At 41.7% G+C, this 57,671-nt stretch carries 54 protein-coding genes, 1 riboswitch and 1 other annotated feature (1 of these 56 running past the window's edge); of the genes, 35 read left to right on the forward strand and 19 right to left on the reverse strand.

The features are described 5' to 3' along the window. Positions 1–420: 420 nt before the first annotated feature. The gene (locus D0469_RS11175; protein ID WP_117326834.1) at positions 421–678 is read right to left on the reverse strand and encodes a DUF6154 family protein; all 258 of its coding nucleotides are present in this window, start codon (positions 676–678) and stop codon (positions 421–423) included. A 236-nt stretch (positions 679–914) separates the two neighbouring features. Between D0469_RS11175 and D0469_RS11180 the strand changes: the two genes are divergently transcribed. Then, a complete protein-coding gene (locus tag D0469_RS11180) occupies positions 915–1,271 on the forward strand; it encodes a hydrolase (protein WP_117326895.1) in 357 nt (118 codons plus the stop codon). Between the two features lie 144 nt (positions 1,272–1,415). After that, positions 1,416–1,901, forward strand: coding sequence for an RNA deprotection pyrophosphohydrolase (ytkD, locus tag D0469_RS11185; RefSeq protein ID WP_117326835.1), 486 nt, complete (start codon positions 1,416–1,418; stop codon positions 1,899–1,901). A 35-nt stretch (positions 1,902–1,936) separates the two neighbouring features. On the opposite strand, the gene D0469_RS11190 is transcribed toward ytkD, so the two are convergent. Genes D0469_RS11190 through D0469_RS11200 form a run of 3 tightly spaced genes read right to left on the reverse strand, consistent with a single transcriptional unit; the run spans position 1,937 to position 4,518 of the window. Then, positions 1,937–2,746, reverse strand: coding sequence for an ABC transporter permease (locus D0469_RS11190; RefSeq protein ID WP_117326836.1), 810 nt, complete (start codon positions 2,744–2,746; stop codon positions 1,937–1,939). Beyond that, positions 2,727–3,506, reverse strand: a complete 780-nt coding sequence (locus D0469_RS11195) for an ABC transporter ATP-binding protein (protein WP_117326837.1) — start codon at positions 3,504–3,506, stop codon at positions 2,727–2,729. The genes D0469_RS11190 and D0469_RS11195 overlap by 20 nt, the downstream gene beginning before the upstream one ends. A gap of 16 nt (positions 3,507–3,522) precedes the next feature. After that, entirely contained in the window at positions 3,523–4,518 is a 996-nt protein-coding gene (locus D0469_RS11200; RefSeq protein ID WP_117326838.1) for an ABC transporter substrate-binding protein, read from the reverse strand. 176 nt (positions 4,519–4,694) lie between these two features. On the opposite strand from D0469_RS11200, the gene D0469_RS11205 reads away from it, so the two are divergent. Together D0469_RS11205 and D0469_RS11210 are read left to right on the forward strand one after the other, a co-directional pair. After that, a complete protein-coding gene (locus D0469_RS11205) occupies positions 4,695–5,495 on the forward strand; it encodes an alpha/beta hydrolase family protein (RefSeq protein WP_407675739.1) in 801 nt (266 codons plus the stop codon). Positions 5,496–5,531: 36 nt separating this feature from the next. Next, the gene (locus D0469_RS11210; protein WP_117326840.1) at positions 5,532–5,774 is read left to right on the forward strand and encodes a DUF2584 domain-containing protein; all 243 of its coding nucleotides are present in this window, start codon (positions 5,532–5,534) and stop codon (positions 5,772–5,774) included. A 633-nt stretch (positions 5,775–6,407) separates the two neighbouring features. On the opposite strand, the gene pckA is transcribed toward D0469_RS11210, so the two are convergent. After that, on the reverse strand, positions 6,408–7,997 hold the full coding sequence (pckA, locus tag D0469_RS11215) for a phosphoenolpyruvate carboxykinase (ATP) (RefSeq protein WP_117326841.1): 1,590 nt from the start codon (positions 7,995–7,997) through the stop codon (positions 6,408–6,410). A gap of 222 nt (positions 7,998–8,219) precedes the next feature. Here pckA and D0469_RS11220 point away from each other — a divergent pair, with 222 nt between their 5' ends. Next, a complete protein-coding gene (locus D0469_RS11220) occupies positions 8,220–8,594 on the forward strand; it encodes a thiol-disulfide oxidoreductase DCC family protein (protein WP_117326842.1) in 375 nt (124 codons plus the stop codon). Between the two features lie 66 nt (positions 8,595–8,660). Next, a riboswitch (SAM riboswitch) is annotated at positions 8,661–8,857 on the forward strand. Positions 8,858–9,096: 239 nt separating this feature from the next. Continuing rightward, positions 9,097–10,299: a methionine adenosyltransferase gene (gene metK / locus D0469_RS11225; RefSeq protein ID WP_117326843.1), complete on the forward strand. Its 1,203-nt coding sequence runs from the start codon at positions 9,097–9,099 to the stop codon at positions 10,297–10,299. Positions 10,300–10,473: 174 nt separating this feature from the next. Here metK and D0469_RS11230 read toward each other — a convergent pair whose 3' ends face one another. After that, complete coding sequence (locus D0469_RS11230; RefSeq protein WP_117326896.1) at positions 10,474–11,001, reverse strand: gamma carbonic anhydrase; 528 nt, start codon at positions 10,999–11,001, stop codon at positions 10,474–10,476. Positions 11,002–11,150: 149 nt separating this feature from the next. Here D0469_RS11230 and D0469_RS11235 point away from each other — a divergent pair, with 149 nt between their 5' ends. Both D0469_RS11235 and D0469_RS11240 read left to right on the forward strand, forming a co-directional pair. Beyond that, the gene (locus tag D0469_RS11235; protein ID WP_117326844.1) at positions 11,151–11,954 is read left to right on the forward strand and encodes an alpha/beta hydrolase; all 804 of its coding nucleotides are present in this window, start codon (positions 11,151–11,153) and stop codon (positions 11,952–11,954) included. Between the two features lie 16 nt (positions 11,955–11,970). Beyond that, positions 11,971–13,068, forward strand: a complete 1,098-nt coding sequence (locus D0469_RS11240; RefSeq protein WP_117326845.1) for a tetraprenyl-beta-curcumene synthase family protein — start codon at positions 11,971–11,973, stop codon at positions 13,066–13,068. 295 nt (positions 13,069–13,363) lie between these two features. On the opposite strand, the gene D0469_RS11245 is transcribed toward D0469_RS11240, so the two are convergent. Both D0469_RS11245 and D0469_RS11250 read right to left on the reverse strand, forming a co-directional pair. Beyond that, entirely contained in the window at positions 13,364–13,939 is a 576-nt protein-coding gene (locus tag D0469_RS11245) for a class I SAM-dependent methyltransferase (RefSeq protein ID WP_117326846.1), read from the reverse strand. Next, on the reverse strand, positions 13,926–14,894 hold the full coding sequence (locus D0469_RS11250) for a TIGR01212 family radical SAM protein (RefSeq protein WP_117326847.1): 969 nt from the start codon (positions 14,892–14,894) through the stop codon (positions 13,926–13,928). Before D0469_RS11250 ends, D0469_RS11245 begins: the two co-directional genes overlap by 14 nt. Before the next feature lie 241 nt (positions 14,895–15,135). Here D0469_RS11250 and D0469_RS11255 point away from each other — a divergent pair, with 241 nt between their 5' ends. Next, a complete protein-coding gene (locus D0469_RS11255) occupies positions 15,136–15,399 on the forward strand; it encodes a YtzC family protein (RefSeq protein ID WP_117326848.1) in 264 nt (87 codons plus the stop codon). 539 nt (positions 15,400–15,938) lie between these two features. Here D0469_RS11255 and D0469_RS11260 read toward each other — a convergent pair. Then, complete coding sequence (locus D0469_RS11260) at positions 15,939–16,385, reverse strand: cupredoxin domain-containing protein (protein ID WP_117326849.1); 447 nt, start codon at positions 16,383–16,385, stop codon at positions 15,939–15,941. Between the two features lie 193 nt (positions 16,386–16,578). Further along, positions 16,579–16,805, forward strand: a binding site (T-box leader). A gap of 104 nt (positions 16,806–16,909) precedes the next feature. Between D0469_RS11260 and leuS the strand changes: the two genes are divergently transcribed. The 3 genes from leuS to D0469_RS11275 all read left to right on the forward strand — a co-directional run bounded on the left by leuS (position 16,910) and on the right by D0469_RS11275 (position 20,003). Then, on the forward strand, positions 16,910–19,324 hold the full coding sequence (gene leuS, locus D0469_RS11265) for a leucine--tRNA ligase (protein ID WP_117326850.1): 2,415 nt from the start codon (positions 16,910–16,912) through the stop codon (positions 19,322–19,324). A gap of 128 nt (positions 19,325–19,452) precedes the next feature. Further along, positions 19,453–19,764, forward strand: a complete 312-nt coding sequence (locus tag D0469_RS11270; protein ID WP_117326851.1) for a rhodanese-like domain-containing protein — start codon at positions 19,453–19,455, stop codon at positions 19,762–19,764. A gap of 56 nt (positions 19,765–19,820) precedes the next feature. Then, positions 19,821–20,003: a sporulation protein Cse60 gene (locus D0469_RS11275; RefSeq protein WP_117326897.1), complete on the forward strand. Its 183-nt coding sequence runs from the start codon at positions 19,821–19,823 to the stop codon at positions 20,001–20,003. 48 nt (positions 20,004–20,051) lie between these two features. On the opposite strand, the gene D0469_RS11280 is transcribed toward D0469_RS11275, so the two are convergent. Beyond that, positions 20,052–21,335 carry a BaiN/RdsA family NAD(P)/FAD-dependent oxidoreductase gene (locus tag D0469_RS11280; RefSeq protein WP_117326852.1) on the reverse strand — a complete coding sequence of 428 codons (1,284 nt, stop codon included), beginning with the start codon at positions 21,333–21,335 and terminating at the stop codon, positions 20,052–20,054. A 224-nt stretch (positions 21,336–21,559) separates the two neighbouring features. On the opposite strand from D0469_RS11280, the gene D0469_RS11285 reads away from it, so the two are divergent. Together D0469_RS11285 and D0469_RS11290 are read left to right on the forward strand one after the other, a co-directional pair. Next, positions 21,560–23,176, forward strand: coding sequence for a putative polysaccharide biosynthesis protein (locus D0469_RS11285; protein WP_117326853.1), 1,617 nt, complete (start codon positions 21,560–21,562; stop codon positions 23,174–23,176). A gap of 300 nt (positions 23,177–23,476) precedes the next feature. After that, on the forward strand, positions 23,477–24,205 hold the full coding sequence (locus D0469_RS11290) for a pseudouridine synthase (protein WP_117326854.1): 729 nt from the start codon (positions 23,477–23,479) through the stop codon (positions 24,203–24,205). Between the two features lie 114 nt (positions 24,206–24,319). Here the strand turns inward: D0469_RS11290 and D0469_RS11295 are convergent, their stop codons facing one another. Then, positions 24,320–24,541 carry a DeoR family transcriptional regulator gene (locus D0469_RS11295; RefSeq protein WP_117326855.1) on the reverse strand — a complete coding sequence of 74 codons (222 nt, stop codon included), beginning with the start codon at positions 24,539–24,541 and terminating at the stop codon, positions 24,320–24,322. 323 nt (positions 24,542–24,864) lie between these two features. Between D0469_RS11295 and D0469_RS11300 the strand changes: the two genes are divergently transcribed. From D0469_RS11300 to D0469_RS11355, 11 genes are all read left to right on the forward strand, one after another. After that, a complete protein-coding gene (locus tag D0469_RS11300; RefSeq protein WP_233523031.1) occupies positions 24,865–26,151 on the forward strand; it encodes a M48 family metallopeptidase in 1,287 nt (428 codons plus the stop codon). A gap of 140 nt (positions 26,152–26,291) precedes the next feature. Further along, on the forward strand, positions 26,292–26,999 hold the full coding sequence (locus D0469_RS11305; protein WP_117326856.1) for an ABC transporter ATP-binding protein: 708 nt from the start codon (positions 26,292–26,294) through the stop codon (positions 26,997–26,999). Then, on the forward strand, positions 26,996–28,138 hold the full coding sequence (locus tag D0469_RS11310) for an ABC transporter permease (protein ID WP_117326857.1): 1,143 nt from the start codon (positions 26,996–26,998) through the stop codon (positions 28,136–28,138). Before D0469_RS11305 ends, D0469_RS11310 begins: the two co-directional genes overlap by 4 nt. Positions 28,139–28,198: 60 nt before the next feature. After that, positions 28,199–29,206 carry a potassium channel family protein gene (locus D0469_RS11315; protein ID WP_267897308.1) on the forward strand — a complete coding sequence of 336 codons (1,008 nt, stop codon included), beginning with the start codon at positions 28,199–28,201 and terminating at the stop codon, positions 29,204–29,206. Between the two features lie 4 nt (positions 29,207–29,210). Then, positions 29,211–30,626: a dipeptidase PepV gene (gene pepV, locus D0469_RS11320; RefSeq protein ID WP_117326859.1), complete on the forward strand. Its 1,416-nt coding sequence runs from the start codon at positions 29,211–29,213 to the stop codon at positions 30,624–30,626. Positions 30,627–30,650: 24 nt separating this feature from the next. Beyond that, a complete protein-coding gene (dat, locus tag D0469_RS11325) occupies positions 30,651–31,514 on the forward strand; it encodes a D-amino-acid transaminase (RefSeq protein WP_117326860.1) in 864 nt (287 codons plus the stop codon). A 453-nt stretch (positions 31,515–31,967) separates the two neighbouring features. After that, positions 31,968–32,522 (forward strand): RNA 2',3'-cyclic phosphodiesterase, encoded by a 555-nt coding sequence (thpR, locus tag D0469_RS11335; protein ID WP_117326862.1) that lies wholly within the window; start codon positions 31,968–31,970, stop codon positions 32,520–32,522. A gap of 97 nt (positions 32,523–32,619) precedes the next feature. Continuing rightward, complete coding sequence (locus tag D0469_RS11340; protein ID WP_117326863.1) at positions 32,620–33,609, forward strand: NERD domain-containing protein; 990 nt, start codon at positions 32,620–32,622, stop codon at positions 33,607–33,609. Beyond that, positions 33,581–34,579 (forward strand): diacylglycerol/lipid kinase family protein, encoded by a 999-nt coding sequence (locus tag D0469_RS11345; RefSeq protein ID WP_117326864.1) that lies wholly within the window; start codon positions 33,581–33,583, stop codon positions 34,577–34,579. The genes D0469_RS11340 and D0469_RS11345 overlap by 29 nt, the downstream gene beginning before the upstream one ends. Before the next feature lie 4 nt (positions 34,580–34,583). Further along, entirely contained in the window at positions 34,584–36,737 is a 2,154-nt protein-coding gene (pulA, locus tag D0469_RS11350; RefSeq protein ID WP_117326865.1) for a type I pullulanase, read from the forward strand. A gap of 362 nt (positions 36,738–37,099) precedes the next feature. Beyond that, the gene (locus D0469_RS11355; protein ID WP_117326866.1) at positions 37,100–37,876 is read left to right on the forward strand and encodes a phosphotransferase family protein; all 777 of its coding nucleotides are present in this window, start codon (positions 37,100–37,102) and stop codon (positions 37,874–37,876) included. A 3-nt stretch (positions 37,877–37,879) separates the two neighbouring features. Here D0469_RS11355 and D0469_RS11360 read toward each other — a convergent pair whose 3' ends face one another. Beyond that, on the reverse strand, positions 37,880–38,158 hold the full coding sequence (locus tag D0469_RS11360; protein ID WP_117326867.1) for a YtzH-like family protein: 279 nt from the start codon (positions 38,156–38,158) through the stop codon (positions 37,880–37,882). A gap of 472 nt (positions 38,159–38,630) precedes the next feature. On the opposite strand from D0469_RS11360, the gene trmB reads away from it, so the two are divergent. Then, complete coding sequence (gene trmB, locus D0469_RS11365) at positions 38,631–39,269, forward strand: tRNA (guanosine(46)-N7)-methyltransferase TrmB (protein WP_117326868.1); 639 nt, start codon at positions 38,631–38,633, stop codon at positions 39,267–39,269. 146 nt (positions 39,270–39,415) lie between these two features. After that, complete coding sequence (locus D0469_RS11370) at positions 39,416–40,264, forward strand: YtnP family quorum-quenching lactonase (RefSeq protein ID WP_117326869.1); 849 nt, start codon at positions 39,416–39,418, stop codon at positions 40,262–40,264. A gap of 69 nt (positions 40,265–40,333) precedes the next feature. On the opposite strand, the gene D0469_RS11375 is transcribed toward D0469_RS11370, so the two are convergent. Continuing rightward, a complete protein-coding gene (locus tag D0469_RS11375) occupies positions 40,334–40,651 on the reverse strand; it encodes a PepSY domain-containing protein (protein WP_117326870.1) in 318 nt (105 codons plus the stop codon). A gap of 234 nt (positions 40,652–40,885) precedes the next feature. Between D0469_RS11375 and D0469_RS11380 the strand changes: the two genes are divergently transcribed. Both D0469_RS11380 and D0469_RS11385 read left to right on the forward strand, forming a co-directional pair. Then, entirely contained in the window at positions 40,886–41,959 is a 1,074-nt protein-coding gene (locus tag D0469_RS11380; RefSeq protein ID WP_117326871.1) for a M42 family metallopeptidase, read from the forward strand. A 1-nt stretch (position 41,960) separates the two neighbouring features. Further along, complete coding sequence (locus tag D0469_RS11385; RefSeq protein WP_117326899.1) at positions 41,961–42,485, forward strand: DUF84 family protein; 525 nt, start codon at positions 41,961–41,963, stop codon at positions 42,483–42,485. A 696-nt stretch (positions 42,486–43,181) separates the two neighbouring features. Here the strand turns inward: D0469_RS11385 and D0469_RS11390 are convergent. Continuing rightward, entirely contained in the window at positions 43,182–44,795 is a 1,614-nt protein-coding gene (locus tag D0469_RS11390; RefSeq protein WP_117326872.1) for a bifunctional metallophosphatase/5'-nucleotidase, read from the reverse strand. A 312-nt stretch (positions 44,796–45,107) separates the two neighbouring features. Here D0469_RS11390 and D0469_RS11395 point away from each other — a divergent pair, with 312 nt between their 5' ends. Together D0469_RS11395 and D0469_RS11400 are read left to right on the forward strand one after the other, a co-directional pair. Then, positions 45,108–45,722, forward strand: a complete 615-nt coding sequence (locus D0469_RS11395) for a CAP domain-containing protein (RefSeq protein WP_117326873.1) — start codon at positions 45,108–45,110, stop codon at positions 45,720–45,722. A 331-nt stretch (positions 45,723–46,053) separates the two neighbouring features. Beyond that, on the forward strand, positions 46,054–46,251 hold the full coding sequence (locus D0469_RS11400) for a ChaB family protein (protein WP_117326874.1): 198 nt from the start codon (positions 46,054–46,056) through the stop codon (positions 46,249–46,251). 154 nt (positions 46,252–46,405) lie between these two features. Here the strand turns inward: D0469_RS11400 and D0469_RS11405 are convergent, their stop codons facing one another. From D0469_RS11405 to D0469_RS11420, 4 genes are read right to left on the reverse strand one after another with little or no spacing between them, the layout of a single operon-like run. Further along, positions 46,406–47,323 carry a CDP-alcohol phosphatidyltransferase family protein gene (locus D0469_RS11405; RefSeq protein ID WP_117326875.1) on the reverse strand — a complete coding sequence of 306 codons (918 nt, stop codon included), beginning with the start codon at positions 47,321–47,323 and terminating at the stop codon, positions 46,406–46,408. 24 nt (positions 47,324–47,347) lie between these two features. Next, positions 47,348–48,415, reverse strand: a complete 1,068-nt coding sequence (locus D0469_RS11410) for an iron-containing alcohol dehydrogenase family protein (protein WP_233523032.1) — start codon at positions 48,413–48,415, stop codon at positions 47,348–47,350. Positions 48,416–48,425: 10 nt separating this feature from the next. Beyond that, positions 48,426–49,142 (reverse strand): phosphocholine cytidylyltransferase family protein, encoded by a 717-nt coding sequence (locus tag D0469_RS11415; protein ID WP_117326876.1) that lies wholly within the window; start codon positions 49,140–49,142, stop codon positions 48,426–48,428. A 22-nt stretch (positions 49,143–49,164) separates the two neighbouring features. After that, positions 49,165–50,169 carry a phosphotransferase gene (locus D0469_RS11420; protein ID WP_117326877.1) on the reverse strand — a complete coding sequence of 335 codons (1,005 nt, stop codon included), beginning with the start codon at positions 50,167–50,169 and terminating at the stop codon, positions 49,165–49,167. Positions 50,170–50,689: 520 nt separating this feature from the next. On the opposite strand from D0469_RS11420, the gene D0469_RS11425 reads away from it, so the two are divergent. Together D0469_RS11425 and D0469_RS11430 are read left to right on the forward strand one after the other, a co-directional pair. Next, the gene (locus D0469_RS11425; protein WP_117326878.1) at positions 50,690–51,001 is read left to right on the forward strand and encodes a thioredoxin family protein; all 312 of its coding nucleotides are present in this window, start codon (positions 50,690–50,692) and stop codon (positions 50,999–51,001) included. A gap of 111 nt (positions 51,002–51,112) precedes the next feature. Next, positions 51,113–51,922: a DUF1444 domain-containing protein gene (locus D0469_RS11430; RefSeq protein WP_117326901.1), complete on the forward strand. Its 810-nt coding sequence runs from the start codon at positions 51,113–51,115 to the stop codon at positions 51,920–51,922. Between the two features lie 187 nt (positions 51,923–52,109). Here the strand turns inward: D0469_RS11430 and D0469_RS11435 are convergent, their stop codons facing one another. Further along, complete coding sequence (locus D0469_RS11435; protein ID WP_117326879.1) at positions 52,110–54,065, reverse strand: methyl-accepting chemotaxis protein; 1,956 nt, start codon at positions 54,063–54,065, stop codon at positions 52,110–52,112. A gap of 669 nt (positions 54,066–54,734) precedes the next feature. Between D0469_RS11435 and D0469_RS11440 the strand changes: the two genes are divergently transcribed. After that, positions 54,735–57,425: a DNA translocase FtsK gene (locus tag D0469_RS11440; RefSeq protein ID WP_456107153.1), complete on the forward strand. Its 2,691-nt coding sequence runs from the start codon at positions 54,735–54,737 to the stop codon at positions 57,423–57,425. 130 nt (positions 57,426–57,555) lie between these two features. Beyond that, positions 57,556–57,671: the 5' end (the start) of a nicotinate phosphoribosyltransferase gene (locus D0469_RS11445; protein ID WP_117326880.1), read on the forward strand. The gene runs 982 nt beyond the window's last position; only the first 116 of its 1,098 coding nucleotides appear in the window; the start codon lies at positions 57,556–57,558; its stop codon lies off the right edge, out of view.

A 57,671-nucleotide genomic window follows, 5' to 3' on the forward strand; every position in this document is an offset into this window, starting at 1 on the left:
CACCCCAAAAGTTAGTTTTAACTCTAACTTTTGGGGTGCAGCACCTGCGAGTCCTTTTTTTGTGCTGGCAGCTTATCCCTTAAAAGGTTTTTCCCTATTTTTCTTTATTGATAGATGGCCGGAAAATGGTAATTGTCAATAAAAATCTATATGTTACTGTACAATTGGCTTATGACCTTGAGGCCTTCTTAGATTGCCACGTTCTGTGGCGACGTCGGCAATAGCACATCCTATACGTCGGGTCTGGCCGAGCAGCATCAAGTAGATTAGAAGGTATCCGAAGAAGGCTTTTTTTATTTTTACTCCATAAAAAAAGTTGCTGGGCGCTGGAGCTAGACAATTCTACATAAAAAAAGTTTTGCTTTCTTATTTAGCCAAAAAAACCGCAAAACAATTTGTTTGCGGCTTTTATGTAATATATTAATGGATATTTCGGTTGTGATACGATGCCGGTTTGAATCCTTCCAGTTCTTCCTGTGCGAATTTCCCTTTTAATGATTCAATGATATACAAACCGAGCAAATTCGTAAGCTCCTGATCGTCCAGCTCATCCATTAATCCGATGATTTCCTTACGGTTCAATTGTTCAAGCACTGCGAAAGCTAGCATGTCAATGTCTTCTTCGTCCCCGGTCAGCTTATTGCGATACAGATTATATAAATCATCAATTAATTTCATGTCGTCACCCCGCGAGTTGTGTATGATTGTATCTTAAGATATGTAAACATGAATGGAAATGTTCTGCTAAATACAAAGGATATATTTATGTTTTACCCGGAGGCAGTAATTTTAATCTGTTATTTTCATTTTACATGATAAAAGTTCCATTCGAAACCCAGAATTGGCCAAAGAGAATTAAAATCTTTTCCTTAGGAAAAATAAGTTCAACACTTTGGCAAAAAGGGGACCATCAAATGGATCAACAAAAGAACACATACTATATCTGGCTGCAAAATGGGCAAATATCACGTCAGTGCGATACCTCGCCATGGAATTTCCAAGTGGAGGCTACCGATGAAGAAATTTCACAGCTCCGGGAGTATTTTGACCAGAATTACTCTGTCGAATGGCAAAACTTCTTGCGCTCCCATGTGCCATATATTCAATATCATTATGATCGGGAAAACGATGCTTATGATAAAGGGACACTAAAAATTTACGAACTGATCTATAAAATAGGAAACGAGGAAGCCAGAAGACATATTGAAAGCATGGGCATATTAGAGAATTCTCCTGGAGAAAGCGAAATGAATGGATTAGAAAATAAATAATCAAAGGAACCTGGCGGAAATTTGTCAGGTTCCTTTTTACATAATTTAAATACCATTACCATCTGCACCTAAAGTTAAAATATAATAAAGAGGAACCGTGAGGGGAATTGGTTTGAGATTTTCCAACAGGAAAGGAATATAGCAATGTTATCTTTTTTTGACAAAAACGGCCATAAGGTTGAATTTTCTACAGCTAACGAAGCTTTCGGGGAAGCAGATCATGTTCTCGTGCTATGCCGCTGGAAAGAGCAATGGGTGCTCACCAGGCATTCAGTTCGTGGCTTAGAGTTCCCGGGCGGCAAGAAAGAAGCTGGGGAGACAATTGAAGAAACAGCCAAAAGAGAAGTATTTGAAGAAACAGGAGGCAAAGCAGGGGAACTGCTTTTTGTCGGCCAATATCGGGTACATTCCCAAGCGGGTTATTTTATAAAGTCTATCTACTACACTGAGCTTTTGAGACTAGACTCGAAGCAAGACTATTTGGAGACAGAAGGACCAGTTCTGAAAAAGAGACTGCCTGACAGCATTGAGGAAGAACAGGAATTCAGTTTTATAATGAAGGATCAAATTCTCCCCCTTAGCTTAAAAAGAATAAAAGAATTAAAAAGAACAGAAGGCAAAAAATCCTAATTTCGCCTGCCGTTCTTTTCTTTTATCTCATATAATCAACTATTCTTAATAAGTTTTCTTTCGAGAAGCTCTACAAGCTGGTACATAATCGTGGCGAACACGGCTATGATGAGCAGTGATAAAAGGACAAGGGTGAAATTAAAGACCTGAAAGCCGTAGATAATCATGTACCCGAGTCCTTTTGATGAGACCAGGAATTCTCCCACTATGACGCCAACCCAGGAAAGGCCTACATTTACCTTTAAGGTTGAAATAATCGTCGGGAATGAGGCGGGCAGCACAGCTTCTTTAAAGGATTGAGTCCGCGATGCCCCGAAGGTTTGCAGTACTTTTAAATAGTTTGGATCAACTTCCCTGAAGGAGGTATAGACTACAATAGTGGTGATAATGATGGAAATGATCGCTCCCATTGCAACGATAGACGTGAAACTAGGACCTAGTGCCACTATTAAAATCGGTCCTAAGGCAACCTTTGGCATAGCGTTTAATATGACTAAATACGGATCAAGGATTTTTGACAGAATCGGTGACCACCATAGGACTGCTGCAAGCACCGTCCCGCAAAGTGTTCCAAGAATAAACCCGAGAATTGTCTCAAAAACGGTTACGCCAAGGTGAGAAAAGATTGATCCATCTTTAACCTTTTCCAGAAACAAAGTTCCAATGTCTGTTGGAGAAGAGAAAACCAAAGGGTCTATCCATTCCATACGGCTGGCTGTTTCCCAGCCGGTGAAAAAAACGATGAAAATAATGATCTGATAGAACCTGACCCATCTTTTTTCCTTTTTTAAAGAATCATTATATTGTTCATGAAGCTTTTGGATGCTATTGCCTGTCGTATTCAAGGCTTTCAAGCTCCTTCCAGATAGATTGAAAAAGGGTGGGAAAAGACGGGTGGTTTCGAGCCGCAAATGGTGTCATGTTTCTCAGCTCTTCATTCATATCAAACACCTTAAAAATCCTGCCAGGGTTTGCGGAAAATAAATAGATCCGGTCGCTCATGGCTATTGCTTCACCGATATCATGCGTCACCAGAACGGCTGTTTTATTAAAGGACTTCAGCGTTTCGGAAACCAGGTCCTCCAGCTTAAGCTTTGTCTGATAATCCAATGCCGAAAACGGTTCATCAAGAAGGAGTACCTTCGGATTGACAGCCAATGTTCTTGCGAGTGCGGCCCGCTGTCTCATCCCGCCTGAGAGCTGTTTTGGATACTGTTTTTCAGTCCCCTGTAAGCCTACCTCTGCTAAAAGGCTGAGGGCATCAGAAAAAAGCTTAGGATCATTCTTCTTTTGGATTTTTAAACCGAGTGTGACATTTTCTTCAATTGTTTTCCAGGGAAATAAGTAATCCTGCTGCAGCATATATCCAATCATATGCTTATTAACGTCCTGAACGGGCTGTCCTTCAAGGGTAATAAGGCCCTGTGTCGGGTTAAACAGTCCGGCAATAATGGACAATAGTGTGGTTTTGCCGCAGCCGCTTGGGCCGAGGAGGGAGATAAATGACCCTTCCTCGATATCCATGGAAATGGATGCCAGCGCTGTTTTAGCCGTCGATTTTGTAAAATACGTATGGTGTATATCTTGAATTGACAGGAAGCTCATTTGCCAGGCCTCCCTTTTATTTCGTTACCTTCTCGGCAAACTCTGTATTAACCAGTTGTTTATAGTCCATCCGTTTCGGCAGTTCTCCTGCTTCGTCCATGATATCCTGAAGGTTGTTCCATTCATCTTCATCTAAAATTGGATCTGTAGCAAAGGAACCTTGGCTTTTATAGCGGTCTACCACCATTTCAATTGTTTCAAGGTCAGTATCTTCAAAAAATGGCTGAATGACTTTGGCAGTTTCTTTGGCACTCTGTTCCTGCACCCAGTCCTGCGCCTTCTTTATCGCCCGTGTAAATTTTTCTACTGTTTCACTATTTTCTTTAAGATAGCTTGATTTTGTCATAAACGTTGTATATGGTACATGGCCTGATTCTTTACCGAAGGACGCTACGATATGCCCTTTGCCTTCCTGCTCAAATATGCTTGCGGTCGGCTCAAAAAGCTGTACAAACTCTCCAGTGCCAGCTGCAAATGCAGGGGCAATATTTGCATAGTCAACATTTTGAATTAATTCGAGGTCGCCTTGGGGATCAATTCCATGTTTCTTCAAAACAAACTCACCAACCATTTGCGGCATGCCGCCTTTTCGTTGACCTAGGAAGGATTTTCCCTTTAACATATCCCAGTTAAAGTTATCAATCTTTTCACGTGATACAAGGAATGTACCGTCTGTCTGTGTGAGCTGGGCAAAATTGATAACTGGGTCATTAGAGCCCTGTGCAGTTACATAAATTGATGTTTCAGATCCAACAAGGGCTACATCGGCTCCGTCAGATAAAAGAGCTGTCATTGTTTTATCTCCACCTGGAGTGGTCTTTAAATCGATTTCCAGACCTTCTTCTTCAAAAAAGCCCTTTTCAATTGCTACGTATTGTGGAGCATAAAAGATAGAATGGGTAACTTCCGCAATTCGCACTTTTTGCATTTCTTCTTTCCCGCAGGCGGCCAGCGGGATAATGAGGATGCAAACCAAAAGCAATATACCGCCCGTTTTTATCCATTTGTTCATGTTAACCCTCCTGTATTGCTGTTTTTTTAAAGGATAAGGAATTTTCATAGCATATCGTATGAAAGAATGAGAAAATGTGTGATTGCCTATGGAACACTTTGATGGATAAAATCAAGAGTGATTATTGCCAGAGTGAATGGGATAAAAATACATAATAAGCCGGACAGGAGGATGAAATGATGATAACTCAGGATGGAACGATCATTTCGAAGGAGCGGTTTCCGTCACCGCATCCGGGAATTCATTTATATACGGTCACATATTATTCACAAGGGCTAAAAATTAAAGGCCTTCTTGCCGAGCCTGTAGGGCAGGAGGTGTATGATGGGTTTCTATACTTGCGCGGCGGAATAAAAAATGTCGGAAAGGTCAGGCCCGGACGAATCATTCAGTTTGCAGCCCAGGGTTTTATTGTATTCGCGCCGCATTACCGAGGGAACCAAGGTGGCGAAGGTGATGAGGACTTCGGCGGACAAGACCGGCTTGACGCTGTTTCCGGATTTAAACTGCTTGAAAACCATCCAAGAGTCCGCAACGATTCAATCCATGTATTTGGATTTTCACGCGGCGGGATAATGGCCTTGTGGACAGCAATCCTTTGCAAATCAGCAGCTTCAGTCGTTACGTGGGGAGGGGTGAGCGACATGTTTCTCACGTATATGGAGCGGGAAGACCTTCGCCGAATGATGAAACGGGTAATTGGCGGGTCACCGACTAAATATCCTGAGGAATATGAATACAGGACCCCGTTATTTGCTGTGGATGAACTAGAGGTGCCAGTTCTGATCATCCATGGTGAACGCGATCAAAACGTATCAGTTGATCATGCACATAGACTTGAAAATATATTAAAAGCAAAAAATAAGCATGTGGAGAGCTGGTATTTTCCTCAGTTCACCCATTACTTTCCACCTGCGGTCAATCGCCAGGTGGTGGATGATTTAACACAGTGGATGAAACAGCAGGCCGAAAAGTGATAATATGAAAGTACCAATACGAGGAGGGAGAAAAGTATGGGGATGCCATTAGAGCTTAATACCATGATAGTTACAAAAGGAAATGAAAAGCGGGAGCAGGAGAACCTTTTTAGTCTCGTTAAAAAAGGCTATCGCCTTTATCCTATTGATATCCCGATTGATATCAGGAAAACGAAACAAAGTGAATCTAGCGGCACTGCTGTCATTAAAAAGGTTGAATGGGAAGCAGAGAAAACAACCATAACCTATCAACTGGTATCATTAAATTCAACCAACTAAGAAAAGCGGAAGCGCCCTGTTGAAAGGAAGAACGGCTAAGCCCGCCACGTCCTGTGGCAACGCCGTTCTGACCCACGTCCTGTTGGCCTCCGACAAGCATAAGACAAGCGCTGACAGAAGGCGCTTTTTGCCTTCCGAAGCGATTGGCTTATGACCTCGAGGGGCTGGGCGCTGAAGCTAGACATCATAGAAAAGCGGAAGCGCCCTGTTGAAAGGAAGAACGACTAAGCCCGCCACGTCCTGTGGCAACGCCGTTCTGACCCACGTCCTGACAAAAGAACATCGGCTAAGGTCTGGCACGTCCTGTGCCAAACGCCGACGCCAGCACGTCCTGTGCAAGTCCGACAAGCATAAGACAAGAGCTGACAGAAGGCGTTGTTTGCCTTCCGAAGCGATTGGCTTATGACCAGGGTTGTGACGGCTCTTGGTCACAACATTCGAGGGGCTGGGCGCTGAAGCTAGACAGCATAGAAAAGCGGAAGCGCTGGAGCTAGACATCTGTACTTGTTTATAACGTTATACTTTCTTATTTAGTAAAATAGCCCCCTATCAGCTCGATAGGGGGCTTTCATTTAGGATAATGGCCCGCAGGACAAGGAATGGTTCTTGCTTTTGGTTAGGCGCTTCTGCATTTTAATTATGCTGTGGTCCGCCAAGCTCCTCAATGTCAGGAGCTACATTGGAGAACTTTTTAAAGTTTGCACGGAATTTTTCCGCAAGTTCAATTGCTTTTGCTTCGTATGCCGCCTTGTCAGTCCAAGTTTTGCTTGGCTGAAGAACTTCGTCTGGTACACCAGGTACGTGCAGCGGGATCTCCAGTCCGAAGATGCTGTCTTTAGCAGTTTCAACGTTTGTTAATTCCCCTTCAAGTGCTGCCTGCACCATAGCGCGTGTATAAGCTAGCTTCATACGTGTTCCAGTACCATATTCACCGCCGGTCCATCCAGTGTTTACAAGATAAACTTTCGAGTTGTGTTCATCTATTTTTTGGCCAAGCATTTCTGCATAGCGAGTCGCAGGAAGCGGAAGGAATGGCGATCCAAAGCAAGTGGAGAAGGTTGCTTCTGGTGAAGTGACTCCACGCTCTGTACCTGCAAGCTTGCTTGTGTATCCGCTTAAAAAGTGGAACATTGCCTGCTCCTTAGAAAGTTTGCTGATTGGAGGCAGTACGCCAAAAGCATCAGCAGTAAGGAATATGATTGTGTTTGGATGCCCGGCAAGGCTCGGATTGACGATATTATCAATAGCCTGAAGCTGGTATGCAGCACGGGTGTTTTCAGTTAATGAATTATCATCATAATCGGCTTCGCGTGTATGTTCGTGAACTACTACGTTTTCCAGAACTGCGCCAAAACGGATTGCATTAAAGATTTGCGGTTCTTTTTCACGTGAAAGATTAATGCACTTCGCATAGCAGCCGCCCTCAATATTGAAAACTCCATTTGATGACCATCCATGCTCGTCATCACCAATCAGCTTGCGGTTAGGGTCGGCTGATAAAGTAGTTTTCCCCGTTCCGGATAATCCAAAGAAAAGAGCTACATCTCCCTCTCTGCCTACGTTTGCTGAGCAGTGCATTGGGAGAATTCCGTTTTCTGGCAGCAAATAGTTCATGACGGAGAAAATGGACTTTTTCATTTCTCCAGCATATTCTGTACCGCCGATTAACACAGTACGGCGCTCAAAAGACACAATGATGAATGTTTCTGATTTTGTTCCGTCAATAAGTGGATCTGCTTTAAAATCCGGTGCTGAAATAACAGTGAATTCAGGATTGTGAACGCTTAACTCTTCTTCAGTCGGACGAATAAACAGCTGGTGAGCAAAAAGGTTGTGCCAAGCATATTCGTTAACGATCTGGATTGGCAGGCGGTGTTTTTCATCTGCCCCTGCAAAACCTCTGAAAACGTATACCTCATCTTTTTGCTGCAGATGTTGAATCACTTTTGTATAAAGATTGCAAAAAACCTCTTCCGAAATCGGCTGGTTTACTGCGCCCCAATCGATCTTGTTCTTTGAGGATGCTTCCTCAACAATATATTTATCCTTTGGGGACCGTCCAGTATATTTGCCGGTTTCAGCCTTTACAGCACCGGTAGAAGTTAGAACGCCCTCTTGGCGGTTTAAAACCTTTTCAACAAGCTGTGGTACCGATAATTGTAAATTTACGTTGCTTCCAGATAATAATTGGTGTAGCTCATTTGAAATATCGACGGAATTCATCTATGAGATACCTGCCTTTTTCAATGATTTATGTTTTAATATTAAATAGTATAACACATTAAAATGATTAGTCTATACTATTGATGTCCTAAATTGTGAAAAATTTTCATCTATTTTTAACATTCAAATTTTAGGGTACATAATAATTATCCTTAAGGCAATCTCTTTTTATTTTCAAAAAATCTGTCATAATCAATATATTCGAATAAGGGTGAGATACTTATGAAAGATATAGCACTTTATGACAGAGACTGCATATTATGTCAAAAGACAAGGAATAAGCTTGAGCGGTATGATTGGCTATCGAAAATAGAATGGGTTTCCTTACAGGATTATGAAATACACAATCGTATCTATATATATAATAAGAAGGATTTAAGAAGAGAGCTTCATTTATTGGCAGGGGAAGATAGGATTTACAGAGGGTTTTTTGCTGTTCGGAGATTGATGATCAAATGTCCGCCACTATTTTTGCTTGGGGCACTTAGCTATCTGCCATTCGCTTCATTAATCGGAAAACCAGTTTATCGGTACATTGCTGATAGACGGCATGTATTCTTTCGTTCGAACTGCAGTGACCGCAAATGTTCTATTTAAAAAAGTTATCGTAAAATGATTGACATTTTTCGATATTTTACGGTATGATTCTACCTTGTACGGATTCTCTTATCCCGAGTCGGTGGAGGGACAGGCCCGATGAAACCCAGCAACCTGCCAGAAGTAAAATGACCTTAAGGAATCAATTACGAATAAATGATGCAACCTATTCATTAAAGTGATTATTTTTTAAGCATTTGCTTTTCTTCAGGCGAAGGTGCTAACCTGATGCAAGGCTATAATAAGCCCTTGAACGATAAGAGCGAAAGGCTAGATGTAAGATAACCAACCTTTCCTCACTATTTCAAGGAAAGGTTTTTTTGTATGCAAACCATAACGGCCTATACATAACGCCGTGGTTGCCGCTGGAAGAAAATCTGCATCTTGAATCGGATAAGACTTTTGGAAACGAGTTCCGTCAAAACGGGGGAAGAGGAAACGCTATTATGTGTTTCTAATTCTAAACCACAAAAAATATTATCTTCTATAAGGAGGAAATAAGATGTCTAAAAACCGTCGTCTATTTACTTCTGAGTCTGTAACTGAAGGTCATCCGGATAAGATTTGTGACCAGATTTCAGATTCAATCCTGGATGCAATCCTTGCTAAGGATGCAAACGCACGTGTCGCTTGCGAAACGTCCGTTACAACCGGTCTTGTATTGGTTGCAGGGGAAATCACAACTTCTACTTATGTAGACATTCCAAAAATTGTTCGCGAAACAGTTAAGGATATTGGCTATACTCGTGCTAAGTATGGATTTGATTCTGAAACTTGCGCAGTATTGACTTCCATCGACGAGCAATCGGCTGATATCGCAATGGGTGTTGACCAGGCTCTTGAAGCCCGTGAAGGACAAATGTCCGATGAAGAAATTGACGCAATCGGAGCAGGTGACCAGGGCTTGATGTTTGGATTTGCCTGCAATGAAACGAAGGAGCTCATGCCTCTTCCGATTTCATTGGCTCACAAACTTGCTCGCCGCCTGACTGAAGTGCGTAAAGAAGAAATCCTTCCTTACCTGCGTCCAGACGGAAAAACTCAGGTTACAGTTGAGTATGATGAAAATGACAAGCCTGTGCGTATCGACACGATTGTTATCTCTACTCAGCACCACCCTGAAATCAGCCTTGAGCAGATTCAGCGCAACCTTAAGGAACATGTAATCAATCCTGTAGTTCCAGCTGAATTAATCGATGAAAATACTAAGTACTTTATTAATCCGACAGGCCGTTTCGTTATTGGAGGACCTCAAGGTGATGCAGGTCTAACAGGCCGTAAAATCATTGTTGATACTTATGGCGGATATGCTCGCCACGGCGGCGGTGCATTCTCCGGTAAGGATCCTACAAAGGTTGACCGTTCTGCAGCATATGCTGCCCGTTATGTTGCGAAGAATATTGTGGCTGCTGGACTTGCTGATAAAGTTGAAGTGCAGCTTGCCTATGCAATCGGTGTAGCCCAGCCTGTTTCTATCTCTGTTGATACATTTGGAACAGGAACCGTAGGGGAAGATGTTTTGGTTGACCTGGTTCGTCAAAATTTTGACCTTCGCCCTGCTGGCATTATTAACATGCTTGACCTTCGCCGCCCAATCTACAAGCAAACAGCTGCATATGGACATTTTGGCCGCAGTGATGTTGATTTGCCTTGGGAACGCACTGATAAAGCGGAAGTTCTTAAAAATCAAGCAGCAAACGCCTAAGCGTTTCAAAATGTGATAGGTTAACTTCTCAAAAAAGGGAAGAGGGTACTTAATGTATCCTCTTCCCTTTTTGGTGTTGTTTTTCGTTTGTCTTTCCCGATAGCATGTAAGATTGGTTAAAATACTTGTTTCATTCATATCTTAAGTAAGAACATATCCATTTCTCGAAAATTGCTAAAAGGAAGGATCTATTCGTTCTGCTGCCTTGTAATATTGTGCTTTTTCCGCATATTCGCGGGTGATTCTTTCCATATCCTTTTTGTCCTCCTCAGTAAGAGGGCGGATTACTTTAGCCGGGCGACCAAAAGCAAGCGTGTTTGGCGGAATAATCTTCCCTTGTGGAACAAGGCTTCCCGCACCAATAAAAGCACCTTCCCCGATTTCAGCCTGATCGAGGATAATGGAACCCATGCCGATAAGTGCACCTTTTTTAATTTTGCAGCTGTGAAGTACTACTTGATGTCCCACTGAAACTTCATCTTCAATGATCAGTGGATTGTTAGGGCTCTGGTGGAGGACGCAATTATCCTGAATATTGACTTTCCTGCCGATGATTGTAGGGGCAACGTCTCCTCGAATTACCGTATTAAACCAGATGCCTGACTCGTCTGAAATTGTTACATCACCGGTAATCACTGCGTTATCCGCAATATAGCAGCTTGGTGCAATCTCCGGTTTTATATCTTTAAACGGATAGATAATCATAATGTACAACCCTTTCCAAAATGTAATTTTATGTAATAGATAGAATTTATTATATCGCAAACAGTTATTAAGTGCTGAAAATACCAATTGGCTGAGATTTTTTATAAAATAAAACTACTATAAATCGTTTCAAAGGAGGAATTCGCATGTGGAAATACGAAGCGGAGGGTAATGCTAGGGCCGTAATAGTGATAATCCATGGAGCGATGGAACATCATGGCCGTTATAAGTGGCTTTCCCAGATGTGGTGTTCCGCTGGTTATCATGTTATTGCAGGGGATCTGCCCGGCCAGGGGATGACCACCCGTTCGGGAAGAGGCCATATCGATTCCTTTGATCAATATATCGATGAAGTTAAACTATGGATCGAAGAAGCCTTCACCTATGATCTGCCTGTTTTCCTTCTTGGGCATAGCATGGGAGGTTTAATTGCTATCAGAACCCTGCAGGAGGAACAAATTAATTTGGCAGGAGTCATCTTATCCTCGCCATGTCTCGGATTGGTCACAGCACCATCGAAACCACTGGAAGCTGTATCTTCTGTGATTAACATAGTATTCCCTAAGCTCAGAATGGAATCAGGACTTACAATTGACATGGCTACACGGAATGCTGAAGTAAAGGAAGTTGATGTTAATGACACCCTGTATATTACCAAGGTATCAGTGAGGTGGTATAAGGAACTCACGGCTTCAATAAAGGAAGCCTTCGAGAGAATACCTGATTTCCAGGACATTCCTATACTTCTTATGCAAGCTGGAGAAGATCTGATTGTCGATAAAAAGATGGTAAGGGAATGGTTTAATTACACTCTTTGCAGTGAAAAGCAATATAAAGAGTGGCCTGGCTTGTACCATGAAATATTTAACGAACCAGAACGGGATGATGTATTTCAATATGCACTCTCGTTTGTAGAAACCAGGCTTAAAACTCTCGGATATATTTTATAAAGTGAGGTGAACCCAGGTGACTGTACCTTCTAACCCGCTCGCTCTAATGCAGCAAGTGTATCGCAGGGTTTTTCCAATCGTACACGATGAGCTGGCCTATTGGACGGATCGGGCGGAAGAAATTCCGGATCCCGAATTAAGGAAACAGGCGCTTGCCAGTATTAGTTCCAAAACATTTCATTGCGAGGGGGGAGCTATTCTTTCCTTGCTTGCAGAAGAAAACAAAGCTGAAGCTATTAAATTTATCGTAGCGTATCAAACAATCAGCGATTATCTTGATAATCTTTGTGACAGAAGCACCTCGATGGACCCGGACGACTTCCGGGCACTTCATCAATCAATGGATCATGCCCTTACTATTGATGCAGTGCCGGTAAATTACTATAGGAACAGGAATGAGCAGGATGATGGCGGATACTTACAGGAGCTTGTTTTAACCTGCCAGGAAATGCTTCGCATCAATAAACATTATCATGAAATTTATCCCTTTCTAACCCAGCTATGTTCTTATTATTGCGATTTGCAGGTACATAAGCATGTAATGGCAGAGGAAAGGGTTCCTCGACTAAAAACGTGGTTCAATTCCTATAAAAAGGATTTGCCTTCAATGACATGGTATGAATTTTCAGCTTGCTCTGGATCTACTTTGGGAATATTTTGCCTGATCTCGTATGGTTTGCGCAATGATTTTAAGCCCCGTTATGCAACTGAGGTTATGAGAGGTTATTTTCCATATATTCAAGGGCTTCATATCCTGCTTGATTATTTTATTGATCAGGAAGAGGACAGGCATGGTGGAGATCTCAATTTTTGTTTTTACTACAAAAATGAGGAAGAAATGGTTAGGCGGTTATCTCATTTTGTGGAAAAATCATCGCAGCATGTGGATAATCTGCCGCATTCCCGTTTTCATAAATTGATTCAAAGAGGGCTTCTTGGACTATACTTATCCGATAATAAGGTACAGAGCCAAAAAACCGTAAGGCCGCTCGCGAAACGAATGATCCGGCTCGGCGGCATTGAATCATTATTCTTTTACCTGAATGGCAAAGTATATCGAAGCCTGCAAAAAAGAATGGCAGCCAGCAGGATTGTTTTTTCCTCCGCAAAGTAATAACAAAGTGCAAGTGCCCTGTATAAAGGAAGAGAGGTTACAAACGCCACATCCTCAATAAACTGCCGCTTTGTTTCGCACGATGTACCGCTGCCGAAGTATTCATTGCCCTGTGAGTCGGGGTTTTTATTTTTACTACGTAAAAAAAGCTGCTGGGCACTGGAGCTAGAGATAGCTCCACTATTTCGTTACTCACAACTCGGCAATTTTATTTTGTCCTAAATAATAAAAGCCCTTGGACTGCAAGGGCTTTTTATCGCTTTGTTGAATAACACCTTTGGTTAAGCTTCCGGAATTATTGACGTTTTTCAATCGCAACAATAAAGGGAGGGTTATTTGCCTGATTGATAAAACGATATTGCAGTACATGGGCCCTTTCCTGAGGAAGGGAGCCTGTAAAATCTAAAATTGCATCGCGCTCAACCGCGCCACCCGGGTGGCCGTGATAAATCACCAGGACGATGATACCTTCTGGTGCCATAATGTCAAGGAGCTGTTCTATGGCTTCAATGGTTGTTTTCTCCGTAGTAACGATTGACTTATCTCCGCCTGGGAGGTAACCCAGGTTAAAAATCGCACCTGTTACTTGGCCGTGATATTGTTCAGGGATTTTCCTTTTAATTTGCTCATGTCCAGCCAGGAATAGAGTGCATCTCGAATCAAGCTCAGCAGACTTTAACCGCTTGGATGTTTCTGTGATAGCCCGCTCCTGGATATCAAAACCATAAATATGTCCGGAATCACCGACCAAATTGGCCAAGAACTCTGTATCGTGGCCATTGCCCATCGTTCCATCGACGGCTATATTTCCTTCGCAGACAGCATTCTGGAGCAAAAGCCGGGCAAATGGGAGGATTCTATCTAGCTTCATTAAATTCTCTCACACCTTCAGAAAGACAATATTTGCCTTGCCAGCTGTTACGCCTTTTTAGCTCAGCATCAATAGCATTCAAAACTCCCCACTTATTTACGCTCCACATTGGTCCGATCATGAGTTCAATCGGTCCGTCCCCTGTTATGCGGTGAACAACCATTTCTGGCGGGATGATTTCTAGCTGGTCGCAGACAAGGTTCACGTAATCATCAAATTTTAAAAACTCAAGCATTCCTTTTTCATACTGCTTTACCATTGGGGTGCCTTTTAAAAGGTGAAGCAAATGGATTTTAATTCCTTGAACATCAAGCTTTGCAACCTCTTTTGCTGTTTCCATCATCATTTCCGGTGTTTCCAGCGGAAGGCCATTAATGATATGAGAACAAATTCTTATGCCATGTTTTCTGAGTTTTTCTACACCATCTGCATAGCACTGAAAATCATGGGCTCGATTAATTAATAAAGCAGTCCGTTCATGAATGGTCTGAAGGCCAAGTTCCACCCATAAATACGTTCTTTGATTTAGCTCTGCTAAATATTCAATTACATCATCAGGCAGGCAATCGGGCCTTGTCGCTATCGATATTCCGACAACACCGTCCTGCTTAAGAACTGTTTCATATTTTTCCTTTAAAACTTCAAGTGGGGCATGGGTATTGGTAAACGCCTGAAAGTACGCCAAATACTTTCCATCCTTCCACTTTTTATGCATTTTTTGACTAATCTCCTTAAACTGTGTTTCAAGATCTTCCGCCCGGTTGCCTGCAAAGTCGCCAGATCCCGCAGCACTGCAAAACGTACAGCCGCCATGGGCTACAGTGCCGTCACGGTTCGGGCAGTCAAAACCGCCATCCAAAGCCACTTTAAAAACCTTATGGCCAAAGATCTCACGCAAATGATAATTCCATGTATGATACCTTTTGTCGTCAGTTGCATATAAAAATGAATTCAAGTCAGGACCTCCAATGTAGTAATGGATGTCATCCACTAGATGAAATGTGATCTAAAATTGATTTAATTGGCAAATGCTTTTAAACCAATAAAAATCGTGTTATCAACAAGTGGTATTTTAACATGAAGAAGGGGGTTATCCAATTTCTTTACGGGCTTCGAATAAAATAATCTGAAGGGAAGTGAGCAAACTAAGGGAGAAGATGAGTTTTTCATCTCATATTTAAAAGGAGGGGACAGCAATGGCAACCAGGGAAGCAGTCGAAAAATGCCTGCAGCGTTGTGAGGCAACTCTCCTGAATGCTCGTGATCAATTTCAGGAGGCTTCCGTTCAGCAGCATTATAATGACACCGGATATTCCAACTCCCAATTAGAGATACAATCAGCGTTAGATGAGCTGGATAGGCTTTCGCGAAGCGCAAATGACCAACAGCGGGATAGGTTATACAGAATGGGTTTACAGCTCAGGCAGATGCAAAATAATATGATTTTGCTTGATTATTAATAAAGAGAATTAGGGGTATTACCCATCTGGCTTCCTGTGAAGGAGGCCATTTTTATGTAGACATTTTTGTAATTGAACCCCATTGTTTCCGAAATTAACAGTCGGAGGCGCGGAAGTAGTTGTCAAAAATTGCGTTTAAATAAGGGGCAGTAAGAATTTTCTGAATTACCCCTTAAGGAGAAAAGTATCAACTCAAAGTGATAACAAATAGAATTATTCTGGCTGGCGAAATTATGACCATTATCAATTAATGTTTATTCGGGAAAGCCAATTCAACGTCCTGCGGGAAAAGCGGCTCAAGGGAGACACTGCAGCACAAGCGCCGAGGAGGCTCCCGAACCGCCCGCGGAAAGCGTGTGGAAATCAACAGGCAAGTTTAACAAATAAGAAAAATCCGCATTGCTTCAAAGAGCATGAGCCGGCTTTTTCGCAAGTATAAATATGTGGCCAAAGCCATGTTATGAACGAGTACCTTTGATAAAAGGAAGTGTTGAGTCCAAAATATAAATGGAATTTGCCCGTTATGCGCAGATGGAGAATTAATCCACAACCAGATAAGCAATCATAGGACCGCCGCTGCCGCTGTGTATATGTGTTTCACAAATTAAACGGTAGGTGCCTTCTTTTTTAAACATCAATGGGATAACGGTTTCTTTTCCTTTTCTTACAACTCCTTTAATATCAGTTCCTTCAATGTGAAAGGGATGCTCGCTGCCGTTTACACCGAAAATCTTTAAATTTACTTGTTTGTCCTGGGGAATGAAGATTGTGCCGGGGTCCCACCGGTAGGCTTCAAGTTCTTTTCCATCTTTAGTCGTTGTTTTATATTCCCCTGTGACCATATTAATTTCAAAGTTTTGGACTGAATTTTCCATTTTTGCTGTTTCAGCTGTGAGCGGAATTAAATAGTACCACCCGCTTAAACCCAATGCCACTATAGCTAATCCGACCAAAAGCCATTTTCTCCGGATAATGATAAATTTCATGACGAGTCCCCCTATTCGTGTTTTAATTAATCTATATGACAGGAAGAGTAAATTCTTGTCCAAAACGGACCGGGAGAAGAACTTTTTTCCAAGATGATGCATATAAAAATGAGACCCAGTTGATAATGTAATATAACTCTTCTTGCATTTACAGGTGAAATTGACTAGAATATGCTATATAATGACATAATTTTTAAAAGCAATGACAAGGAGCAGTAGCGGTTAGAACCCGTTTAGAGAGTTGGCGGATGGTGCAAGTCAACCGGGAGGACCAGTGAACTCGCCTTTAAGCTGCAGGCATGAACAAAGAGTAATGCTTTGCCGGATTATCCACGTTATGGATCTAGAGCGGGGCGTGCAATTTGCGCCAACTAGGGTGGTACCGCGGGAAGATGCATACATAATCCTCTCGTCCCTTACTGGGATGAGGGGTTTTTATTATTTCAATAAATAATTAATATACTGACACAGCGTGTGGCAGCTTAGCCAACATCCCACGGATTACAAATTTAGGAGGAAAAAAAATGAGTTTCGATCATAAAAGAATCGAAAAGAAGTGGCAGCAATATTGGGAAAGCCACAAAACATTTAAAACAAATGATGAGAGCGGCAGGCGGAAGTTTTACGCGCTTGACATGTTCCCTTATCCATCCGGTGCCGGACTTCACGTTGGCCATCCGGAGGGTTACACAGCAACTGATATTCTATCCCGCCTAAAGCGGATGCAGGGATATAAAGTATTGCACCCAATCGGCTGGGATGCTTTCGGTTTGCCTGCCGAACAATATGCACTTGATACAGGGAATGACCCTGCTGAATTCACCGCGAAAAATATCGATACATTCCGCCGCCAAATCAAGTCTTTAGGCTTCTCTTACGATTGGGACAGGGAAATTAATACTACAGATCCAAGCTATTATAAATGGACACAGTGGATATTCCTAAAGCTTTATGAACACGGCTTGGCTTACATTGATGAAGTGGCAGTAAACTGGTGCCCCGCATTAGGTACGGTACTGGCCAACGAAGAAGTCATCGATGGCAAAAGTGAGCGCGGCGGCCATCCGGTTGAGCGCAGGCTAATGAAGCAATGGATGCTTAAAATTACGGCTTACGCAGACCGGTTATTGGATGATCTTGAGGAAGTGGATTGGCCTGAAAGCATTAAGGAGATGCAGCGCAACTGGATTGGACGTTCTGAAGGTGCCCAGGTTACGTTTGCTATAGATGGCCAGGATGAAAGCTTTACCGTATTTACGACCCGTCCCGATACATTATTCGGGGCAACCTATGCAGTATTATCCCCTGAACATCCTTTTATTGAAAAAATCACTTCATCTGAGCAAAAAGCTGCAGTTGATGCGTATATTGAAACTGTTAAAAATAAAAGCGATCTTGAAAGAACAGATTTAGCCAAGGATAAAACAGGTGCCTTTACTGGTGCTTACGCAATCAATCCTGTAAATGGCGAAAAAATGCCAATCTGGATTGCTGATTATGTTTTAATGAGCTATGGTACTGGAGCCATTATGGCTGTTCCGGCACATGATGAGCGTGACTACGAGTTTGCGAGGAAATTTGATTTGCCTATTAAGGAAGTCGTTGCAGGCGGCGATGTCGAGAAGGAAGCTTATACAGGTGATGGAGAGCACATTAACTCCGGATTTCTGGATGGATTGAAAAAAGAAGAGGCAATTAAGAAAAGCATTGAGTGGCTTGTTGAAAACGGCATTGGCGAAAAGAAAATTACTTACCGCCTGCGTGACTGGCTGTTCAGCCGCCAGCGATATTGGGGTGAACCGATCCCTGTTATCCATTGGGAGGATGGCTCCATTGAACCTGTCAGTGAGGATCAGCTTCCATTGATGCTGCCGAAGACCAAGGAAATCAAACCTTCTGGAACTGGCGAATCACCGCTGGCAATTATTGAGGACTGGGTCAATGTAACGGATGAAAATGGCCGAAAAGGGCGCCGTGAAACGAATACTATGCCTCAATGGGCCGGCAGCTGCTGGTACTTCCTGCGCTATATTGATCCAACGAACGAAGAAGCGCTTGCCGATGCTGAAAAATTAAAAGAATGGCTGCCGGTTGATATTTATATCGGCGGTGCAGAGCATGCTGTACTGCATTTACTATATGCCCGTTTCTGGCATAAATTTTTATATGATATCGGAGTGGTTCCAACGAAGGAGCCGTTCCAAAAGCTGTTTAACCAAGGTATGATCCTTGGTGAAAACAACGAAAAGATGAGTAAGTCAAAGGGAAATGTTGTTAATCCGGATGAGATTGTGAAATCTCACGGTGCCGACACCCTGCGTTTATATGAAATGTTCATGGGGCCTTTGGAAGGTTCGATAGCATGGTCAACCAATGGCCTTGATGGATCACGTCGCTTCCTTGACAGGGTATGGCGTTTGCTGGTTGATGATAATGGCTCAATCACTGCCAAGATCAGCGATACAGATGATACGGGCAAGCTGGAAAAGGTATATCATCAAACGGTGAAAAAAGTAACCGAGGACTATGAAGGAATCCGCTTTAACACAGCCATTTCCCAACTGATGGTATTCATTAATGAGGCATATAAAGCAGAAACTCTTCCAAAAGCGTACGTAGAAGGATTTACAAAGCTACTGTCACCTATTTGCCCTCATATTGCTGAAGAGCTTTGGGAGCTGCTTGGCCACAAAGAAAGCATCGCTTATGAAACATGGCCTGCATTTGATGAAGCAAAAATTGTTGATAACGAAGTTGAAATTGTTGTTCAGGTCAATGGAAAAGCGAAAACTAAACTGATGGTACCAACAGATACACCAAAGGAAAAGTTAGAGGAAATTGCGATGGGCGATAATGTTATTAAAGAACAGATCGACGGTAAAACCGTGCGCAAGGTAATTGCTGTCCCTGGCAAGCTTGTAAATATCGTAGCCAACTAAATCAGCATCAATTTATGAGAAAAGCTCTTATACAGGGGCTTTTCTCTGTTTAGAGAATCTTTATGCTGGTAAAGTTATATATATTGTTTGATATAATGTGATACATAATAATCGATGAGGTGAAAAATATGGAAGAAATAAAACAAATTTCAACTGAAGAACTTGAAAAAAAACTTGATGCCGGCGAGAAATTGAATCTTGTAGACGTGCGTGAGGATGAAGAAGTGGAACAAGGGATGATTGAAGGGGCAGAACACATTCGAATGGGTGATATCCCTGCCAATCTGGACCGGTTAGATAAAAATAAAGAATACATAGTTATTTGCCGTTCGGGCGGCAGAAGTACGAATGTTTGCCATTATTTACAGGACCAGGGCTATAAAGTAGTGAATATGACCGGAGGCATGCTGAATTGGCATGGAGAAGTAATCGTAAAATAGGCGGTTAAAAAAATCAAAAACGGTCAATGCTGGAATTAAAAAGGCAGGGAGAGACCGTGGTTCAGGTTAAACTGTTTGATTGCGAACATGAAAAAGATTTGGAATCAGAGATTAATTCGTTTTTGTGGACAATTGATGAAGATAATTTTGTAGATATTAAATTCAATGTCGCAACTATGAATGAAGGGCAGGATGGACAAATCTATTGCTTTAGTGCGATGGTTATCTATAATAAATGAGAAAAGCAGTGTCTCGGGTTATCCGGGTCACTGCTTTTCTTATGGCAATTATGATTGATTTACATTCAATCCCCGGCTGTATATAGCAGCATTTTTTCCTGCGAGCCTGCCAGTCACTAGCGCGGAAGTAATGTTATAGCCGCCAGTGTAGCCGTGGATATCAAGGATTTCACCGCAAAAATAAAGCCCGTTGATTAATTTTGATGCCATTTCTTTTGGATGGATTTCCTTTACGGACACCCCGCCTCCAGTTACAAATGCTTTCTCTATCGGCAATGTCCCATTTACTGTGAAGGTGAACTCCTTACAAAGCTCCGAGAATAGGCGGATTTTTTCATTTGATATGACAGACCCTTGCTCTTGAAGGTCAATTCCGCTTCGCTCCAGGAGAAAATGCAAATAGCGTTCCGGCAGGATTCCCTTTAAGGTGTTTTTGATTGCCTTTTTAGGCTCTGATTTGATTTCCTGCATCATCATTTGAAAAAGTTCCTCTTTATTTTTATCGGGAACAGCGTCAATTTTCATTGTAACCCTGTCCAAATTCCACTTTTTCATAGCTTTTACGACAAACTGGCTGCATCGGAGGACTGCTGGGCCTGAAATGCCAAAGTGAGTGAAAAGCATGTCCATTTGGTGGGTGATCAACGGCTTGCCTTTAGGGTTAAGCACGCTTAGAGCAACATCTCTTAACGCCAGGCCCTGCAGCGTTTTCTGCTTTATAAAGGCTTCATCCGAAGTAACAGGAACTTCCGTTGGAAATAGGTCGGTTATCGTATGGCCTGCCTTCCTGGCCCAGGCATAGCCATCACCCGTCGATCCAGTATGGGGAACCGATTTTCCGCCAACCGCGATAATCACAGCGTCCGTTTCAAAATATTGGCCGTCCCTCATGCGGACACCTGCGGTTCTGCCATCTTTATAATCCACATCAGCTGCCGGTGAATTCGTAAAAATCTTTACCTTCAACTGTGAAAGCCGATCAATCAACGCATCCACCACGCTTTGTGCCTTATTGCTAACAGGAAACATTCTGCCGTGGTCTTCTTCCTTGAGCTCGATTCCAAGCTTCTCAAAAAAAGCGATGATATCCTCATTATTAAATTCCGAAAAGGCACTGAACAGGAATCTTCCATTTCCAGGAATATGCTTAATTATTTCATCAATAGAAAGCCGGTTTGTTACATTGCAGCGCCCGCCGCCGGAAATGGCCAGCTTGCGCCCGAGCTTATCGCCTTTGTCTACCAACAGCACTTTTGCCCCTTGTTCCCCGGCCGCAATCGCTGCCATCAAGCCTGAAGGGCCGCCCCCAATTACAATTGCATCATATTTCATAAAATCACCATCTTTAAGCTAGTCTAGTTAAGTGTCTCCATTATATAGCATTCTGGAACGAATGAAAAAAATGCATGCCGGCAGTGCCTAATTAAAATTGTAAATTTTGAGTAAAAGGAGTAAACTTACAGTTGTGCTTTTAGAAGGCGAGTGGCGATTTAACGGGCTAAATCCGGGCCAAGGCATACATCTGAACATAATTGAAAAATCTGGGATGGGATATTATGTCGTCTAAATTGTTACGCGGCACTTTTATTTTGACAGTGGGAATGATGCTGTCAAAAGTGCTGGGATTAATATATGTTATTCCGTTTGACGCTATTGTCGGTGAAAAGGGTGGCGCACTTTATACATATGCGTACATTCCCTATACCATTTTTATTAGCCTTGCTACTGGAGGCCTGCCGCTGGCTGTTTCCAAATTTGTATCAAAATATAATGCATTAGAGGAATATGCCGTTGGCCAACGGCTGTTTAAATCAGGTTTGAAGGTCATGATGGTGTCAGGATTCCTTGCTTTTATCCTGATGTATGCAGCAGCTCCTTCCATAGCATCCGGGATGATCAATGATCAAGCGGGAGCATTTACGGTTGAAGAGGTTACTACCGTCATGCGGGCTGTAAGCTTTGCTCTTATTCTTGTTCCGGTTATGAGTTTGATTAGGGGCTACTTCCAGGGCCATCAATCGATGGGACCGACTGCAGTTTCGCAGGTTATCGAGCAAATTGTCCGCATTATCGTATTGCTGGGCGGGGCCTTTGTTGTCTTGGAAATTCTTGATGGCAGCATTGTGACAGCAATTAGTGTTGCTACATTTGCGGCATTTGCCGGAGCAATTGGAGGCCTTGCTATCCTGTTGGTGTATTGGAAAAGACGAAAGCCCTATTTGGATGATCTGATAAAAAAAGATAAGGGAACAGTTAATGTTTCCTTAACAGAGATATATAAAGAAATACTATTATATTCAATACCATTTATCTTTGTCGGAATCGCAATGCCGCTTTTCCAGCTTGTTGATTCTTTTACTTTTAATCGGGCAATGGCTTCGATTGGCCAGGCGGAGATTTCTGATAGAGCGTATGGTATTCTGAACTTATATGCCCAAAAGCTGGTCGTTATTCCGCTGACTCTGTCAACAGCATTTGCTATGGGACTTGTACCGACTGTAACAAAGGCTTTTGTGGAACAGAAAATGGATACCTTTAGTGTGCAATTGAATCAGGCTTTTCAGATTCTCCTTTTCCTGACTATTCCGGTTGTTGCGGGAATGTCGCTGCTTTCTGCTCCAATGTATACTTCCTTCTACGGCTACAGTGAAATCGGGGCCAACGTCCTTGAAGCATACGCACCGGTTGCGGTCCTGTTTGCTTTATTCTCTGTAACAGCGGCAGTTTTACAGGGCATTAACCAGCAAAAGTTCACAGTCCTGAGCCTGCTTGTCGGATTATTGATTAAATTAAGTTTTAATATTCCGCTGATTAAAATGCTGCAAACAGAAGGTTCCGTATACGCAACGGCGTTAGGATATCTTGCAGCCTGCCTGATCAATATGTATGTGATCTACTATTTCACTGGATACAGCTATTCAGTAGTTATTAGACGGACAATATTAATGGGCATTTTTGCAGCGGTTATGGCTGCTGTTGTGGCAGCTGCAGAAAAGCTATTAAGTCTTGGCCTTGATTTTCAGAGTCAGGGACAGGCCGCGCTTGTTATCGCCATCTGTGGTGCCATTGGGGCAATTGTCTATTTTGCCTTATCGTTTAAATCAAAGCTTGCCCACAGGCTGTTTGGCACCAGAATTGATAAAATTCAGAAGAAGCTAAAACTTAGAGCTTAATTTTCTATGAAAGGCCATCCGTAAAGGTGGCCTTTTTTAAAAAAATTTTACAAGTATGGATGTCTAGATCCATCGCCCAGCGACTTTTTTTACGGAGTAAAAATAAAGCAACTTTTTTTACGGAGTAAAATAAAGCCCCGACGCACACGACGCGCTAGTGCCGGCGTCAACGTTTGGCGCAGGACGGAGGTTGAAATGGCCCTAGATTTCGACCCTGCCCGAACTTAGTCGACGTTCCTTTTACCAGGGCGTTGTGCTTTTCTTATAATCGGAAATAATAGCTATAAGGGGGAATAAATAATGCGAATCGATAAATTGCTTGCCAACGTTGGCTACGGAACGAGGAAAGAAGTGAAAAAGCTTTTAAAAACTGGTGCAGTGCACGTTAATGAAAAGGTTGTAAAAGACGCGAAGGAGCATGTAGACCCTGAAAGTGACCTGGTGACAGTGCATGGCGAACAGGTTGAATATCGGGAGTTCATTTACTTAATGATGAATAAACCTCCAGGTGTGCTTTCGGCAACAGAGGATAACTTTCAGGAAACAGTTATTGATATACTGGAGCCGGAGGATGCTGTATTTGAACCTTTCCCTGTAGGGCGGCTTGATAAGGATACAGAAGGATTATTGCTGATCACGAACGATGGACAATTGGCGCATCAGCTGCTTTCGCCGAAAAAGCATGTACCGAAGACATACTTTGCTGTGATAGAAGGTGAAGTAACCGAACCCGACATTTCTGCTTTCAGGCAGGGGGTTACCCTTGATGACGGTTACCACACAAAGCCGGGTGAACTTGTTATTATTAAATCCGGGATCCGGTCGGATATTGAGCTTACAATAATGGAAGGAAAATTCCATCAGGTTAAACGGATGTTTGAGGCAGTAGGAAAAAGAGTGGTCTATTTAAAGCGGATCTCGATGGGCAGCCTTGAACTTGATCCTGAATTGGAACTTGGTCAATACCGGGAATTAACGGAGGATGAACTCGAATTGCTGAAGGGCGGTACCAACGCTGGCAATTCTTAGAAGGAGATCGAATCTGCATTTCCTGGAAAGGTTATTCTATACCCGTAAAATTATAAAAGAGTTAAAAAAATGCCAGGCAACTGCCTGGCATTACATTTTTAGGTAGATTTTAGATTAAGATGTTATTTTAACTTTCTTATTGGTTGTCGTCCAAAGCCCGCGGCCGGGACTCTTCACTAAATCGTTGTAAGCTAACACATTTAAATCGCGCTGAATGGTACGAGAAGTGATGCCAAATTCCTCCACAAGTTCTTGTGTCGTCACCGGACCGTTATTGCTGATAAACATATAAACGGATTTGATGCGGGTAAGCATGCGATTTGTTGAAGGTTTCAAAAAATCACTCCTTATTCATTAATTCAACTGTTTGTCTAAAAAAACAGTGAAACAACTGATTAAAGCCGAGTTTTGTCTCTTCCAAACCTATGTAATTCTTTACCACCCTGCAGCTTCTCTAAAACCATTGAACATTTCGTATGTTAGTACTTCTCTATTGTACCCTGATAAAGCATTATATTCTATAAAAATGAACTTAATTTACAAAATATTAACTTTTTTAAATTATTTTATATATTGGTAAAATTTACAATATAAAACCCTATATCTTTTCTATATAATATTCTTGATTTACATGTTATGCATTTCAAGGAGGATTTAATTTGTTACATACGGAGAAACTGAAGAATCAGCTGGTCTATGAAAAAGAGAACATATACTTTGCCATTACATTATTGTTTAGCATTTTGACCTATATTGCTTTCGTTTTTTCCATTATTGGAATAGCGATTATAACGGGTATGATCATTTTCGCTTATTTTCTTCATGCACTTTCGATGGCTTCCATCAGAAGAAATGGGGTCCGCATCAGCGAACATCAATTCCCCGAAATTTATCAAAAAGCTGTAGACATCGCCGGGAAAATGGAATTGAAGCAAATGCCATCGATATATGTTATGGAATCAGCCGGCTTTTTAAACGCATTTGCCACTCGTTTTTTTGGGAAAAATATGGTTGTAATGTATTCCGAAATTTTCGACCTGATTTCTGAGGATAAAGATGATCAGTTATTGTTTGTACTCGCCCATGAGTTTGCCCATCTAAAGAGGCGCCATGTTCTTGTGCATTTTTTATTGCTGCCTGCCATGTTCGTGCCATTTCTTGGCGAAGCCTATATGAGAGCATGTGAATACACCTGTGACCGCTATGCGGCCTTTTATGTGAACAATATGATGGCATCCCAGGAAGCTTTAACAATGCTGGCAATCGGAAAAAAACTGGCGCATAAAGTAAATAAGGAAGCTTATATTGAGCAATTGTGCGAGGAAAAAGGCTTTTTTGCGGTCCTAAGTGAAATGATGTCCACCCATCCAGATTTGCCTAAGCGGCTGAATGCCCTTAACCACTGGAACGAGCCGGAAACCTACCCGCTTGTGAAGGATAAAAGATGGATAGCCATTGCAGGAATTACATCTGGATTAGTTCTATTTTTACTCTTTGCCGGTGGAATTGGGTACGGTATTTATAAGTTTGGAGATCAAACCTTTAGTGAAGAGGATTATACAGTTGAAAATGTTTCTCCGTTAATGACAGCAATAGAATCAGACGAGGGAATCGACGAAATTCAAAAGCTTGCTGATGCAGAGAAAGATATCAATGCAGCGGATGGCAACGGTGCAACTGCTCTTCACTATGCTGTTTACTACGATAACCTTCAGGCAGCAGAGCTTCTCCTTAACAAGGGTGCAAATGTAAATGCGAAGGACAGTTTTTCCACTACACCGCTAATGGACGCCGTATATATGCCAAGCCTGGAAATGGCTGAATTGTTGATCAAGAATGGGGCAGATCCTGCGATAAAGGACGAAAGCGGCTTTACAGCATATGATTATGCCAAAGAAGAAGATTATAAAGATATTATGAGTCTGTTGGAACCTTATAATGAATAAGCAAAAAAAAAGGCTGGATTTTTTCAGCCTTTTTTTTTCGGGACTTACAGCTTCCGATTATATAAGGAATGATTAATGAAAATTAGCTGTATTTGAAACTTTTTCCAACTATAAGCGTACAATAAAATGGAGGGAAATTTATGAATCTACTAGACGTAAAAATTGATCAAGCTGGATATGAGAGCGGGAAACCAGTAATTAACGATATAAAGTTCGATCTTAATCCTGGGGAAATGGTAGGGGTGATTGGACCAAATGGAGCTGGGAAAAGTACCACTATTAAAACCATTCTCGGACTGATTGAAAACTGGAAGGGGAGAGTTGCTTTTTCGGAAAAATCCCGATATTCATACATACCGGAACGGCCGATATTTTATGATGAACTAACCTTTAAAGAACATATCGATTTTATAGGGGCAGTGGAAGGTATAGAGGATAGCATTCTGGAGGCCAGAGCGGCTGAGTATTTGAAAACCTTCCAGATGGATGGCCATATCCATGAGATGATGACAACCTATTCAAAAGGCATGCAGCAAAAAGCGCTGCTTATTTTGGCATTAATCACCAAGCCGGAGGTGTATATTATTGATGAACCTTTTATCGGCCTTGATCCTGATGCCATGAAAATATTGCTCTCTTTTCTCGAAAAAGAACAGCTGCGCGGGGCTGGAATACTGATGTCAACCCACGTACTTGATACAGCAGAACGCGTATGTGACAGATTTATTATGATTAAAAATGGACAATTAAAGGCCGATGGGACCCTTACCGAAATTAGAAAACAATGTTCCATGCCCAAGGCGACGCTTTATGAGTGTTACCACTCTATTGCAGGTGAGCAAAAATGAAAGATTATCAGATATTTGGCGACCGTCTCGTCAGGGAGTGGAGATTTCAGTATGGTGTAATTAAATCAATTGCTGACTGGACAATTATGTTGTATCTGCTTATCCCCGGAGCGGCTATAGGTTTCATGATTTACCGGAGCTGGTGGATTAACCCTCCTGCCTGGAGCCTGGAAATGCCTGTCGAAGTTTACTATATCGTTTTATTGCTGATTACCTTCCTTGGCCAGTACCGGACGTTTACAGAAGAGGCCGATAAAGTCTTTATGGCCAAACACAGATTGTTATTTACAGGAATGAAAAGATGGGCATATCTTTATTCTGTAATATCTCAGGCTCTTGGTGTCGCGGCAGCAGTACTGATCATGCTGCCACTGCTTTTGAAGATCCACCAATTTTCTATATACGAAACCGTTTCGGCGGCAGCCTTTTTCATCGGATTACGATTGCTGATTTCAGCAATAAAAGTACATATTTCCGATATTGGAAGTGTATGGAACAGAAAGTTGGCATCCTTTACGATGTTTAGTGCAGCCGCAAATTTATCTGTTTTGATTTTGTGGGAGCCATCGTGGCTAATTTTTATAGAGGCTCTAATTGTGGGGGCTGCCTCCGTTTTCCTTTATTATCCCAGAACGACAAAGCTGGGATATATTGATGATGAAGTAGCTTTAGAGAGAAAACAGCGGGTAAAATATATTAATCTGATTTTTACAATGTCGAATGATATTGAAAACTCCAAAATTATTACAAGGAAGAAACCGCTTCTCTACAGAAATTCCAAACGGATGTTTAAAAAGCGCACTCCAATAAACGGCTATAAAGAGTTATTTTTTAAGCTGTTTATCAGGGATTTTGGGACATTGGCAAGCTATTATCAGATCGTTGCTGTCACAGTGGCGGCCATTGTAATTCTGCCTCCGCTTTTGCTCAAACTTCCAGTGGCTATTGGGCTATTAATTGTTCTATATCTATGGCTGTTAAACATTTGGGATAAGCTCACATTGGCTAACCCGCTGACAAGAAAGTACCAGTATGACGAAGCCTTTTTGAAGGCAAGAAACCAGGCTGCCGGTGTATTGATGCTCCCTGCAGTTTTAGTGGCTGGGGCAGTTTTTTGCGCTGTGCTGATATATTTCTAGGCCTGCTCAAGTTTTGACAGGTTTGTACTGGAAGGGGAGATTGAAATTTTATTTCAAAAACTGTTCAGGAAATTGCTGAATATGAATAATTGGTTTTTGTTTTTTGCGAGCATTATGCTAATAGGAGCAAGCACAGTGCTGATGAAGCTGCTTGAACCCGAAACCTTTCCTTCTCTGTTTGACTCCTTCTGGTGGGTAATGACCACTGTGACAACGGTTGGGTATGGGGATTTTTATCCGGTTTCGGTAGCAGGCAGGATATATGCAATCTTTTTATACTTTTTTGGCATTGGCCTGATCGGAGTTGTCATTGGTAAGCTGGTCGAAAGCCTTTCGTTTTTTCGATTGCTTAAGGAGGAGGGTAAAATGCAGTATTTAGGGGTAAATCATATAGTGATGATCGGATGGTCAGGGAAGGTGCAGCATGCAATAGCTGAATTGCTGGATTCAGATAATCGCATTGAAATTGTTTTGATCGCTTCACTTGAAAAAACGCCAGTTAATACTGAACGGGTCCATTACATAAAGGGAGAGCCTGCAGATGAAGAAGTATTGCAGAAGGCCAATGTGAAAAAGTGCCGCAGCATCATTATTTTTGTCGATGAAACGATCAAAGAGCCAAAACTCGCTGATGCAAAGTCGCTAATGGCTGCCACTGCTATAAGTAAGTATGCAGGAGATCTGCATATTACCGTAGAAGTGTTAGAGGAAAAGCATATCGAGCTGTTTCGCCATGTATCAGTAGATGAATTTGTCGTTTCAGATGAAACCATTTCCCATTTGGCCGTCCAGGCTGCCCTGTCCGCAGGTGCATCAAAGCTTTTTAGCCAAATGCTGAGCAGAAGCGTTGGGGATGATGTATGCCAAATTCCGATTCGGCCAGAATGGAAAACGTACAGAGATGCCTTCAATTACCTTGCTGAGCAAGGTGCGACATTAATCGGAGATAAAGAGAGCCTGAATATTGCCTCCAAGCTTGACGAGTCTCTTCCGGAAAAAGGAGAGCTTTTTGTTATTTGCAATGATGCATGCTATGAACAACTGGTAAAATACAAGCATAGGAGCTGAACACATGAATAATATTAATTGGCATAAAGAGGCAGAAAAGCGCCGTGAGGATTATCTGCAGGATACAGTAAAATTGCTGCAGGTTCAAAGTGTACTGGATGAGGAAAATAACTCTGCAGATGCACCGCTTGGGGAAGGGATTCAAGAGGCACTGGAATATATGCTGAATCTAGGAGAGAAGGATGGGTTTGCGGTCAAAAACATAGATAACCTTGCCGGACATATTGAAATGGGAGAAGGAGATGAACTTGTCGGTATCCTTTGCCATTTGGACGTTGTTCCTGCGGGGGATGGCTGGTCCTCTGACCCTTTTGCTGCTGACATAAGGGATGGGAAGATTTTTGCACGGGGTGCTATTGACGATAAGGGTCCGACAATGGCAGCTTATTATGCAATGAAAATAGTAAAAGAATTGGGAGTGCCTTTACATAAGAGAGTAAGGATGATATTAGGTACTGATGAAGAGACAGATTGGCGCTGTGTGGACCGTTATTTTGAAACAGAAGAAATGCCAACACTCGGTTTTGCCCCGGATGCAGATTTTCCGATTATATATGCGGAAAAAGGGATATGGGATCTGAAAATGAAACAAAACCCAAATGAGGACGATGAAAACAGCGGGGAATATCAAGTATTGGAATTTACTTCAGGCAGAAGAGTAAATATGGTGCCAGACTTTGCAAAAGCAAGGGTAAAAACAACTTCGCAGATTAGTGAGCTGCAAAAATCGTTCAATCTTTTTCTACAGGATCACTCGCTGCAAGGGGAAAGTTCGGTTGAAAACAATGAAATCATTCTTCAGCTGAAGGGGAAATCCGCCCATGGCATGGAGCCGGATAATGGCATCAACGCCGGATTATTTCTATCTCATTTTCTTTCTGGGCTTGAACTATCAGGCCAAGCTAAAGAATATTTTCAATTTATCGCAGAATATATTGTCGGCGATTCAAGAGGCCGGAAATTGAATTTGGCCTTTTCCGATAGCATCACTGGAGACTTGACAATGAATGCCGGCATCTTTAGCTACTCAAAACAGGATGGGGGCAGCATCGGCTTTACCGTCCGCTACCCTGTTACATTTGAATGGGAAAAAGGCAGAATGCAGCTGGACACATTGCTTAGGGAAAAAAAGTTTAGCCTTGAAACTGTATCCAATTCGGCGCCTCACCATGTGGAAAAAGACAGTTTCCTGATTCAGACCCTTCAAAAGGTATATGAAGAGCTAACAGGGGAAAAAGCAGAACTATTAAGCATTGGCGGCGGAACATATGCCCGTTCTCTTGAAGCGGGGGTTGCATTTGGGCCTCTTTTTCCTGGCAGTGAAGATAATGCTCACCAAAAAGATGAATTTGTCGTAATTGATGATATTATTAAAGCAACAGCGATCTACGCTCAGGCTATTTATCAATTAGCAAAATAACAAATAATAAGGGAGCGGAGTCTAATGGTGAAAATGATTTTGAACGGAAACATAACTGAACGGACCGAAATAAAAATTGATTTGGAAGACCGAGGCTATCAATTTGGGGATGGTGTTTATGAGGTTATTCGAGTTTACAACGGTGTCCTTTTTACTGCGGATGAACACCTGAACCGGCTGGAGGCAAGCGCCAGAAGCATCCATTTGACGATGCCATGCAGCACTGTGGAGATGAAGGAGCAGCTGCTGCAGCTTGTAGAAGAAAACAAACTTGATACAGGTATCATCTATCTTCAAATTACAAGGGGTGTATCGCCTAGAAATCATTTATTTCCTGGTGCAGAAGTAGGTCCTGTATATATTGCTTATACACGAGAGCTGGCAAGCCCTACAGCAGCAATGGAAAATGGAGTTAAGACCATAACTGTTGAGGATATCCGCTGGCTTCGCTGCGATATTAAAAGCCTGAATTTATTGCCAAATCTGCTTGCAAAGCAAAAAGCATCTGAAAACGGCTGCTTTGAAGCGCTACAGCACCGGAATGGAACTGTTACGGAAGGAAGTTCCTCGAACGTTTCGATTGTCGTAAACGGCGAAGTAAAGACCCATCCGGCAAACAATTTAATCCTAAACGGAATCTCACGGCAGGTTATGATCAGACTATGCACGGATAATCAGATTGCTGTTAAAGAAGAGATCTATACAGTTGAAGACCTGATCGGAGCAGATGAAGTATTTTTAACTGGAACAACGACAGAGGTTATGCCTATTATTGAAATCGACGGCAAGAAGATTGGAAATGGCGCACCAGGTCCTATCACACGCCAGATTCAAACTTTGTTCAAAGCGGAAATTGAAAAACAATGTGGCCAAACCGCAAAAATTTAATTAATTATGTGTCCCGGCTATTTTAATGTTTGGCCGGGATCTTTTATTGAAATGTCTAAGGAATTAGGCTTCGAAAGAGACTTCCATGAGATTATCTGTTTCCGGATCAAAGGAAAACTAGTCCGCAGAAAAAGTATTCCGTTATAAACCTGGTTATCCTTAAAAAAGAATGATTCCGCTGAAATTACCAATAATTCCTTGTAACTAGCCATGACGTAAAAAAACACTCCCTGAATACAAGCGCACATAATCCATAAAAAACACATTAATCTGAGAACACCCATAAAAAAACGTCCCTCAAAATTAAAAGTACGCTTTACCAAAAAGTAATCAGCCGCCATGTTCTTACTGGATTTGAATATAAAAAATGAAATGGGTTCATCATAAAGTGAAACTTCCATTACCCCATTAATCTAAGATAAAATAAAAATAAGGAAAAGGAAGGAAAATCAGATGAACCAAGCACACTTCTTTTTTGCAGCGACTTTGCCGCCGGAGGCAAGGGAATATATTCACAATCTGAAAGAAGAGGTCGAGGACAGATTCCTCTTTAAACGCTGGGTGCATCCGCAGGATTATCACATTACTCTTGCTTTTTTAGGAAATGCACCTGAACCAATGCGGGAACAGGCCGTTTCTTTTGTTAATGAAGCACTGCGTGACCAAAAAAGCTTTCCGCTGAGGCTTGCACAGCTGGGTACCTTCGGTAAAAAGGAGGATCCAAGAATCTTTTGGTGCGGACTTGAACAAAATCCGGAGCTGGCTGCTATTCAAAAGCAAGTATATCATTCATGTATTCAAGCCGGTTTCACTCTAGAGAAAAGGCCGTTTAAGCCGCATATTACGATGGCGAGAAAGTATGCAGGCAGCCAGCCATTTGAATCAGATAAACTGGAGCAAATATCAATAGATGGAACGGAATATACTATTGATACAGTTACCCTGTATCAAACGCATTCCAATTCTACACCAAAATATAAAGCGGTACATACGATTATTTTACAGTAAAAAATGCACAAGCTCCCTGCCGAGGGAAAGTAACGGCAACTTCCATTTTAGTCCCCATTCTAAGGGATCCGTAAATAAAGAGACAGGTTGTGTTTACATGGGACAACTAATAAAACTGCAGGATTATATATCGCGGTATGAGCAGGATATCTATCGGTATCCAACACAATTTGCCCGCCTGAAAAAACAGCAGTGGACAAAATTAAAGGAGGCATATTCCTCCGGAGAACTGAAAAGTGTTATGTCAAGGCAGCAGGAAGCTGAGGAACCGGGTTTGCTGGCTGAGGAAAAAACGGGGCTGTTATCCCGTGTGAAAGGGTTGTTTAAAAAGAATGGCACGAATGAAGAAATAGAACCGGCCGAAAGAGACGTTATGGAAAAGCCGGATAACGAACTATCCGTACATATCCCTTTTCAACCTGAAAGCCTGGAAGAACTTAAACAGGCTTTTCTTAATCAATTATTGCGATTTCAAATGAAATGGGGAAGCTCCACACTTCATGAAAGGTCCTTAATTGATCAATCATATTATTTTGATGAAAAATTACGTTTCTTCTTACAGCGATTCCCGGATACGTTCCTTCTTCTCTATAAGCCTATTTTTCTATTAAAAAATGCTCCTGTGGAAGTTGAGGTCATTCTGCTCAGTCCAACAGATGCATGGTGCATTACCTTTATGGAGGCAGAAGATGATGCGGTTTTCCTGGGAGATAAAGAAAAATTTTGGATCAAAAGGCATCATAAACGTCCGGATAAAAAAGTGCTCAGTCCACTTTTATCCGTTAACAGGACTGAAAAAATCGTTAAGCAAATATTTGCACTATATGATGTTCAATTGCCAATCAAAAAAGCAATTATTTCGCGAAATGGCTATATAGACTATCCGCTAGTCCCATATGATATTAGTTTGCTGGATAAACGAAAGTTTTCAGACTGGTTCCAGAGAATGAGAACATTATCATCACCGCTTAAGCATCAGCAGTTAAAAGCTGCACAGGCCTTGCTGGATTACTGTCAGACTACTTCAAGCCTAAGGATTGAATGGGGAGTGGAGCCTAATGAGCAGGATGATGAACCTCAAAAGTGAGGATGGGGAAAGTGAACTAAAAGAGATAAGTAAAGCAGAAAAGGTATACTTTATTATTAACCCTATAGCCCAAAATGGCGGGAGCATGAAAATCTGGACGGATGTAGAAATGCTTTTACAGCAGGAAAGAATGACTTACGGGGTTTATTTTACCGAATATAAGGGCCATGCAAGGAAACTGGCAGCTGACATCCTTTCAGGCAGCCGCATTCCCTCTTTGATCATTGCAGTAGGGGGCGATGGCACTGTTCATGAGGTAATAAATGGAGCTGCTGGCTTTCCGCAGGCAATGGTTGGCAGCATCCCTGCCGGTTCAGGAAATGATTTTGTCCGGGGGCTGCAAAAATCCAAAAATATGAAGCATGCACTCAAATTGCTCCTGCAGCCCGCCAGCATGCAGGTCAAGGCTGTGGACATAGGGAAGGCTATATCAGGAGGAAAGGCATTTTATTTTGTTAATAGCCTTGGAATTGGAGTTGATGCTGAGATTACCGCTGAAGTGAACCAATCCCCCTGGAAAAAGAGATTCAATTCACTGAAAATGGGTAAGCTGGTATATATCTATTTTTTTATGAAAAAGATACTCTCCTATAAACGAACAGATATGCAAGTTGAGGTGGATGGAGTAACCCATCTTTTCTCCAAAGTATGGTTCATTGTCGTTTCCAACCAGCCCTATTTTGGGGGCGGAATAAAAATATTACCTGAAGCAAAGTCGGATGATGGTTATTTGGACGTTCTTGCTGTTCATCAGCTTACTCCTATACAATTGATGCTTATGTTTATAACGGTCTTTTGGGGCGGGCATCAAACAATAAAACAAGTCCGCTCGTATAAGTGCCGGTCTGTTTCTATCCGGTCTGCACAGCCGGTCCTAATTCAGGCAGATGGAGAAATTGAAGGCAATACAGAGGTTTCCGTTTCTGTAATTGCTCATAAAATGAATATAGTAACCCATCAGGAGGATTGAAGCTGTGAATGAGATACACCGTGAATTTTATGCCTATTTAGATGATATGAGGCTAATTACGATCTTACTGCCATATTCCTACCATTCCGGTGACTCAGCCCGTTTTTCCATTCTTAATGAGGGCAAAGAGGCCATTAGCCTGCCGATAAACAATATTATTGGTTTAAACAATTTTAAAAAATATGAATGTGAACTGGCAGAGCCTTTGAAGTTTGGAGTCACATATGAAATTCAGGATGAGCATGGAAATAAAACTGACCTGCAAATTGGGGCTGTCATCCGCTCGCCCGAATTCGACAGGGATTTTTTTTATGACGGCAATGATCTTGGTGCCCGATACCAAAAGGAGAAAACGGTTTTTACAGTATGGGCGCCCAGTGCCACAAAAGTTAAACTGAATTTAATTCCTCCAGGAAAGGAAACGCCGGCAGCTATAGATATGGAACGAGGAGCAAAAGGGATATGGAAAGCTTCGATAGACAAAGATCTTGAAGGCTTTCGTTACTCTTACCTTGTGTGCGTGAATCTGAAGTGGACAGAAGCAGTGGACCCTTATGCCAATGCGGTAACGGTCAATGGGGAAATGGGTGTAATTGTAAATTTGGAGAAAAACCGTAAGGAAATGCCGGAATTGCCTTCTCTGGAATCTCCAACTGATGCAATTATTTATGAAGTTCATATCCGGGATTTTACCATCCATCTTAACAGCGGCGTAAAGGCAAAAGGGAAATATCTCGGACTGGCTGACGAAAAATCAGTCGATCAGAGAGGTTTATCTACGGGCCTCAATTACCTAAAAGAGCTGGGAATCACTCATCTTGAACTCCTGCCATTTAATGATTTTCACGGTGTGGACGAATTAAAGGAGGGCGTTGAATACAATTGGGGCTACAATCCTCTTCACTACAATGCTCCGGATGGAAGCTACAGCAGTGATCCAACAAATCCGTACACCCGTATTACAGAATTAAGGGATATGATTGAAGCCGTTCAAAAGCAAGGCATCCGGGTTATCATGGATGTAGTGTATAACCATGTTTATGATCGAGAAAGCTCCCATTTTGAAAAAATCGTTCCGGGCTATTATTTCCGGCATGATGAGTATGGTATGCCTTCGAATGGAACGGGAGTAGGTAACGATATTGCATCCGAGCGGCTGATGGCCCGGAAATTTATTGTTGATTCGATTGTGTTTTGGATGAAGGAGTATAATATAAATGGATTTCGATTTGATTTAATGGGAATTCTCGATGTGGAAACCATGAATGATGTGCGAAAAGCTGCAGACAAGATGGACAAAAGTGCTGTTATCCTCGGGGAGGGCTGGGATTTAAACACCCCGCTTGACCCCGGTCATAAAGCGAATATCCGTAATGCTGGAAAATTGCCGCGAATAGCTCAATTTAATGATTGGTTCAGGGATACAGTTAAAGGAAGCACCTTTAATTTATATGATAGGGGTTATGTTCTGGGAAGCGGCCAAAAAAGTGAGGATTTGAAGCAAGTCATTGCAGCCAGTGTCGGGATAGGGCAGGGAAAAGAAGGGTTGTTTTCTTCACCTGAACAATCGGTCAACTATGTGGAATGCCATGATAATCATACCCTGTGGGATAAAATTTGCTATATTGACGAAGAAGAAAACGAAGAAACAAAACAAAGGCGCCACCTATTAGCCACATCGATCGTCCTGCTTTCGCAGGGAATCCCGTTTATTCACAGCGGGCAGGAGTTTTTTCGTACGAAGCAGGGAGTGGAAAATAGCTATAAATCCCCCGATAAAATTAACAGGGTAAATTGGGATTTGAGAGGGTTCCATAGTAAAAGTGTTGACTATATTAAAGGCCTCATTTGCATAAGAAAATCTCATGGCGCGTTCAGACTCCGGGATAAAGCTTTAATCCAGAAACATCTTTCTTTTCTTGATACAGGGGAATCATCAGTCATGTTTGCATTAAAGAATGTGCGGTCATTGGGTCCTTGGTCCAATATAGTTGTTCTCTTCCATCACATCGACCGGAGCAGAGCTATAAAATTGCCCGAGGGTGTCTGGCATGTTATTTGTAACGGTAAAAAAGCCGGTACAGCTCCAATCGCTCTGCCAATAGAAGGAAAATTATTCGCTGAACCCCTTAGGACTTACATCCTGGTCCAAGAATAATCCGCCCCGGTACTTGACTTAAGAACTCCTTTTCAACTAAAATTTAAAAGATAGCTATTGTGAAAATAAACAATAGCTGTCTTTTTTATTGAAAAGATAGCAGAAATTTTTCAGCATAGATAATAGGCGCCAGCGCATCGCTGATAGTAAATCATGTGCATTTTTACATCATAGGAATGCTTATTTCTTCAGCACCCCGTTCCTTTTACGGAGTAACTATTTCATATATCCAGTGTTGCTTATTTTCAGTTAAACCTGAAGATGTAGCTAAGTTACATCATGGATTTTGGCTTTAACCCGTTACCGTGATAAGGATAACAAGGCGCTTCCGCTTTTCTAATAAGAATCGAAGGTGAACCATTTTGGAACATTTATTAGGTCGTGAATGGGAAATTGTTCCTGCAGGAGGAGCTACAGGTGAAGCGTTCATCGCGTTGAACGACGAACAAAAGCTTTTTTTAAAACGCAATTCTTCCCCTTTTTTGGCAGTTTTATCAGCAGAGGGTATCGTGCCAAAGCTTGTCTGGACCAAACGCATGGAAAATGGAGATGTGATCACGGCTCAGCATTGGCTGAACGGCAGAGAACTCTCGCAAAAGGAGATGAATGGTCCACATGTTGCTAAGCTGCTCCGAAAAATTCATCAGTCCAAACCGCTCCTAAACATGCTCGAACGATTAGGAAAGTTCCCGTTAATGCCTGAAAATATCCTGGATCATATTGAGAATAATATTGATTCTGAGATCCGTAGCCTTTCAATTGTTCAGAAAGCTTTGGAATTTCTGCGTCACAATATTTCGGAAATTGATTGTGATGAAAAAGTAGTATGCCACTGTGATGTTAATCATAATAATTGGCTAATTTCGAATACAGATGAGTTGTATCTTATCGATTGGGACGGAGCAATGATTGCAGATCCTGCAATTGATCTAGGCATGCTTCTTTATTCATACGTCCCCAGGGAAAGTTGGAAGCATTGGTTAAAACGGTATGGCGTGAACCTCGATGACCACCTGGAACAGCGAATGAAATGGCATATGATTTCCCAAACGATTTTATCGATACAATGGCATAAAACAAAGAAGCGGATTGAAGAGATGAATGAATGGATACAGAATCTCGATTGCATTCTCGAATAACCCTTACGAAAACTTATCTATTTCATCAACCCACTGCGATAGCTGTCCCTGATGAGATGTTATATACTGATCGAGGTCTGATGAATTAATTCCATTTTGGCTATAGGAATAAATCTCCTGTAACACAGCTTTCACATTTTCTTTTACGCTGGAGTTTACCATGAGCGATTTTACAATTCGTTCCACTTGCTCACATTCAGCTACAGATCCGCAGCAATCGCTCTGGTGGTTGTTTAATATGTCCTTTAGCAATTCCGCTTGGTTTTTTTCCGAGAGAGGCATGTTTTTTAACATCCTTTCGTAATGGTTTCTAAGGCATTAATCGGCTACCTGTCATTACATAGGTTGTGAATTGTTGAATGGATTATACCGTGATTTTCTTAACATTTGTCTAAGTAAATGAATTCCATTTTTGAGGTATTAAGAGACTGCATATTTGCAGTCTGTTTTTATTGGTTAAGGAAAAATAATCTTTGTTAGCAGGTACAGATGTCTAACTCCATCGCGATAGGACGTGGTGATTTTAGTCGGCCTCGAGTGTTGTGACTAAGTGCCTTCAAAACCTTTTGTTGCGATCAAGGGTTATCGCAACAAAAGGTCATAGTCCCATCGCTTCGGAAGGCAAAAAGCGCCTTCTGTCAGCGATGGGCATTAGGCTTGTCAGGAGGCTTGCGTTTTCTTTTGATCTTACCTTGCATAGACGGCGTACACATGATATTGTTTGAACGATAGAAAAATTTATAGGGGTGTCAGCATGCGTTTAAGGAATAAGCCCTGGGCTGAAGAAAGATTGAATGAATTCCCTCAATACGTGATAAGGGAACCGGAACAGCGAAAAGGCAAGTGGAATGAGGTATTTGGCAATAATAATCCATTATATATAGAGGTAGGAACAGGAAAAGGTCGTTTCATTACAGAAATGGCAAAAGCTCATCCTAATGTTAACTTTTTGGGAATAGAATTGCATAAAAGCGTTATTATTTCTGCGATGGATTTGTTAATAGAGGTAGACCTGCCGAATGTAAAGTTATTAAATGTAAATGCAAATGATTTGCGTAACTTTTTTAATAAAGGTGAGGTTAGCCGGGTTTATCTGAACTTTTCTGACCCATGGCCGAAAACGCGGCATGAGAAAAGGCGTTTAACATATAAAACCTTTTTAAGCACTTATGAGGATATTCTACCGGATAAAGGTGAAATCCACTTTAAGACAGATAACCAGGGGTTATTCGAATACTCCTTGATAAGTATGTCGCAATATGGTATGCAGTTCAAGTTTATAAGTCTTGATCTTCATAACAGTGAATATGAAGGAAATATCATGACCGAGTATGAGGAAAAATTCTCTCAAAAAGGGAATAGAATTTACAGGATGGAAGCAAGCTTTACCTGAGAAAAAGGGTTCTTCCCAAAGTCAGTTACATTGGCTTTAGGAGAGCCCTTTTTTAGGTGGCAAACTAAACCTTTTAGTATTTTAAATTAGCTCCTATAACCAAAAATCCCTGTGGATGCTAGAATAGAGAAAAAGGAGGAGAATGTATGGAGAAATTAAGGATCGGAAGAATAAATATTACCTGGCTGAACGGAGGGGTAACCCATCTTGACGGGGGTGCAATGTTCGGTGTTGTACCAAAAGCACTTTGGTCAAAGAAATACCCTCATAATGATAATAACCAGATAGAATTGCGGACAGACCCAATATTAATTGAGGCAAACGGATTACATATTTTGGTTGAAACAGGGATTGGGAAAGGGAAAATGAATGATAAGCAAAAGAGGAACTTTGGTGTTACTGAGGAATCGCAATTGATTGAGGACTTAGGCTCTCTTGGGCTGAGGCCGGAGGATATTGACTATGTTCTTATGACACATCTGCATTTTGATCATGCCTGTGGCCTTACATATCAAGAAGCCGGGGAATGGAAATCGACCTTTGTAAATGCGAGGATTATTGTATCTCAGGTGGAGTGGGATGAAATGCGGCAGCCAAATATTCGGTCCAAAAATACATATTGGAAAGAAAACTGGGAGGCTGTCCAAGGACAGGTAGATCCATTCAGCGGTGAAACAGAAATTACTGAAGGAGTAAAAATGGTCCATACCGGGGGGCATAGTGACGGGCATTGTATCATTATCATCGAGCAGGAGGATGAAACGTTAATCCATATGGCGGATTTGATGCCGACACATGCCCACGCAAATGTACTTTGGGTCATGGCGTATGATGATTACCCGATGGCATCCATTTTTGCCAAAGAAAAATGGATGGAATATGGATTAAGCCGGAACGCTTGGTACAGCTTTTATCATGATGCCTATTACCGCGCCATCAAGTGGGATGCTTCAGGAAAAGAAATGACCGCCGAAATCAAACGAAGTAGGATTTAATATAAAAACCTTGTCACCGAAGAATGCGTTGACAAGGTTTTATGGAATCAAACTGCCTGTAAATAAAAGTTAGTTACTTACTACATTCAAATCCAGCAGCGTCCCTGTTGTGGCATCCGCAACAAATTCATACTGCTCCGGGTTCCCATTGATAATCCGAGTGATTCCGCCTTTGTACACGTTATAGTCCAGATTGAATTTTTGATATGGCTCCGGCTTCATAATAATCCATGAACCATTGATTTTTCCATCTTTCCTAAGTGAGTTTTTTACATTTGAAAGGATGCTTTCAGGTGTAATGTTCACGGTTTGATCCATTACCTGCTTTGCCACGTAGCCTGCTGCAATCCCAGCAGTCGCTCCTGCTAAAAATGTTTTCCAGTTCATCTTTATTCCCCTCCAACATTCAAGGCTGTTTAAATATGTTCAACAACCAAATAGCCGTATACCTTATAGTATATAAAAAAAGCCGGTGAAAGGCGAGTTTAGAAAGGTTGGCTGGAGCACCACGGCATTTTCATTTAAATGAAAGCTCTCCATTGCTCCTGCTGCTGGCAAGTAATTTCATGTTTCTGTAAAATAAGGATGTACATAATCCAAACTTAATTAAGGAGCAAAGAGATGAACGAGGAAACTTTATCATTGTTTAAAACATTAACCGAGCTTCCAGGAGTTCCTGGGAATGAACATAGCGTACGTAAATTTATGAAACAAGAGCTTGAGAAATACTCTGAAGAAATCGTTCAGGATGGATTGGGTAGTATTTTTGGAGTCAAAAAGGGCAATGAAGCAGGACCAAGAGTAATGGTTGCGGGCCATATGGATGAGGTTGGTTTTATGGTAACCTCCATAACTGACAATGGCATGATTCGCTTTCAGACGCTCGGCGGATGGTGGAGCCAGGTGCTCCTTGCCCAGCGTGTAGAAGTTATTACAGATAATGGGCCGGTCATTGGTGTAATCGGCTCAATCCCGCCGCATTTGCTGGATGAAGCCCTTCGCAGCAAGCCAATGGATATTAAAAATATGCTGATCGATGTGGGTGCAGATGATAAAGAAGATGTAAAGCGGATGGGCATTAGGCCCGGACAGGCAATTGTTCCAATTTGCCCGTTCACTCCGATGGCAAATGAGAAAAAAATACTTGCGAAATCCTGGGATAATCGCTATGGCTGCGGTCTCTCTATTGAGCTTTTGAAGGACTTGAAGGATGTCAAACTTCAAAATGTGTTGTTCTCGGGAGCTACTGTACAGGAAGAAGTTGGTTTAAGAGGAGCCCAAACGGCAGCAAACCTAATTAAACCGGATATTTTCTTTGCATTGGATGCAAGCCCGGCTAATGATATGTCTGGTAAAAAGAGTGAGTTTGGCCAGCTTGGTAAAGGCGCACTGCTTCGGATTCTCGACAGATCTATGGTGACTCATAGAGGAATGAGGGAGTTTATCCTGGATACTGCAGAAACTCATAATATCCCGTATCAATATTATGTATCACAGGGAGGTACCGATGCTGGAAGGGTGCATACTTCTAATGAAGGAATTCCAAGTTCAGTCATTGGCATATGTTCCCGTTACATTCATACTCATGCTTCGATTGTCCATGTTGATGACTATGCAGCAGCAAGGGAATTGATTGGAAAGCTTGTGAGAGCATGTGATAAAACAACAGTGGAGTCAATCCGGCAAAATGGGTAATGTGAAAATTGCGATCGGCAGCAAAAACCCGGCAAAGGTCAATGCTGTAAAAGCTGCCTTCGGGCAAGTCAGCGGAATTTTCCTTGAAGTTGATGCAGAATCAGGTGTGTCCAATCAGCCATTTTCTGATGAAGAAACAATAAAGGGTGCTATTAACAGGGCAAGAAACAGTCAGGTCTCTGCTTTTGCAGATATCGGTATTGGTCTGGAAGGAGGAGTCGTTGAAACAGCATTTGGACTGTTTTTATGCAACTGGGGTGCTTTGGTAACGCAGAGTGGCAAAACGTTTGTGTCTGGCGGAGCTCGAATTCCCCTTCCCCCCGAAGTGGCGGAAATGCTGCGCGCAGGGAGGGAACTCGGTCCAGTCATGTCAGAGTACACGCAGAAAAACGATGTTCCAAAAAGGGAAGGGGCCATCGGCGTTTTTACCAACGAGCGGATTACCCGTTCCGAAATGTTCCGTCATATTGTGCAAATGCTGATCGGGCAATGCGAATATCATAAAAGGTTCCTGAACGGGGACTAAAGTGGACCCTATCCTCCGTATTGAGAAGGATAGGGTTATTTTTACTGGATAAGAAAGTATAGTTTTTTCCACGAGTACAGATGTCTAGCTCCAGCCAGCCCTCACGCTCTGGATGTGCTAGTGCCGACGTTGCCACAGGACTTGGCGATGTCAGGCCGTTCTTCCTCTGCTAGGATGTGCTGATGTTGACGTTTGGTACAGGAAATGCCAGAAGTTAGTCGACTTTCCACTGTCGGGCGCTTTCGCTTTTCTATATTGGAGTAGAAGGTGCGAGACTCCTCGAAAATGCATTATGTCTAGCTGCAGCGCCCAGCAACTTTTTTTCCGTAGGAAAATAAAGCCCTTCGAATGTTGTGACCAAAGGCCGTCACAACCCTGTGTTGCGATCAAGTGCCATCGTAACCTTGGTCATAAGCCAATCACTTCGGAAGGCAAAAAGCGCCTTCTGTCAGCGCTTGTCTTATGCTGTATTGTGACCAATAGCCGTCACAACTCTGTCAGGGCTGATCAGAGCGCTTCAGCTTTTCCATTTTGATCGGGGAACCAATTCAACGTCCTGCGGGAAGTGAGTCAAGGGAGACCTCGCAGGCGCAAGCGCCGAGGAGGCTTCCGAACCGCCACTAGAGCGGAAATCAACAGGCAGGTTTTACAGAGTCAAGTTTTAAAAATTAGAAAACAGTCTGATATTAATGGCTATTATTGAACTTTTATTCTATCAAGGGCCGGTGCTATGATTGGTTCGCTTTGTTTTTGAATGTAATCTGCAATTGCTTCTATATCCGGAGGCCCTGTAACCTGATCCGTCCCTTCGGTTAATACAGTAAATCCATCTCCACCAAATGCAAGGAAGCTCGTTACAGTTACCGTATATTCTTTATCGGCTACAAGCTCTCGACCCCTTGAATCTGTTAAGTTTACAATCTTGTTTCCGGCAGGTGCATGTCGATTAAAACTATACGTTAACCCGGATACGTGCAATACCTTTTGGTCAGTAAAAGAAAATTGCTGTTCCAGCACCTCTTTCATTTGACCGCCGGTTAAAGTCATTTTCACTAATCTATTCCCAAACGGCTGCATCGTATGTAACTCGCCCCAATTAATAATTCCTGCGTCTAAATCAGCCCGGATTCCGCCAGGATTCATTAGAGCAAAGTTAGATGCCATTGTTTCCCGATTTACATCTGCAATGAAATTACCTAATGCAGATTCACCACTTGCATCTTTTTTGACGGTAAAGGGCGTTGCTGATGTGCCTATGTTCCGATTTACTAACGGTGCAATTTCGGCTTTATATATATCTACCATATTCTTTACCTCTTGATCCGCATTGATACCCTCATGGAAGGTTCTTATTACTCTGGCCGATTTTTTTACAATATCCTTTGTGTTTGGATCAATGACAATGTCGATATCGGAGAAGGCAGTTCCATATGCATAGGCTTGCACTACCAATTTACCATCAACCAAAGTGTTCGCATAAGTGTGATTGTGGCCGCCTAAAATAATATCCACTTCATCATTCACGGTCTTGGCAAGCTCAACTGCTTCACCTTTCGGACTTGTTCCATCCAAATGGGAAGCAGCCCGATTATGAGCTAAAACAATGATAGATCTCACGCCTCGATTTTTCAAATCAGTTACGGCCTCATCAATCGCCTCTTTTTCATTCATAAATTCTACCTCTTCAACAGCACTTGGATGCACAATGCTCTTCGTTTCCTGAGTAACAACACCAATAAACCCTATGGGTATACCATTTGCTTTCTTGATCACATATCGAGGCAGTATAGGCTTTCCAGTAGCCTTATCTATTACATTAGCAGCAACATAAGGGAAATCAGCCCCTTCGAATTCGCCGGTCAAGTGATGGTGGCCACCATCAATGAGGCGCTTTAACTCACTTATCCCTTCATCAAATTCATGGTTCCCAAGTGTGCCGATATCAAAGCCAATCTTATTTAAAACTTGTATTGTAGGCTCATCCTTAAGCAGAGCTGATGCCGGAGAACTCCCGCCCACAATATCCCCTGCATGGACAAGGAATGTATTTTTATTTTGCTTTTCGTGTTTCTTTAGATAGGCAGCTAAATATTCCGCGCCGCCTGTTTGCTTGCCATTTACTTTCCGATACGTTTCGATTTGCCCATGGAAATCATTTATTCCTAACAATTGAACTGGAATGCCTTGGTTAAAACGGTCTAGTTCTTTATTTTTTTGGGCCTCCGCAGCATCTGAGACAACCTGAGGGGCTATAATTCCAACAGCTAGTAATGCACCAATGATGATGTTACGTTTACTTATGTTGTTCAATTTGGTTCACCCTTCCCATCCTCGTATGATACGAACACACTCTGAAAAGTCCCGATTGCAAGGGTTATCTATTACAACATTCAGTTTTCTAATTACACCTAGATGGTAGCAGGTGTTCTTTAATGTATTGATTTATTTTTGTAAAGAGATTGTATTTTTGTGGAGGAAAATGCTGGAGATATTCTAAGTTTTTGTAATTAATTTTCCTTTTACACTCTATAGCTATTAATTACATAAAATTGGATTCCCATCCTATCGCTTTTTTATTGGATAATAGCTTAGGGACAAAAATTATATCAGAGGAGACATTACATGAAGAAAATCATACTATCATTTGCTTTATCTCTTGCCCTGCTTTTTCCGACGGTTGCTTTGGGAGCTGGGACATATAAAGTTGTAAGCGGGGATACTTTTGTGAAGATTGCCGCAAAGAACCAGGTATCGATTACAGAATTGATCAAAGCTAATCCGCAAATTAAAAATCCCAGCCTAATCAAGCCGGGACAAACTATCTACATACCGGCTAAAGCTTCTGAAACACCGGCAGGAGTTGACGCTCAAGTTGTTAAACTGGTTAATCAGGAACGGGCAAAATATAAACTGCCAGCTTTAAAATCAGACTCTGCCCTTGCCAGAGTATCCCGATTTAAGTCTGAAGATATGAGAAATAAAAATTATTTCAGCCACACCAGCCCTACTTATGGTTCCCCATTTCAAATGATGAAGTCATTTGGCATTTCATATCGTTATGCAGGTGAAAATATCGCTGTAGGCCAAACTTCGGCTCAGGCAGTTATGGCTGCTTGGATGAAAAGTCCAGGCCATAAAGCAAATATCCTTAGCAAGAATTTCACTTATATCGGAGTAGGTTATGCCAAGGGCGGCTCTTACGGCCACTATTGGACACAGCAGTTCATCAGCAAGTAATCTTTGAATTGTCGTGGTACTCACATATCAGTGTAAATAAGGCAGCCGAAACAGCTGCCTTATTTCCATTTTTTTATATTACCCCACTAGCCATTTCTCGAAAAACTCCCCGTTTTCCTTGCCTGTGTCAGAAAAATCTTGATAAAATCTCTCCTTGAAGCGTTTTTGTTCTGATATTCATTCTGATATGCCTTGAGGGCTTCCGGTATTTTTTGTTCATAACCCGGAATAATGGACATACCTGAATAACTGATAATTCCTAACTAAAGTTTAGAAGCTTACATAAGAGGAAATAGTCATAATGTTAAACTTCAAATGGGAGGAATGTAAAATGCCGTACGAATCTTTAAACGAACTTCCTGATGCTGTAAAGGATAATCTGCCTCACCATGCTCAAGAAATTTTTAAAGAGGCTTTTAATTCGGCAAGTGAAGAATATAAAGAAGAAGAAACAGCCTTTAAAGTGGCATGGAGCGCCGTGAAAAAGAAATACAAGAAGGATACGAATGATAAATGGGTAGAAAAATAAGGCGGTAAAGTATACCGCCTTAATATATATTGGGTGTTGCATTTATTTAATTACAAATTGCAAATAATCTAGTAATCTATTTAGGGCTTGTCTGGCGGGGAAAAGACGGAGTAAAAGGACGGGGATGGATGCGGCATTTTTTTGTTATGGTTAATCACGATTTATAGCTATTAATCTTTTCATTTAATGTGTTTAGCTGACGGTGGAAGTCCAGGTTTTGGAGCCATAGCTTATAAATTATTGCCGATTCAAATATAATCATGATAATAGTGCTGAGAATAATTCCTTCACGCAGGTACCCTATTACCGGGGCAATAATGAAAATAAACATTTGATATTCAATTCCGCTCATCAGATGCAGTCGAACCCTTCTTTTTAGGAAGAATGCTCTTAATTTTAAATAGGAAGGAAACCGGGTAATAACTTCACCCAAAAATTGATTTTTTACCCATGTATCTTCATTTGACTTTTTATAACGCAGCGATTGACTGCCATTGAGATTTTTGATCAGTTTAAAATGTGGGTTCATGGCACGTTTTTTTTCAATCATAAGTGTTTTCTCTGCAGATCTTATTTTTTTTCGCATTTCATTTAATGATTTGTAGACGAGGAGTGAATTCATGTAACGTGTACTATCCAAAAAGCAAATGATAGCAGCAAAATAAAAATAAATAACCTGTCCGGTTTGGAGATATTGACCAAGCATCAATGAAAAAGCGCAAATGGCGACTCGGGTACGGTCAAGAATATAATCCAGCCACCCGCCAAAATTTGTGCCAGTTCTTTTGAGTCGGGATATTTTTCCATCCATGCAGTCTAACATAAAACTGATATGATAAAGAATTGCACCAATGACCAATGAATAATAAGTTCCTTGATAAAATTGAAAAGCTGCGGCAAGGCCAGTTAAGAATGCTAGAAGGGTAAGCTGATTTGGGGTAATGTTTGTATAATTGGCCAGCGGAAGCATTATTCGGGAAGCGACAGGATCAACAACATAAACGGTCCACCAGGCATCTTTCTTTTTATATGATTTCTTAATATCTTCCAATGAATATTTGTTGGCAGCCACTAAAGCCACGCTCCTTATCTTGTCTTATGGTGAAGGGGGAAATATCTCATCTAACACAAGGTTTATCTTTTTCGTTGTTAAATCTGTTTCATTTAGGATAGTGTAGCGATTTCTTATTGTAGGGGCTTTCTGAACAGCCAGGCAAATCTCCTCTTTTGTATAGCCAAGCTTTTTATAATGGAGAGGAAGTCCTAGACGTTTATAATATTGGCGTAAACTATATTCAGAATTTTGATATCCTTGTAAGTACTCAGAAATTAATACTCCGATGGCAACCTGCTCTCCATGAAGTGCTTTTCCTCCACAGTAGTAATCCAGTGCATGGCTGATTAAATGCTCCGAACCGCTGCAGGGCCTGCTGGTACCTGCGACTGCCATGGCAATACCGCTCATAATCAGCGATTCGGACGCTACCTGCAACAAAATTTTGCTGTCTATGTTTTTCTGAGTAAGTTTATTCAAAAAAGCATCCGTCGAATTGTTGGCGATCATACATGCAAAGGCATTCATTTTTTCATTCTTCACTTTGTGTGCCAGTTTCCAGTCAGCCAGTGCTGTCTTGTTGGATAGCAAGTCACCAATCCCTGAGGAAAATAACCTTGCGGGGGAACGAGCCACAATGTCCAGATCGATCACAACAGCCCAAGGCATTTTAACTTCAATACTTAAACTCTTAATCTGATCCACTCGTATGGAAGCAACGGGTGAACAGATTGCATCACTGGATAAGGCAGTGGGGACGAGTATTACAGGCAAATTCATTCTTGTACCAACTACTTTGGATACATCTAATACCTTACCGCCCCCCACTCCGATGATAATTTCTGCAAAGCCTTTTTGAGCTTCCATTTCAATTTGATCTACTGTTCGGAGCATATTATCTTTGCAGTACAAAGCCGAAAGCTGAGACGGCTGCAGTTTTAGTGCAGTGGTAACCTGTTCGCCAATTTGACGGGTCGGACCGTTTCCGGTAATCACTGTCACTCTCCGTTCAGCCAGTGTTTCAACGATTTCACTGCAAGGTAACAGTTCAAATGCTTTTGGCTCACAAATTAAATGAGTTGGGAATTCGACCTTCATCTTGTCTGACATAGTAAGCCTCCTATGATTTCCCCATGATGGAAACAAGCTGTTTGGCGAATTCTAAATCCTGTAGATCATCGATTTCGATCCATGGATAGCCCTGCGTAAACACTGCCCTAAAATCGACTCTAGCAGCACAGGCTTGATATACCTGTTCATACCAGACTCCTGTTTCCCCAGAGTCTATCATCTGAGCTGCTTTTTGATATAAAAGTTTCAAATCATTTGCTGCCAATTTGGAAATTCCGATGTATTCACCGCTCGCTTCGGAGGTTTCCATTTGTTTATTCACCATGCACAAACGGTTGTGTTCCATCTTTACTTTCATTGCTTCCTCAGTTAATTGCTTTTCCCGGTCAACTAATAGGCAAGACGGAAAATTTGAATTCAGAATTAACGGGATGAGCCTGCTGTCATATAAAACATCTGAGTTGATCAGCAGTAAATCATCTCCAACAGTTCGAGAAAGCAAAAATGAGTAAATATTATTCATAGATTTATAGAGAGGATTGTAGATAAAGTGAATCCCTGTTCCTGAAAAGTACTTTTCTATCTGATTCATCTTGTAACCGCCAACAATATAGATCTCTTCAAATCCGAAACCCGACTTGAGCAAGCTGTCAACCTGGTACTGCACTAGCGGTTTACCATTAATGATGATCATAGCTTTTGGATTATCTCTGGTTAAAGGATATAGCCGACTTCCAACTCCAGCTGCCAATATAACAACTTTCATAAGTATCTCCTATCTATAATGCTTATTGTTTTGGGCCCATCCCAAGGTCGGTTAACTTTGCTTTGTCAATCTCGATACAACGCTCTAATCCTTTAAGCATTTTTGAACTCCCCGAACCCTTGAAATATTTCTCCGACAAACGAATAGCTTTATGGGGGAAAATTTGATCTAGCAATAGTAGTTCATATTCTTCAGAGGAGAGTGGATGTATTTGCTGGTATGCATCCACAACGCATTTGAATCTTTCACTTGACCAAGCTCCCAATTCATGATTAATCCACGTTATAAGATGGGAAATATCCCTCATAGGAAGAGCTATGCTTGTGGTATCAAAATCGATAATAGTTAATTCTTTATTTTTGCTGCAGAGAATATTGAGCGGCGAATAATCACCATGGGCCAGATGAGGGTCCTGCCTTGCAGCATCCAGTAAAGCACTCAAACCCGTATGCGGAAGTCGGTCGAGCACCCAATTGATTCGGGATTGAATCCAGGGTAGGTGGCTCAAAAATGAGGCAGAGAATAGATCCCCGCTTTTGTTCGCATTTTTTTGGCACTTTTTCATTTTTTTGATCTTTCTTTGATAGATTTGATTCCAGTCAAGGCGCGAATCTGTAATCGGATTGCCTGACCCGGCGTATCCCTGGGATGCCACATGAAACTCAGCAAGCAGCATGGCCATTTTTTTAATCATGTCATTGTCGGCATAGTCTGGCTGAGAACCTTCCTGCCATTGAAATAGCAGAAAACAGCCATCGTCAACGGCAACAATTGAAGTTCCATCAAGCTTTGGAAGAACAATCGTTACCGGTATGCCTTTTCCGTGAATATAATTATTTACTGCAACGATCAGAGGAGCCCGCGCGCTCTTTTCCAGGTATTTAAAGGCATACACGTTTTTTCCTGTATCAATAACCTTCCATAACTGCCTGTCGGGTTTACGTCTTACAAGCACCATGGATTCTGATGTAATGCCATAATAATGTTGAAGTAACCCGGAAATTAACTTTTCGTCTATTGCAGTCACTCATATCACCTCTTGCTCTTTACTATTGCTTTTAATTTATGATTCTTTTAAGAGATGGATTGGACTTATAACCAAGCTCTGCCTGAATTAATGCCGGTGAATTTCCCAATGGCAGGTTCCGTTAAAAGTATTGATATGAAAAATTCCTTGGCAAAGATTTGAAATCAGAAATGGAGAAGTATTAATAATTGTTCAGGAAAGTAAATTTGAATAGGTGTGGTATGCTGTGATAGAAGGAGTAATACGTATGGAATAAGCATTTGTTAACTTTTTTAAGAATATGAGACAAAGAAACGGAAACCGTTATCAAAATCATATTCGAATTGAGTACAAAACCAAGTATGAAGGGCTTGTGTACAGCGAGGGAGTTAATAATTTATTTCCTTTTTATCAATGCAATGCCGATTGCTTGTAATGAGACCTGATTATTGTTTATTATTGGTGGCAAGATGGTGTATGTTTTTACTGTTATTTATTGGGCAGTATATAAAAAGAAGGACAAAAAGGGGAGGAAATTGAAATGAAGAAGCTTGAATCAGTTGAACAGTTTAATGAACTAAAAAATAATGGAAAACATCTTTTTTTATTTTCGGCGGATTGGTGCCCGGATTGTAAATTCATAGAGCCGTTTTTGCCTGAGTTAGAGGAAAAATATGAAGATTTTACTTTTGTTTATGTTGATCGAGATGATTTTCTAGATCTTTGTGCTGAAAATGATGTTTATGGCATCCCTAGCTTTATTGCTTACAGTTATGGTTCTGAACTGGGGCGTTTTGTAAGTAAGGACCGCAAAACGCGTGAGCAAATTGAAGAATTTATTGAATCATTTTAATTACCAATCATTAGTGGTAATGGCTCATCTCTGAGATACGGCTTCATGGGCCGAAACATCAGCAGAGCCTCACTGAAAAGTCGATAAAACGATGAGGGAATAAGCATGAAAATGACCAGCAGAAAAATGGTAGACATCCTGAAAGAAAGAATTGGAACCGAACGCCGGGACTTTAACTTTGACAGGAAGAAAGATACGCTGAGAATTGTGAATAGTGAATCGGACAAGGGGATTACGGTTGAATTGCCCGGAATCATCGCCCGGTGGGAAGAAAAGAAGGAAAAAGCGGTTGATGAAGTCGTTTATTATGTTGAAGAGGCCCTTTCCGTAATGGGAGGGGAGTATTCTTTGGAGGGAAAAGAAAAAAGTATTTTCCCCGTTATCCGTTCAGCTTCATTCCCTTCCGAGGCTGCTGAAGGGAATCCCTTTCTTTTCGATGAGCATACAGCCGAAACAAGAGTGTACTATGCATTGGATTTAGGAAATACTTATCGGCTGATTGATATTGCCATGATGAAAAAAGAGGGTTGGGAAGCCGATCGGATCCGGCAGATAGCCCGTTTCAATGTCCGTTCCCTTTCGACAGGGGTAAAGTCGGACACTGTCGCTGGCAATACCTTCTACTTCCTGAATACGAATGACGGATATGACGCCAGCAGAATCCTTAATGAACCTTGGTTAAGGGAAATGAAGGATAAAATGGCTGGCACAATGGCCCTTGCCATTCCGCATCAGGATGTCATAATCATAGCTGATGTGGAAAATGATACTGGATACGACATACTTGCCCAAATGGCAATGAGCTTTTTTGCGAGTGGGAAGGTTCCTGTTACTGCCTTGTCCTTTTTGTATGAGGACGGTGAGCTGGAACCGGTCTTTATTCTTGGAAAAAATAAAAATCGAGAAGATAAGAATATTTGAATTGACTGAATACATGTTTCAAAAACATATTTTTAAGAAGGATGTTCGTTTTTACGACATCCTCTTTTTCAATCCCAGGAAGAAACAGTATTTAAAAACAAATAAATTTTTACATGATTAAATTTTAAGCAAGAGCATTGATGCATAAAAACCTATCTGCCTGAAAGCGGATAGGTTTTTCGGATGATTATACTCGAAAACTTGCAATTGCATGCTGCAGCTCATCAGCGATGTTGGAAAGTGCGTTTGCTGATGCAGAGATTTCTTCCATGGAGGCGAGCTGTTCTTCGGTTGCAGCGGATACATTTTGTGTGCCAGAGGCAGCTGTTTCTGCTACTGCAGAAATGTCGTTAACAGAGAATACAACTTCTTCCGTAATGGATGAAATTTTTTCTACAGAAGTAGAAATTTGATGAATTTGATTGGTGACTAAATTGACGGATTCCTTTATCAGGTTGAAGGAGTCGCCAGCGATATTTACTACGCCGATGCCTTGTTTCACCTCATTAGAGGCATTATCCATTGAACTGATCGTCTTATTTGTTTCTTCCTGTATCCCGGCAATCAGGGCTGAAATTTGCTGGGAAGATTCTGATGACTGTTCTGCGAGCTTACGTACCTCTTCAGCTACTACAGCAAATCCTTTACCATGATCACCAGCCCGGGCTGCTTCAATGGCTGCATTTAATGCAAGGAGATTGATCTGTGCGGCTATGCTAGATATCACTTCTATTATTTTATTGATTTCGTTTGACCGGTCTCCTAAAGTCTTGACTGATTCGGAAAGCGATCCAAACGTTACATTTATCTTATTCATTTGATCAATTGCCTGGTTGATGCTGATTTCACCTTCAGTTGCTTTTTCAGAAGTATGGGCTGAAGATGTGGTAACATGCTGAGCATTTTCAGCGATCCTCGAAACCTCAATAGCCAATTCGCCAATTTGAATGGAGCTTTTTTGGACACTGTCCATTTGCTTATCTGTACCCTCAGCAACTTCCTGGATCGTATAGGCAATTTGTTCTGTAGCTTTACCGGTTTCCTCGGCGTTAGCTGAAAGCTCTTCAGCAGAAGCTGCCAGCTGGTCTGTGTTCATTCCAATTTTAGCAATTAGATCGCGCAGATTGCCTGCCATGGTGTTAAAACTTGCTCCTAGCTGACCTAGTTCATCATGTGATTTAATCATAACGGTTTCTGTTAAATCACCATTTCCAATTTTTTCTGAAGCATACACAAGCGTTCTTAAAGGCTTAGTGATAGAAGAAATGATAAAGTAACTTAAAACAGCGCCGATGAAGAGCGCAATGGCCAAAACGAATGCGGTATTAAGAAAGATAGGCATAGCTTCATCTTGTACTTCAGATTTGGATAATGTACCAGCAACTTTCCAACCTGTGTTTTCATTTGTGAAAAATACCATTTTGTTTGCTTCATTTTCATATGAATAATCAAATTGACCTTTGTCGGTTTCAAATATTTTATCGACCCAGATTCCCACTGCTTCCTCATTTGGCTTAAGGGCAGGGTGGATAATAGCCTTTCTGTCTTTGTCTAATATAAGAGCATATCCTTCTTTTCCGATTTTTACCTGCTTGGTAATTGCCTCAATGGTTTCCAGCTTTACTTCGCTTGCCAGAACTCCTGATCCATCCTTTAATACCTTTGCTATCCCTACAACAAAATCGCCGGTAGTTTTAGATTCAAATGGGGGTGTAACCGTTACTTCGCCTTTCTGATTCATCGCCTGTTGATACCATGGCCGTTTGCGCGGGTCGTAGTCATCCGCCATTTTCTTTGCTGGAGCATTTACAAATGTGCCATCAGTACCGCCGACATAAATAGTGGAAATCCCCGGGTGTTTTTCGAAGAAAGAATGTAAAGTACTTTCTGCTAAATCCGTATCGGATACCGAAATGTTATCTGCCAAATAATCAATATTTCTTATTTCCGGGTCAATAAAACGGTCTAGAGTTCCGTCTAGCAGTTTTCCTGTCTCCGAGGCCGACAATGTGATGTGCTCTTCCAGGGTGTTTTTTGAGGACTGATATGAAGTCAAACCGATAGTCAAACTAGGAATTAAAAGGATAATCGCAAATGAAATGATTAATCTTGCCCTAATTTTTGTTTTTAAAAAGCCATTCATGCTAAATTCCCCCGCTTTTATGTTCTATGTAAACGCAGCTGCTCAGGAAAGAATGTATCGCTTCTCCGAATTCCTGCGGGCAGCTACAAAAAATCATAATTATACTTTCATTAATAGTCATTTTACTCAGTGCTATATACGGCACAAAGATTAATATAGTGCCTATTTATATAATCGGCAGAAAATAAAAACTATTTAGGATTTAAAGTTCTATATAAAAGAATTAGAGTGTAATAGTGTTCCTCAAGCATTTATCTCATTCAGAAATAATATTCTCGAAATCAAACAGTAACATTTGATGTATATAATGGTCGGATAAAGGTGTAATTAGCTTTGTTTATTTTTTCTACATATTTCGCGAAATACTGGTAAAATAAAGTGAAGCCGTAAATAGTATTTTTTTTGGGCAGTAATAAAAGTTGTTCGATAGAATTATGCCGGGAAACAATAAGATAATAGATAACGAGTATTAGAAAGGTGATTTAGTTGAAATGGTTTAACAAAATTAAAAAATGGTTTCAGGACGAGGAAATCATTGAAATAGAAGAGATTATCATTGATGAATCGAATGAGGAAACAATCGCGAGGACAATTGATGTTAGCAGGTCTCAAAAGAGACAGGAAGGGCCTGTATTCCAGAAACAAATTCCAGGACAGAAAAGTGCTGAAATGGACGCGAAAATCCTGTATCAATACCCAAAGGGACAATTCAAGTTTCCGCTTATTCCGGATCATGAACAGAACAGAGATAATGTAAGGAAAGGGAGGAAGCAGGGTAAATCTTCTGGTCCTCACCGGGATCGAAACCAAGGCTACGAATCAAAACAACAACAGACAAGAAGTAAACCGCAAGAAACAACAATTAACAGGGAAATAAACAAGATAAAGCCTTCCAAGAAACCATTTCGGCCGACCGAAATACCATCGCCGGTGTACGGATTTAAGAAACCCCACCGGGCTTCAGAGGAGGTTGAGTTCGAACTGAACAAGGAAAACCCCTCCAAGAAACCATTCCAGCCGACCGAAATACCATCGCCGGTGTACGGCTTTAACAAACCTCACTGGGTTTCAGAGGAGATTGTTGAGTTTGAACTAGATAGCAAGGAGCAGATTGCAACAACTGACCCAGACATCCCTGCCATTGTTAAAAAAGAGAGTCTGGCAGAACAAGGTTATAAAGCATCCGCCGGCATACTGGAAACTGTTGAATCTTCGGATGATACCAAAAAAGGTAACAATCCAGTTAGTAAACAGCTGGAACAGAAAACACCAGGAGAAGGAATAACCGCTGAACCGGGAAAGGATTTAGCGGGAGAAATGGGCGAAGGTACAGCCTTCTTGGATCAGGATTCAGGACTTGCAGCTGAAGCGGATATTAGCCCAGTATTGGACTCAATGGATGGACATGTTTTCGATAAGAATACAATAGAGAGTGAAAACCCGTTTGTGCATGAACAGATGAGACCGGCTAAGGAAGCGGGAGCACAGGAAAATGTTAGCAGCGAAGGTGTCAGGGCATTAGCCTCAGGGTTATATTATGGTAAGCCAAGTGAAGCGAGCCAATCTCAGGGCAATGAAACAACAATACAAAATATAATGGAGAAATCTGATATTGGATTTGAAAAGGATTGCTTGATTGAGAACGGGGAAAGTGGACCAATTAACGAGGCCGCGAATGCCGGGTACCTTCCTGCTAATCAGTCTGGGGCAGATGAATCTCTGCAGACACCTGAAGAAACTATGGTTTCATCTGGAATAGAGCAAAAACCAAAAAAGCATATTCCTTTCAACGTGGTTATGTTAAAACAGGATAGGGAACGTATGGGGTCCTATAGCCCGTCACATCGCCCAAAGGCAGAACCGGTTATTAAACAGCCAGAGGCAGCCAAACCTGCGCTAGCCTTACAAGACAACAAGTCAGATGAAGGCGAGCCATATTATGTCATGCCAAAAATTGAACTGCTTACTCCGCCAGCTCAAACGGAATATGATGATGAATGGCTCGACCAGCAAGCTGACCTGCTGAACGAAACATTATTGAATTTTAATGTCAGGGCACGGGTTGTCAATGTTACCCAGGGACCATCTGTTACAAGGTTTGAAGTTCAGCCGGAAGCGGGTGTCAAAGTCAATAAAGTGACAAATCTCCAGGATGATATTAAACTGAGCCTAGCTGCTGAAGATATCAGAATGGAGGCTCCGATACCAGGTAAGCACACAATTGGAATCGAAATTCCTAATAGAAAAAGCAAGCCGGTTTTTCTCAGAGAAGTTCTGCAGAGTGAAGCATTTCAAACGGATAAATCTCCGCTCACGGTAGCTTTAGGGCTTGACATCTCAGGTCAACCTGTTGTGACCGATTTAAAAAAGATGCCGCATGGACTTATTGCCGGAGCAACCGGTTCGGGCAAGAGTGTCTGTATTAATACAATGCTTGTCAGCCTGCTATATAAAGCAAGTCCCCAAGAGCTTAAGCTGCTCCTAATTGACCCGAAAATGGTCGAATTGGCGCCTTATAACCGGATACCACATTTGGTTAGCCCTGTGATTACAGATGTAAAAGCGGCTACCGCTGCATTGAAATGGGCAGTGGATGAAATGGAGCGCCGCTACGAATTATTTGCACACGCTGGGGTCCGTGAGATTTCGCGGTTTAACAGCATGGCAGAAAATGCGGGACAACTATCTCATAAGCTGCCGTATATAGTCGTGATTATTGATGAGCTGGCTGATTTAATGATGATGTCGCCTGCTGAAGTGGAAGAGGCAATTTGCCGGATTGCCCAGAAAGCCCGTGCTTGCGGAATTCATTTGATTGTTGCGACTCAGCGTCCATCAGTTGATGTTATAACGGGACTAATTAAAGCAAATATTCCGACGAGAATTGCGTTTTCAGTTTCTTCTCAAGTTGATTCACGAACGATTATTGACAGCGGCGGAGCCGAGAAGCTCCTTGGAAAAGGGGATATGCTTTTTGCTGAAAATGGTTCATCGAAAACGGTAAGGCTGCAAGGAACCTTTGTAAATGATGATGAAATAGATTCGGTTGTAAGCCATGTAAGGAGTGAGCAGGAGCCGCAATATCTTTTCCAGCAGGAAGAGTTATTGAGCAAAGCCCAATCACTGGAGGAATCTGATGAACTGTTTTTTGAGGCGTGTGAGTTTGTCGTCAGTCAAAATGCAGCCTCCACCTCGAGCTTGCAAAGGCGATTCCATGTTGGCTATAACAGAGCAGCGAGATTAATTGAAATGATGGAGAAGCAGGGGATCGTTTCTGAATCCCGTGGAAGCCGGCCGAGGGATGTGCTAATTTCAGTTGAGGAGCTGGAGTTTCTGTCTGAAGCAAATGCAATAAATTAATTGTGGTATTCTTTCAAAATAAGTATAAAATACTAAGCATAGGATTTTTTTATATCGGATCAGGCATGTAAATTTTCCCCGGTCCGCGGGGTGGTATTTGCATGCTTCATGCAGTAAGGAGTACATAGGTATGAAGGAAATTGAGCTAAAGCTGCAGGGGAAAATTAAGCGTTTGACTAATCAAACATTTAAATTTGATGAAAGAATTCGGGAGGGATGGTTCTCCGCTGTTTACTTTTTGAAAAC

The organism is Peribacillus saganii (assembly GCF_003429095.1).
Lineage (GTDB): Bacteria > Bacillota > Bacilli > Bacillales > DSM-1321 > Peribacillus > Peribacillus saganii.

Coding starts and splice junctions, on each gene's coding strand:
- D0469_RS11175 (WP_117326834.1), bottom strand. CDS start 678: ATGAAATTAATTGATGATTTATATAATCTGTATCGCAATAAGCTGACC.
- D0469_RS11180 (WP_117326895.1), top strand. CDS start 915: ATGGATCAACAAAAGAACACATACTATATCTGGCTGCAAAATGGGCAA.
- ytkD (WP_117326835.1), top strand. CDS start 1,416: ATGTTATCTTTTTTTGACAAAAACGGCCATAAGGTTGAATTTTCTACA.
- D0469_RS11195 (WP_117326837.1), bottom strand. CDS start 3,506: ATGAGCTTCCTGTCAATTCAAGATATACACCATACGTATTTTACAAAA.
- D0469_RS11200 (WP_117326838.1), bottom strand. CDS start 4,518: ATGAACAAATGGATAAAAACGGGCGGTATATTGCTTTTGGTTTGCATC.
- D0469_RS11205 (WP_407675739.1), top strand. CDS start 4,695: ATGATGATAACTCAGGATGGAACGATCATTTCGAAGGAGCGGTTTCCG.
- D0469_RS11210 (WP_117326840.1), top strand. CDS start 5,532: ATGGGGATGCCATTAGAGCTTAATACCATGATAGTTACAAAAGGAAAT.
- pckA (WP_117326841.1), bottom strand. CDS start 7,997: ATGAATTCCGTCGATATTTCAAATGAGCTACACCAATTATTATCTGGA.
- D0469_RS11220 (WP_117326842.1), top strand. CDS start 8,220: ATGAAAGATATAGCACTTTATGACAGAGACTGCATATTATGTCAAAAG.
- metK (WP_117326843.1), top strand. CDS start 9,097: ATGTCTAAAAACCGTCGTCTATTTACTTCTGAGTCTGTAACTGAAGGT.
- D0469_RS11235 (WP_117326844.1), top strand. CDS start 11,151: ATGTGGAAATACGAAGCGGAGGGTAATGCTAGGGCCGTAATAGTGATA.
- D0469_RS11245 (WP_117326846.1), bottom strand. CDS start 13,939: ATGAAGCTAGATAGAATCCTCCCATTTGCCCGGCTTTTGCTCCAGAAT.
- D0469_RS11255 (WP_117326848.1), top strand. CDS start 15,136: ATGGCAACCAGGGAAGCAGTCGAAAAATGCCTGCAGCGTTGTGAGGCA.
- D0469_RS11260 (WP_117326849.1), bottom strand. CDS start 16,385: ATGAAATTTATCATTATCCGGAGAAAATGGCTTTTGGTCGGATTAGCT.
- leuS (WP_117326850.1), top strand. CDS start 16,910: ATGAGTTTCGATCATAAAAGAATCGAAAAGAAGTGGCAGCAATATTGG.
- D0469_RS11270 (WP_117326851.1), top strand. CDS start 19,453: ATGGAAGAAATAAAACAAATTTCAACTGAAGAACTTGAAAAAAAACTT.
- D0469_RS11280 (WP_117326852.1), bottom strand. CDS start 21,335: ATGAAATATGATGCAATTGTAATTGGGGGCGGCCCTTCAGGCTTGATG.
- D0469_RS11285 (WP_117326853.1), top strand. CDS start 21,560: ATGTCGTCTAAATTGTTACGCGGCACTTTTATTTTGACAGTGGGAATG.
- D0469_RS11290 (WP_117326854.1), top strand. CDS start 23,477: ATGCGAATCGATAAATTGCTTGCCAACGTTGGCTACGGAACGAGGAAA.
- D0469_RS11305 (WP_117326856.1), top strand. CDS start 26,292: ATGAATCTACTAGACGTAAAAATTGATCAAGCTGGATATGAGAGCGGG.
- D0469_RS11310 (WP_117326857.1), top strand. CDS start 26,996: ATGAAAGATTATCAGATATTTGGCGACCGTCTCGTCAGGGAGTGGAGA.
- pepV (WP_117326859.1), top strand. CDS start 29,211: ATGAATAATATTAATTGGCATAAAGAGGCAGAAAAGCGCCGTGAGGAT.
- dat (WP_117326860.1), top strand. CDS start 30,651: ATGGTGAAAATGATTTTGAACGGAAACATAACTGAACGGACCGAAATA.
- thpR (WP_117326862.1), top strand. CDS start 31,968: ATGAACCAAGCACACTTCTTTTTTGCAGCGACTTTGCCGCCGGAGGCA.
- D0469_RS11340 (WP_117326863.1), top strand. CDS start 32,620: ATGGGACAACTAATAAAACTGCAGGATTATATATCGCGGTATGAGCAG.
- D0469_RS11345 (WP_117326864.1), top strand. CDS start 33,581: ATGAGCAGGATGATGAACCTCAAAAGTGAGGATGGGGAAAGTGAACTA.
- D0469_RS11360 (WP_117326867.1), bottom strand. CDS start 38,158: ATGCCTCTCTCGGAAAAAAACCAAGCGGAATTGCTAAAGGACATATTA.
- trmB (WP_117326868.1), top strand. CDS start 38,631: ATGCGTTTAAGGAATAAGCCCTGGGCTGAAGAAAGATTGAATGAATTC.
- D0469_RS11370 (WP_117326869.1), top strand. CDS start 39,416: ATGGAGAAATTAAGGATCGGAAGAATAAATATTACCTGGCTGAACGGA.
- D0469_RS11375 (WP_117326870.1), bottom strand. CDS start 40,651: ATGAACTGGAAAACATTTTTAGCAGGAGCGACTGCTGGGATTGCAGCA.
- D0469_RS11380 (WP_117326871.1), top strand. CDS start 40,886: ATGAACGAGGAAACTTTATCATTGTTTAAAACATTAACCGAGCTTCCA.
- D0469_RS11395 (WP_117326873.1), top strand. CDS start 45,108: ATGAAGAAAATCATACTATCATTTGCTTTATCTCTTGCCCTGCTTTTT.
- D0469_RS11400 (WP_117326874.1), top strand. CDS start 46,054: ATGCCGTACGAATCTTTAAACGAACTTCCTGATGCTGTAAAGGATAAT.
- D0469_RS11410 (WP_233523032.1), bottom strand. CDS start 48,415: ATGTCAGACAAGATGAAGGTCGAATTCCCAACTCATTTAATTTGTGAG.
- D0469_RS11415 (WP_117326876.1), bottom strand. CDS start 49,142: ATGAAAGTTGTTATATTGGCAGCTGGAGTTGGAAGTCGGCTATATCCT.
- D0469_RS11425 (WP_117326878.1), top strand. CDS start 50,690: ATGAAGAAGCTTGAATCAGTTGAACAGTTTAATGAACTAAAAAATAAT.
- D0469_RS11430 (WP_117326901.1), top strand. CDS start 51,113: ATGACCAGCAGAAAAATGGTAGACATCCTGAAAGAAAGAATTGGAACC.
- D0469_RS11435 (WP_117326879.1), bottom strand. CDS start 54,065: ATGAATGGCTTTTTAAAAACAAAAATTAGGGCAAGATTAATCATTTCA.
- D0469_RS11440 (WP_456107153.1), top strand. CDS start 54,735: ATGGACGCGAAAATCCTGTATCAATACCCAAAGGGACAATTCAAGTTT.